Source organism: Buttiauxella sp. AC038, from assembly GCF_979253565.1.
Map to the genome: position 1 here is coordinate 4,380,584 of NZ_CEEDCQ010000001.1, position 56,929 is coordinate 4,437,512.

Consider the following 56,929-nt stretch of genomic DNA (forward strand, 5'->3'; position numbering starts at 1 on the left):
GGTGGTGGGAAAACGCGCCAATATGATTGCGCTTAATTCCCAGTTAGGTCTTCAAAATATCTGGATTAATGGCCAAGTTCTCCCCCTGTAGTACTTTCGTTGCTTCTCACTTTTGTCTGTCGCCTGCCCCGCGACAGACCTTTCTTTTCCTTTCGTTTAAAATCATCCCAACTATCCATTATTTAAAAATAATCATTTAAATCAATAAAATAACCAAAATGGATCGTTTTCCGGATCACATTTTTCGTTTTATTGTTTTTCTTACATTGACCTTTCGTTTTCTTTTCTATAGATTTTATTTAAGCATGAAGTTGAGTAAATGAAACAAAACGAAAGATTGTCCTGTACTGCTTTGTGCTACTTCCGATGATCTTGCACTGCTAAGGACTGAGTAATGAGCGAAACCCAATCAGCCTGTCTTTCCGGCACATTAACCTGGACTGAAAAAGAGATCCGCCAACAGCCGGAAAGCTGGATCCGATCGTTAAAAAATATCGGTAATCAACGTAGCAGCATCAACGCATTCCTTGATCCTTTGCTGCAAAACACCTCGCTAAAAATTATCCTGACGGGTGCAGGAACCTCCGCATTTATTGGCGATATTATTACGCCGTGGCTATCGCGCCACACCGGGAAAAACTTTGTTGCAGTACCGACCACCGACCTTGTCACCAACCCGCTTGATTACTTATCCGAGCAGGAACCGACGCTACTGGTTTCTTTTGCCCGCTCCGGCAACAGCCCGGAAAGTGTGGCGGCGGTCGATTTAGTCAACCAGGTGGTGAAGGATTGCTATCACCTGATCATTACCTGCAATGAAGCCGGCAGCCTGTACCAGAACGCCGCGACCAGCGGTAACTCACATGCGCTGCTGATGCCACCGGAAACGCACGATCGTGGCTTCGCCATGACCAGCAGTATCACCACCATGATGGCAAGCTGCCTAGCCGTGTTTGCACCGGATGTTATCAACAGCAGCACTTTCCAGGATGTGGCTAAGCGCTGCGAAGAAATCATTGCTTCACAAGGTGACTTAAGCGAAAGCGTGTTCGGTGATTTGCCTTTCAAACGTGTCGTCTACCTCGGCAGCGGCGGCTTGCAAGGTGTTGCGCGTGAATCTGCACTGAAAGTTCTGGAACTCACTGCAGGGAAATTGGCGGCATTTTATGACTCCCCAACCGGGTTCCGTCACGGCCCTAAATCACTGGTTAACAACGAAACGTTAGTTGTGGTCATGATTTCAAGCCACCCGTATACCCGCCAGTACGACCTTGATTTACTGGCTGAGTTGCGCCGCGACCAACAGGCCCTGCGCGTCGTTGCTATCTGCTCGTCACCTTGCCCGGAAGTCGAGTCGGGGCCACATATCTGGCTGCCACCTTCCCGCGATTTCATCGACGTTGAACAGGCTTTCTGTTTCCTGATGTATGCGCAGATTTTCGCGCTGACAGAATCCGTCAAAGCGGGCATTACCCCTGATACCCCTTCCGCAAGCGGCACGGTAAACCGTGTTGTGAAAGGTGTCGTTATTCATCCGTGGAAAGGCTGAGAGGATTACAACATGAGCATTATCTCCACCAAATATCTTCTGCAAGATGCGCAAGCCCGTTGCTACGCCGTCCCTGCGTTTAATATTCACAACGCAGAAACTATCCAGGCGATTCTGGAAGTCTGCAAAGAGATGCAGTCGCCAGTGATTCTTGCGGGCACTCCGGGCACTTTTAAACACATTGCTTTTGAAGAGATCTTCGCATTGTGTGAAGCCTATTCAGAAAGCTATGACATGCCGCTGGCACTGCATCTTGACCACCATGAATCACTGGCAGATATCAGCCGTAAAGTGAACGCCGGGGTGCGTAGCGCCATGATAGATGGCAGCCACTTCCCGCTTGCCGAGAATGTGCGTCTGGTGAAATCAGTAGTCGATTTTTGCCACCGCCATGATTGCAGCGTGGAGGCAGAATTAGGCCGCCTCGGCGGTGTGGAAGACGATATGGATGTCGACGAAGAAAGCGCCTTCCTGACCGACCCACAAGAAGCACGCCGTTTCGTCGAACTCACCGGTATCGATAGCCTCGCGGTTGCCATCGGCACGGCACACGGGCTTTATACCAAACGCCCAAAAATTGATTTCCAGCGCCTGGCTGAAATTCGTGAAGTCGTGGATATTCCGCTGGTTCTGCATGGCGCAAGCGATGTGCCGGATGAATACGTCAGACGCGCCATCGAACTGGGCGTGTGCAAAGTGAATGTCGCGACCGAATTAAAAATCGCCTTTGCCGACGCCGTGAAAAAATGGTTTGCCGAGAATCCGGAAGGCAACGACCCGCGTTACTACATGCGCGTCGGAATGGACGCGATGAAAGAAGTGGTGCGCAGTAAAGTCACCGTTTGCGGCTCTGCAAATAAATTAATTCCTGAAACTGAAACAACGCTTTAAATCCTTTCCCTTCAGGGCATTGCCTGCAAATGCGGGTAATACCCTACGTTTGAAAACACCCTGACAGGAAACTCAGATGAATAGAATGATTAAAAGCTCGTTATTACTTTTACTGGTCAGCAATGGCGCATTTGCTTCCGAATATCTGCTCAATAACAACAATATCTCCATCTCATTTGACGACACCAATTCTGCGGTTTTAATTAAAGACAAACTTTCCCAGAGTAAACTCGCCCCCAAAGAGTTGTTCTTTCTAACACTACCGAATGAAGATGTTATTCACGCGGCGGATTTTAAAATTAAAAGCGTCAGCCAGAAAGATGACTCTATTCATATCGAATATGACCATAAAGATTTCGCCGTCAGCGTGGCGTTGAATGTCCTTAAAGGAAAATACGCCAGTATCGACTACACGATCAAAGCGAAAGGCAAAGCGCAAGATGTCACGAAAATAACCTTCTTCCCGACAAAAGGGCAATCACAAGCACCTTATGTTGATGGCGCGATTAATAGCTCACCGATTATTGCTGACAGCTTCTTTATACTGCCGGAAAAACCTATCGTTAATACCTACGCGTATGAAACGACAACCAACCTGAATGTCGGCCTGAAAACGCCGATTAAAACCGATGCCCCCGTTACCTTTACTACCTATTTCGGAACCTTTGAGGCGACAAACCAACTACGTCGAAGCTTCAATGAATTTATCAATGCCATGCGCCCGCGCCCCTATAAGCCCTATCTGCATTACAACAGCTGGATGGATATTGGTTTCTTCACCACCTATACCGAAAAAGATGTGCTTAACAGGATGGATGCCTACGCTGACGAGTTGATTAAAAAGCGTGGCGTAAAACTCGATGGCTTCCTGCTGGATGACGGCTGGGACGATCGTACCGGCAAATGGCTATTTGGCCCGGCGTTCAGCAATGGTTTTGGTGTCGTAAAAGATAAGGCCGATAGCCTGCATACTTCCGTAGGTCTTTGGTTATCACCGTGGGGTGGCTATAACAAACCGCGCGACATTCGCGTTTCTCACGCCAAAGAAAATGGCTTTGAAACCGTCGACGGGAAATTTGCGCTCTCTGGACCGAATTATTTCCGTAACTTTAACGAGCAGATTATTAAGTTAATCAAAAATGAACATATTACCTCGTTCAAACTTGATGGCATGGGCAACGCCAATAACTGGATTAAAGGCAGCCAGTTTGCCTCTGATTTTGATGCGTCGATTGAACTCATCAAAAATATGCGAGCGGCGAATAAAGACCTGTTTATTAACCTGACCACCGGCACCGATGCCAGCCCATCCTGGCTGTTCTACGCCGATTCAATCTGGCGCCAGGGCGATGATATTAACCTGTACGGCAAAGGCTCACCGGTTCAACAATGGATGACCTACCGCGATGCTGAAACCTACCGTTCCATTGTGCGTAAAGGTCCATTATTCCCGATAAACTCACTGATGTATCACGGGATTGTCAGCGCGGAGAATGCCTATTTCGGCCTGGAAAAAGTGCAAACCGACAGTGATTTCGCCGATCAGGTCTGGAGTTACTTTGCTACCGGAACCCAGTTACAAGAGCTGTATATAACGCCATCAATGTTGAACAGCGCCAAATGGGACACGCTCGCTAATGCGGCTAAATGGTCGCGGGAAAATAGCGCAGTACTGGTCGATACCCACTGGATTGGTGGCGACCCAACGGCACTTGAAACTTATGGTTGGGCATCGTGGAGCAAAGAGAAAGCTATCCTCGGCTTACGCAACCCGTCAGACAAAGAGCAAAGCTATTATCTGGATTTGACGAAGAGCTTTGAAATCCCGGATGGCGAAGCGACAAGTTTCACGCTCAAACCGGTCTATGGTGCGAATGCCACACTTCCAAGTGATTACACCAAGCCTGTTATTGTGACGCTGAAACCGCTGGAAACACTGGTCATTGAAGCCACACCGGTTGCCGCGAAGTAGGGTTTGTTATTGTGCATAAAACAAAAAACCCGCGAAAGCGGGTTTATTAATTTGAGAATGTTAGGGTCTCGATTTTGCGCTTATCTTCAGCAATCAGCACGATACCAAAATGCTCAACATCTGGATGAACACTCCAGATTTTTTCTTCAGGGATGCTGATCCCATCATAAATAGCTTTCGTCCCGTCATAAGGGAAAAAGAGGCCTGCATCGGAGTCGAGAATGAATACGAACAGAGCATTCGAACTTTTCGCAATCTTCTGCCACAAAGCTTTCCCGCCTTCATACTGTGTATTATCACTCATTAAAATGACACCGCATTTGAGAACCAAAGCTTCATATAATTGCGTAGCGAAGCCAAGTTCCTGATAGCGCCGATCAACACAAACGCCTTCCACTTGAAGTACGCTTGAATCTTCCCAAAAGCGCTCTACTGAAATGACATTATCACCAATAGCTTTTTGGTTGTTCAATTCCAACATAGCAACGGCAACATGCCGGGGCTCGCCACTCACATCTTCTAATTCAGCTTTCACAATAGAAGCGCGAGGTGTTTTTTTATCGAAGATAATAAGGTAACGCTTTTCAGCGATGGTTATTTCTTCAATCACTTCAAACGAACGCGCAATCGCTGAGGCACTATAAGAAAGAGGCATCACTATCATGTTTGAATCCCCACGAATCAACACCGGCATAATTTGCTCATCCTGAACAGACTAAAGTATGAGCAAACTACCATCGCTTATTTAAACCACACTAACAATACTGATACCTGTAATGAAAGAGTTCGAGCATGCTCGGGAAACGCTATTTCTCGCTGTTTTCTAAAGCATATTTATACAGTGCATTTTTCTTCACACCGTGAATTTCAGCCGCCAGTGCTGCAGCCTTTTTCAGAGGCAGTTCGGTTTGCAGCAGAGCCAGAGTGCGCAGCGCATCGGCTGGCAGTGCGTCATCGACAGGGGCTTTGAAGCCTTCGACAATCAACACCATCTCACCTTTGCGGCGGTTTTCATCTTCTTTAACCCAGGCAGCCAGCTCACCAATCGGTGCGCCGTGAATCGATTCCCAGGTTTTCGTCAGCTCGCGCGCCAGCACCACATAGCGTGATTCACCGAGCACAGCGCATATATCGTCTAAACTATCGAGCAGGCGATGCGTAGACTCATAGAAGATGAGCGTACGTGGTTCTTGCTCAATGGCTTTGAGTGCATCGCGACGGCCTTTGGATTTTGCAGGAAGAAAACCTTCGTAGCAGAAGCGGTCAGAAGGCAAACCAGCTGCACTTAATGCAGCAATCGCGGCACATGGCCCTGGCAGCGGCACCACGCGAATACCAGCTTCGCGACACGCACGCACCAGATGGTAACCAGGATCGTTAATTAATGGCGTTCCTGCATCAGATACGAGCGCGATGCTTTGCCCTTCTTGCAGCTTTGCCAGCAGGGTTTCTGCTTTTTGTTGCTCGTTATGATCGTGCAATGCGAACATCCGCGCATTAATCGCAAAATGTTGCAGCAGCAAACCGGTATGGCGAGTATCTTCGGCGGCAATCAGGTCAACGCTTTGCAACACGGCTAATGCCCGCTGTGTGATATCGCCGAGGTTACCGATGGGTGTCGGAACGATGTAGAGCGTGCTGGCAGAAATAGCCGCCGTTTCGAGTTGTTTCATTGTTTCATCCGTATTGCCGATTTAATATTGAACACTGAGATAAAAATTACACTGGATACAGAATGGTACCGTCTAAATTTATTCGTTCTAAAGCCGGGCGTTGTCTGCCTGTTATGTTGGCCGCGCTCATATTCGCCGGCTGTACAACTAAAGCACCAGACCAGTCTGCTGCCCATGTTCAGGGCGAGGCGACTGCTGATTCAGCGTATTACCTGCAACAAATGCAGCAAAGTAGCGATGATAGCAAGACCACCTGGCAATTACTCGCCATTCATGCGCTGTTAAAAGAAGGCAAAACTCAGCAAGCCGTTGATCTCTACAATCAACTGCCAAAAGAGATGAATGAAGAACAGGTGCGTGAGCAGAAGTTACTGGCAGTCGAGGTGAAAGTTGCCCAGAAGGATTTTGCTGACGCCAACGCGCGCCTGAGCAAAATCGAGCTTTCTACACTCAATAAAAACCAGCAGACTCGCTACTACCAGGCGGTTATCGACGCAAGCCAGAACCGCCCGTCGCTTGACCTGCTGCGCGCGTATATTGCACAAGAGCCAATGCTGACTGGCCCTGCGCATCAGAAGAATATCGACGGTACATGGCAGGCACTGTCTCAGATGACCCCGGAGCAGATGAATTCGCTGGTCATTAATGCCGACGAAAACACGCTGCAAGGCTGGCTGGATCTGCAACGCGTCTGGAACGACAACCGTAACGATCCCGAAATGCTGAAAGCCGGTATTAAAGACTGGCAAACGCGTTACCCGCAAAACCCAGGTGCGAAAACGCTGCCAGCTCAGCTCAGTAATATGCAGAATTACAAACCTGCCTCTACTGAGAAAATCGCCCTGTTGCTGCCATTAAGTGGCCAGGCCGCTGTATTTGGTCGCACTATCCAGCAAGGTTTTGAAGCGGCGAAAAATATGGGCTCCGCACCAGTCGCACAGACTACGGCTCCGGCGCAGGTTGCTGATACCAACGGGCAACCGGTTGACACCACTCAGGCCGCATTGCCGAAACCTGCGGATCCAAATATGGTTGCAAGCCCTGCTGCGGCATCGGTTGATGATTTAACTCAACAGCCTGACGCAACGCCAGCAGCTCCGGCCCCGCAAGCTGCTCCACAAACACAGCCAGCTGCAGCTGCCGCGGCTCCAGCCAATCCGGCTGCGGAAGTTAAAGTCTACGACACCACCACACAACCGCTGGCTCAGATACTCGCTCAGGCCCAGCAAGATGGTGCAACGATTGTTGTCGGCCCATTGCTTAAAAACAACGTCGATCAGTTAGCAACAACAACTTCCCCGTTGAATATCCTGGCGCTTAACCAACCAGAAAACGTGCAGAACCGTGCAAATATCTGCTATTTCGCCCTGTCGCCAGAAGACGAAGCGCGTGATGCAGCCGACCATATCTGGCAGCAAGGCCACCGTGCTCCGCTATTGTTGGTTCCGCGTAGCGCCCTTGGCGATCGCGTCACTAAAGCTTTTGCCGATGAATGGCTGAAACTCGGTGGTGGCACGGTACTACAGCAGAAGTTCGGTTCAACGGCTGAGCTAAAACAAGGGATTAACAGCGGTTCAGGTATCGCGCTGAGCGGAACTCCGGTTAATGCCGCAGCCGCTCAACCCGAAGCAGTGACCATTGGTGGGCTGACAATTCCTGCTCCACCAACAGATGCACAAATTACGGGTGGTACTTCCGGTGGCGTAGATGCAGCCTACATCGTTGCAACGTCTGATGAAGTCGCATTGATCAAACCAATGATCGCCATGCGTACCGGCAGCCGCAGCCCAGCGCAACTGTATGCCAGCTCGCGCAGCTCTCAGGGTGTAAGTGGCCCGGATTTCCGTCTGGAAATGGAAGACTTGCAGTTCAGTGAAATCCCGATGCTTGCCGGCAACAACCCATCGCTGATGCAGCAAGCGCTGGGTAGCGTAAATAACGATTACTCACTGGCACGTCTTTACGCCATGGGCGTGGACGCGTGGTCACTGGCAAATCACTTCTCTCAAATCCGCCAGGTCCCTGGCTATCAGGTGAATGGCAATACCGGCACGCTTTCTGCAACCCAGGATTGTGTCATTAACAGGAAGTTAAATTGGCTGCAATTCAGTCAAGGTCAAATCGTTCCGGCATCCTGACCCGTCAACAAGCTGGCGCGCGCTACGAATTAGAAGCGCGCCGCTTTCTTGAACGCAATGGACTGCGTTTCATCGCCGCAAACGTCCATTCTCGCGGCGGCGAAATCGACCTCATCATGAAACACGGCAGCGTTATCGTCTTCGTAGAAGTGCGATACCGCCGCTCAAACCACTTCGGTGATGCAGCCGCAAGCATCACTCGCCGTAAGCAACAAAAATTATTACACACTGCTTCGTATTGGTTAGCCCGCACATCAGGAAGTTTTGATACTGTGGATTGCCGTTTCGATGTGTTAGCCTTCACCGGCAATGAAATAGAGTGGTTAACCAACGCGTTCACCGCAGATGTTTAAAGTAACCAGGTAAACTAACGTGCTCGAAAGAATCAAAGTCTGCTTCACGGAAAGTATTCAAACCCAGATTGCCGCAGCGGAAGCTCTGCCAGATGCTATCTCCCGTGCAGCAATGACACTGGTTCAGTCTCTGCTTAACGGCAATAAAATCCTTTGCTGTGGCAACGGCACGTCTGCGGCCAACGCCCAACATTTTGCCGCCAGTATGATCAACCGCTTTGAAACTGAGCGACCGAGTTTACCTGCTATTGCACTTAATGCTGATAATGTGGTCTTAACCGCGATCGCAAATGATCGTTTACACGAAGAAGTGTATGCAAAACAAGTACGTGCCCTCGGTCAAACCGGTGATGTTTTACTCGCCATTTCGACCCGCGGAAACAGTCGTGATATCGTCAAAGCGGTAGAAGCCGCTGTAACGCGCGATATGACTATTGTTGCACTAACTGGTTACGATGGCGGGGAATTGGCCGGGCTATTAGGGCCACAGGATGTGGAAATTCGCATCCCTTCTCACCGCAGCGCGCGCATTCAGGAAATGCATATGCTGACGGTAAACTGCTTATGCGATCTGATTGATAATACGTTATTCCCTCACCAGGACGATTAAGGAGTACAGATGAAGGCATATAAGCCACTTGCAGTCCTTATTACCGCACTACTTCTACAAGGTTGTGTTGCTGCCGCAGTCGTGGGTACCGCAGCAGTCGCCACTAAAACGGCGACAGATCCGCGCACAGTCGGTACTCAGGTTGATGATGGTACGCTGGAATTGCGCGTAAATAGCGCGCTCGGCAAAGACGAGCAAATCAAGAAAGAAACGCGAATCAACGTAAGTGCGTATCAGGGCAAAGTGCTGTTGGTTGGGCAGTCGCCTAACTCCGAACTCTCATCGCGTGCCAAACAGATTGCGTTAGGCGTTGATGGCACCACAGAGGTGTATAACGAAATCCGTAACATGGCGCCAATTGGCCTGGGAACGGCGTCTAACGATACCTGGATAACGACCAAAGTGCGCTCGCAACTGCTGGCAAGCGACCAGGTAAAATCGACGAATGTGAAAGTCACTACCGAGAACAGCGAAGTGTTCCTGTTAGGTTTAGTCACTGACAGAGAAGCCAAAGCTGCGGCAGATATTGCCAGCCGCGTCAGCGGTGTGAAGCATGTGACGACTGCGTTTACGATGCTGAAGTAATCCTCCACGGAAGCTGTCTCTTGGTCATATCTGTGTGAGTCGCGAGACAGTTCCGTTCACCCGATATTCCGTGTTTCATATAGCCACTGTACCGGTGAACGTCTTAGGGTGGCCGCCGTCGCCACCCTAAGAACCCGGACTCCCGGCAAATCAATCGCCGCAAGCGGTAAACCTCCATTTTGCCTCCGTGTCAGGGTCGGTTGCGATTCGTTCCCGACGATCGCGCCCTCCAGCCGTTCCCGACGGCTGGACCCTGCCACCTGGAGTCAAAATGGAGGCGATTGAAGCCGGAACCAAAGGTCAACGTCAAAGGCTAAAAACCACACCGAGCCGGTTTTGACCTTGTTCCCGGTATAAATTGCCCCAGTGTTCTCCATAAGTCAGGGTGGCGCCGTCGGGAACGGCGCCAGTGAGCGATCGTCGGGAACGTGTCGCGAACGGCCCTGATGTTGGGGATAAGCTGGGGTTTACCGCGCAGCGGCAATTTAATCACCGGGCGACGGGGTCGCCAGGGGGATGTCGTTATCCCACTGGCACGTTCACCGTTTGCAGGAATGAAAGAGATAACTGAACGCACAGGTGAACGGAAAATCAACGAGCTCAAAGATCTCACCCTAACAAAATGCCCGGGTGAGTTGTGACCAAGAGACCACTCCCATACGGGAGAGGCTACTCCCCTTAAAACCGACTCAAACAATCCATTGCCACCGCTTTAAACTCCTCAAAACTCTGACTATCCCGCAAACGCGGCATCGCCCTTTCGCGCAAGAAAGTGACAAACAGATCGTAAATCGCCATCGCCTCTTCGTACTCGCTTTTGCTGATTGCCAGTAAGAAAATGACATGTGCTGTTTCATCACCCCAACGAATACCTTGTGGTGCAAGCACAGTGTAAACCACGGTTTTGTTCGCCATCAGCCCCAATGAGTGAGGCAGTGCAATCCCCTCGCCCAATACGGTGCTGACGATAGCTTCACGCTCAACCACTGAAGGGTAAAAATCGGCCGCTACATAGCCTTCTCGTTCAAGCTGCTGGCATAGCGTGCTGAACAACTCCTGCTGAGTCATCGGCTCATCAACCACCCGGAAATGGCTGGCATCAAAGAATTTTTCCAGCATGTATGGGCGCGTGCGGTCCACCAGCACCAGTTTGCCCAACTGCTCAAGTTGGTACTCGGTCGGGAATGGCGCCACCACCACAGTGGGCTTTTGTTTATCGATAATGCGCGCCGTGGAAATAACAAAATCCTCTTCCACGCCGTCGAGTTGTTCATAATCTCGCAGGGAAATGATCCGCGTGACCTCAATTTGGGGATATTTACGCAGCAGCATCGCCTGAATCATGCGTACCGTTGAGTTCCCGGTATCACAAACCAACAGCACGCGTGGATGGCGCTGATAACCAATGTTGTAGTGCCGCTCAAGCCCCACACCAATATGCAGCACCAGGAAACCAATTTCGTTTTCGCTGATGACATAAGGCGTGTATTTCCCCCAGCTCGACACCGCCGCAAGCGTCATGTCATAAGCCATCGGGTAGTGTTGCTTAATATTGCCTAGCAGGGGATTAGGAATATTTATCTGATAGCGCACACGGGTAATCATAGTTTTGATATGCGTGAGCAAATCAGCATGTAGCTGCTTATCAGTCAGTAGGTTGTAGTTATAATTGTTGTTGATAAAGCTCAGAATATAATTCACCAGCGCTTCATCGTCGTCAGCACTGATAGCGCTCGCCGCCACCGCTTGCACCTGGCGCGAGGCAATATGAACTTGCAGCCATTGCTCTTCCGCCTCGGAAAGCGCTTTACCTGCAAGCTCCTGTAACAGTACGGTGATTTGTTTTGCGGCTTCACGCACCGCTTCGTCTACATTGTCGGCGCTAAATTCCGGCAGCGGGTAACCTTCACTGATACGGCGAACCGCAACGGCGCAATATAAACGGATAAACTGTTCACCCTCGTCAGTCAGGCGGATACGGCAGCGCGTAAAACAATTGTGCAGTTCTGCCGCCAGTTGTTCTGGCACGCCTGCATTGAGCACTTCTTCAGTCAGCAGTGGATTTTCGCAATCTTCCTGCGTGAGTTTCCAAAGCAGATCGGTCAGACAAGCACGCACCGACATTTCACTGCCAAACAGCTTCATTCCGTGGCGCGGGCGGGTTTCAATCGTCAGGTTGTAGCGCGCCAGCCAATCACGAACCTCAGCCATATCGCTTTGCAATGTCGCACGGCTAACAAACCACTCCTCGGCCAGATCCTCGAGTTTTAATGAGAAGGCAGACGTCAGAAAACGCACCACTAAATAGTGCACACGCTCCGGTGAGTTGCGCGGAATACGCAGCTGGCGTGAAGGCTGCTGCTGGAGTTCTTCATACAGCGCCGGGTCTGCAATATTGAGCTGATAACCGGCTCCGCGATTGAGGACAAACTGCGCGCCATGCCCGACCATCAGCGCATTTAAAGCGGTGATATCCGCGCGCACGGTGCGGGTAGAAACCGATAATCGCCGCGCCAGTTCATCCTGGAGCAGCGTCTCGTTTTGCAGCATTTCAAACAGCTGGGCCAGACGTTGGTTTGGGAATCTCACTGCCGTTTCCTTTCGTTAATCGGGCGCAGCACCTGTCAAAACCATCTGTGACGGGCTGCCCACCGCAATGTAATCCTCAACAAAATTCAGTTTTCCAGTCGGCTGCGCCACGCTAAAACGCGCGATGTTATCGCTGCGCTGATTCATCACGTACAGATACTTTTCATTATGGCCGAGCGTTAGCGTGCGCGGGTAATCACCCCGCGTCCAGACGTGCTCCACAAGCTCCAGCCTGCCATTCGCGGCAACGCTGAAATGGCCGATGCTGTTGTGCAAACGGTTCGCCACATATAGCTGTTTCCCGTCTTTACTTAGCACCAGACCCGCAGCAAAGTTGGTTCCTTTGAACCCCTTAGGTAGTGAGGAAATGCTCTCGCCCTCGGTTAGGGTTCCTTTGGCTACATCAAGTTGGTAGTGGGTAAGCGTAGAAGATTCTTCATTGATCAACCATAAGCCATCACCCTTTGGCGTGAATACAAAATGGCGTGGCCCTGCACCTTTCGATGAGGCGTCAATATAGGGAGGATCGTTTGGCGTGAGTTTGCCGTGAGTTTCATCGAAACGATATTGATAGATCCGATCGAGTCCAAGATCGGTAGTAAAGACGAATTTACCACTGGGATCGGTGGCGATCATATGTGCATGCGGGCCACTGTGTCCGCTGGCCGCAAAACTGCCTTCCACGGCGGCTTCTGGTTTTTTGGCGCCAGTAGGCCCCGCATCCTGTTGAATATCCGTGGCCTGGCCCAAATTGCCATCGCCCATCACTGGCAATACGGCAACGGAACCGCTGCCGTAATTCGCCACAAGCAAATGCCGCTCGTTCGGCGTGAGCGTGACATAGACCGCCCCCGCGCCGCCCGATGAAACCTGATTAAGTTCAGTAAGGTTGCCATCATCCCCAACACGCAATGCTGCAATCACACCGTTTTCAGTTTCGCATGCCACATACAGCGTTTTACCCTCTTTCGAAGCGGTGAGCTGCGCGGCATTCGGCAGTTCACTGACCAGCGTTTTGCGGGTCAGTGCACCGGTTTCGGCATCGACATGAAAACGGTAAATCCCTTCACCATTTGGGTTGTAGGTACCTACCCAGGCGAATTGCGTTTGTGTTGCGGGCATTGATGATCCTCATTGTTATCAGGTTTTAGCCAACTAACTTCTTCGTCATATCCAGCAAAGTGCGCACATCTTCCGGACGCGTATTACCGCTCGCTTTATCAATAATTGAGCTGTAAATATGCGGAATGATCTTACTCACTCCCGCATCCAGCGCGATCTTCAGGATTTCTTCGTAGTTCTCAAGATCGATCCCACCAGTCGGCTCCAGCCAGAAATCGTGTTTTGCACAAGCCAGCGCTACCGCGCGGAACTCATCACGGTATTTCAGGCCATCCATCGGGAAATATTTGATTGAGCTGCCGCCCATATCTTTAAGCAACGCGATAGCGGTATCTACCGGCACAATCCCGTCAGAGGAGACTGAGCTTAGCGGACCGGTGGATATTTTCACCATCCCTACCATTCCCGTTGGAGAAACCAGGCCATTGACCACGCTTTCATTTTGCCCAAGCAACGCGCGGCTTGCACCCACCCCGGTAAACACCTGGTTTACATGCTGCGGCTGCACATGGCGGGAGATTTCACTCACCATTGCAGACTGGTTTGGGTCACCCGCGCCGAGGCCAACGGACAACGCATTGTCGATAAGCGCCGCATACTCGCGCATTTCCGCCACGGCAGTTGCCACATCCGGGTAATTTTTAGAAAGCACGCCGACCAACACATGGCCTTCTGCGGCGTCATAAATCTCTTTCGCGTTCTCTTTCGAGCCCGCCAGCACGTTCAGGCATACACGGTCGCGGTAAAAATTCGGGGTCAGTTTCATACCTGCTTCTCCTTGCTTACCAGTGCGTTAATGCAGTGATAAATGATCTCTAACTGCTGCGGGCTGACGCTACGCACATCGGCTTCGATAATCCCTTCGTTGGCTTTGTAGCCACGGAAGAAAATCGCGTACTCGCCCTGTTTCAATGCGCTCACCAGCTCGCTGGTGCTGATGCCGATAACTGCTTCATCGAACTTAATCTCGGTACGCGCAATATCTCGCCCTGCAGCATCCCACACTACACGTGCACTCACGCCATCAAGGGTGTTGAGGCTCTCGATAAACGGCGTCATTTTTTCGACCATCTGTGCGCCGCTTTCTTTGGCTGCCGTTAAATAGTGTTCGATGGCGCAGGTCAGGCCAAGAATACCTTCTTTGCCCACTTTCATGGCGCGCCCAATGCCGCCTGTTTGCAGCTTCACCCACTCAACGTACTGCGCTTTACCAATCACCAGGCCGCTGGTTGGCCCTTCAATCGCTTTCGCGCCGCTGTAAATCACCAGATCCGCACCCGCACGGTAGTAGCACTGCAAATCTTCTTCTGCGGCAGCATCAACAATCAGCGGCAGGTTATGTTTGCGAGCCACGACTACGGCCTGCTCAACGCTAAGCATGCTTTTCTGCACCGAGTGGTGCGATTTGATATACAAAATGGCGGCGGTGCGCGGGGAAATCGCCGCTGCCAGTTGGTCGGCTGAACATTCGTTGGCGTAACCCGCTTCAACCACTTTGCCGCCACCGAGATTCACCATGGTGCCAACCGGTGCGCCGAAGTTCACGTTGTGGCCTTTCGGCAGCACGATCTCGTTGTTTTCAAGGGGTGCAGCGTGCAGGTTTTCAATCAGCCAGGCGTTGTCTTTTACCAGTACAGCCGCCACGGATTGCGCGATCCCCGCTGATGCACAAGAGACAACTGTCGCGCCTTCTACATCGAGCAATTTAGCAATGTATTCCCCGGTTTTGTTCACCAGGTCTTTCATTTCAAAGTAATGATTCATGCCAGTGGTCACAGCTTCGACCACTTCCGGGCGCGGGGTAGAAACACCGAGCGCCGTCATGCGGCCGGAGGCATTAATGACTTGTTTTAAATTGTATTTCTCATAAATCGAAGACATGTTCTTCCTTCCCTTGTTCGGTAACAAACCACTTCCCGGCGCGAACGGCGGCAAGTGCCACCAGCAGTTGTTCACCCTGGAGAGTCTGGCTTTCTGAGTCGGTAAAGACCGTCGGCTGGCGGCGTTGAGTAAAAATGGTCAGGTCGCCATCAAGGCCAACGGACAAGCGCCCTTTACTGGCCAGGCGTAAACCATCGGCGGCATGAGCGGTAACACAATCAATTACTTGTGGAAGTGACATACCAATGGAGAGGAATTTAGACATCACCACGCCAAGGCTATGCACCGGGCCGTTAATGCGGTTGCGGCAGTAAATATCGGAGCTAATGGTGTGTGGCAGAATCCCTTTGCTGATGGCGATTTTCGCTACTTCAAAGCTGAAACTGGCGGAGCCGTGTCCCACATCGAGACGTACGCCACGTTGTATAGCGTTGGAAATGGACGCTCGCAATTCACCGGCAGACGTCAGAATGCGGTTCGGTTTGCCGTTGTAGCAGTGGGTAATGATGTCGCCAGTTGTCAGCAAATCGGCAATTTCGTCGAGGTCTGGCGGGTTATTACCAATGTGTACCATCAGCGGAAAATCACCGTTTTCGCGCTGGATTTCTTTCGCTCGCTCCAGTGGTTTAATGCCGTTGGCACCGACGACGCTGCTGCTCATGCGCGCTTTGATGCCGACGATAAAACCAGGGTGGCGCTTTACCGCGTCACGCACGGCGACTTTGTCGATATTCGCCATATCCGACAGTTCGTTCTGCGCAATCAGCCCAACGCGGGAAATGTTCAGTAACGCGTAAACATCCGTCGCCGCTTTGCGAGTCAGCTCGTAAAACTCATCAATATCATCAGCACCCGTGCTCCCGGCATCAACAACCGTAGTGACGCCAGTATTTATACCGATGCTGTCAGGGTCGTCGTGATAAATCGGGGATTTTTGGTAGCAGTGGACGTGGGAATCAATCCAGCCTGCACTGACATAATATTCGCCATTGAGCTGGCGCACTTCTTGCGCCTCACCCATGATTTCGCCAAGTGCGGCAATTTTTCCGTCCTTGAGCGCGATGTCGATAACGGTGTCATCCACCAGACACGCGTTGCGCAGGATTAAGTCGAACATGGTTTTCTCCTTCAGAAAGATCCCGTAGCCGATTATTAGGGGAAGTTCAGGGAATTGGTTCCCGGAGGGATGCCAAGCCCTGAAATCGCCCCGGGTATCTCCAGCCCCCGCTTCGGCCTACAAAGCAATCGGGAAGAATGCCCCAAACAGCATTGCGCCAAGAATCGCACCGCCGGTAATCGGCTTGTTCCACAGATAAAACAGCAGAGAACCAATCAAGGATCCGATACCAATCGGAATAGAAGCGGTCATTGCGCTGAGGATAATCAACGGGCCAAGGAAGCGGCCGGATGCGTTACCCGCGCCCATCATGACGTCTGCCCCGTAGGTTGAGTTGCTCTGGTTGACGGTGAATTTACGCGCCAGAATAATCACATAACCAATCGCCAGGCCAATCACCAGCCCCGTCACCAGCGATGCCGCAAAGTTCGCAACCGGGAAGATAATGCCCGCGCCGAGTAACAACGCTGGAACGCCAAGACCTACGCCGGTTTGAATCGCTCCGCCGATATCCAGAATCCCGACCAGCGAACCTTCAATGATGCGGGCAAACAGGAAGCTGGCACCAAACGCGGCGACTGCGCCATACACACCGGTATCAATCCCGGCACGCAGCATGGAAACAAACGCCACTTCGTTGAATGCGCCAATGCCGTAGAGGTAATACATGTGTGTCCCGGCGAACACGCCGGAAGAAAGCAGGCCAACGAAAATTGGGAATGACCAGTCGGCGTACCAAAAACCTTTATTCGTTTCCATCACAGGCTCCCTTATTTTCCGCTCATCGAGTTATGGATCAGACTGAGCCAGTCCGGCACGGTCAGATGGAAGGATTCGATCATCTTCATATCGAAGCCACGGAAGAAGCCACTCAGCACAAACAGCGCGATAATCGCCACCATCATCACTTTGGTGACGTGGTTCCAGCCGCTCTCTTCCACGCCTTTACCAATCAGGATGCCCAGCACCAAGCCTGGTACGGCGTTGCCCATAATCAGTTGCGCACAGCCACCGAAAATAGTCGCCCAGAAGCCTGATTTTTTACCGGCATCAATCGCTGCCAGCCAGAAAATCACTGGCATGATGATGGTCACCAGCAAGTTCGCCGCAGGGACCAGCACTTTGACTGCGGTGACCTGTAATGCTGCGGGAACGGCAGACGCGGTAGTGTTAAGGAAGGCCACCACAATCATGCCGATGATGCCGCACGCGACAGCCATCTTGCGCGGATCGTGCAGGGTCTCAGCCACGTTGCGATTTTTCATCATCAGCGCAGCCGCACCCCAGTGTGGGATAATGCGGTGGTCAACGTCCTGAGTGAAAGCACCCGCCGCAACGGACGATGCCCAGGCGTTGAAGAAGAAGCCTAAACCAAATGAGAAGTGTGAAGCCGGGTCGCCTTCGCAGGAGTTCAGCTCGCCGAGGGTACGAAAAGCGCCCATACCTTGCGTGGTCGGCGCATGAAACATACGTGCAGCCCCGGCGCCCACTCCAACGCCAACCAGACCGCCGATGATTAGCGATTTTATTAATATAATTAAGAACATCTGTCTGTCCTTTCTGTGTGATTTTATTGGGGGATGAAGTCTACTTTGTCCATATTGATGGCCGTCACACTGACCGCAACATCCAACTCCACGCTGAACATCTGTTTTTCACGTTTCAGAAAGAAGAACAAAAAGGCCTCTTTCTTGACCTGTACTCGCGCCTGAACAACCTGCACATCCTGTGGCTCAATACGCAGTAAAATGTGGGGAGATGACTTCATAACCGAGCCCTGAACATGATTCAGGGCATCAGCAAAGGCCTTGGCTTTAGTGTCGCCACGACCTTTCACTCTCACCGTTTCGGAGAAGTGTTCTTTCATACTTAGTTACCGTACTTCTTAGCCCAGGCCAGAACTAAGCGCTCGCCCAGCTCTTCTTTATCCATAAAGCCGAAGCCCAGCACGTTGTTGCCTTCGTTGATGGCAGTCACGCCCTCTTCAACTGAACGCATGCCGTATTTGGCTTTGTAACCATGTTTGGTTTGCGCGGTGATGGCACCTGCGCCGCCGCTGCCACAAAAAGAGATGCCGAATGTGGCATTTTCAGCTTTCATCACATCGCCAAGTTTCATATCAGCGGCAACACCAGGAATAACCACGGCACGGCCGCCTGCTTTCTCAATCCCTGCTGCCACTTTCTGGCCTTTACCCAGGCGGTCGCCGATCACTACGGTAATTTGTTCCATTTGAATCTCCTGATTATTCAAAGATTGTCTTTCGCGACTTCGAAATGCACTGACAGCAACCACGCCTCTTCAACCGGCAGATTGCCAAACTGCTCCACGACTGCTTTTGCCATTTCCAGAGAGTCATCAGAAATTTCCTCGAATAGGCTTTCTTCAACTTCTGGCAACGGTTCGCCGGTCAGTGACCGGTGCGCCATGGCGCGAACGTGGGATGTCAGCATCTGTTCCTGAACTGCGTTTGGCGTGATGTTTCGGCCTTCCAGCAGCGTCCTGATAAACGCCAACACTTGCTCCGTAAGTTGTGTGGCGTCGGTACTTCCGGCGTCATTAACCTTTACCGCTCCGTTATTCACACTGCATACCTCGTTTACTGATATGGCTCTAAGGTATCGGCGAGGGTTAGAGGTTTGTAGCGAGTTGTTTTCCACTTTGAAGTGGAAATCCCAGAGGCAAGAGTGATATGCGCCACAAAAAGCGGCCGATTCATGATAATTCGCTGGCTTAATGTGATTACAGTCACGGATTAAAGAGGTCGAATCTATTGGTGACAGTGATAGTTTTTGAGCGAAATTGTGATGTGGGGGTGGTTTATGGGGAAATATTGGAAAGAGTTATGGGTGGGGGATTGGTAGTTGGTTGGGTTGGCTGGGGTTAGATTAAGACTGAGATACCCAGGGCGACCACCAGGTTTGGCGTCCCTCCGGGAACCAAATCCCGGTGTTTCCTCTAATTCATTGGCTTTAGTGAATAGCGTTATCCAGGGAATTGTAGGAGAAGGATTTATAGTTCTTTCGATGGATTTGGTAGTACAGGCATAATCAGGGAGTGACAGTCGCTTAAGTCCTGTGAGTTCAACGGGTCGATGCAACGCTATCCTTAAACAAGGGGGGCGTTGCCATGAAACGCAGAACGCGTATTTACTACACGCTACGTGGCAATGCTAACGTCAAACTGATTCTGCTCTGAGGATTCCGACATGACCACCTTTCATCAACTTACTGCCACCAGTCTGCGTGGCCAGCTCATCTCTATGGCTGACTACGCTGGCAAGCTGGTTCTGGTGGTTAATACCGCCAGCCATTGTGGCTTCACGCCACAATACGCAGGCCTTGAAGCACTCTACAAGAAGTACGCCGCCCAGGGTCTGGTGGTGCTTGGTTTCCCCTGCAACCAGTTCGGTAAGCAGGAACCCGGCGGCGCCGACGAAATCGCGCAGACCTGTCATATCAACTACGGCGTGAGCTTCCCGATGTTCGAGAAAGTGGAGGTCAACGGGGCAGCAACGCACCCGTTGTTTCGTTACCTGAAGAATGAATTACCCGGTGTGCTGGGTGGGCGAATAAAGTGGAACTTCACTAAGTTTCTGATCGGACGCGACGGCAAACCACTCAAGCGTTTTGCTCCTATCTCCACCCCGGAGAAAATGGAAGCCGCAATCCTTGCTGCACTTGAAATCAAAAAGCCCCTGTAATTCAAACTATTCCCTTTTAGATATCTTCCCACTGGCATAAAGCCGAAATTATTGCCTCGCTGCATAAGAAAGGCTTTTCGCTGGATACTCTCTCAAGAAATTGACGAAAATACTGAAAAACGAGGTGTGATATGAGCTTTTTTGACGACCTGAAAGCGTCCCTTGAAGAAGCGGTCGACATTAAAAATGGCGTTCAATCTCCCGCCCGTGTCACCCGTTATGAGATCGCTGATGTTAAGGCAATCAGGGAACAGCTGAATGTATCGCAGAGTGAGATGGCCAAGGCACTTGGTACTAGCGTTGATACAATCAAAAGCTGGGAGTCCGGAAGGCGTAACCCAACCGGGCTTGCTGCAAAAGTGCTGGCAACTATCCAGGCTAACCCTGCATTCTTCCAGGAATTAGCTGCGCATTAGTGATTGGCGGGGAAAATCCCCGCCAACTTTAATCTATTTAACCAGACCCATGCTCTGTGGCAGTGCCATGGTGATAGCCGGTAAATAGGTTACCATCATCAGAACAATCGCAATCACCGCAAAGAATGGCAGCAACGGTTTAATCACGCGCTCAATCTTAATATCCCCCACCTTACAGCCGGTAAATAATATTGGCCCTACCGGCGGCGTAATTGTGCCAAGCGATAAGTTGAACACCATCATGATACCGAAATGTACCGGGTCCATTCCAAACTGCATGCAGATTGGCAGGAAGATTGGGGTGAAGATTAATACCGCAGGTGTTGGGTCCATAAAGGTGCCCACCAGCAGTAATACCAGGTTCATAATCAGCAGAATAACGATGAAGCTATCTGTTGCAGAAAGTAAACCGGAGGCAATCAGCGCAGGGATTTTGGTAAACGCCATGACCCACGACATAATCGACGATGCCGCCAGCATGAAAATAACAATCGCCGTCATTTTCGCGGTCGCGAGGAATATCTTCGGCAAATCATCCATTTTGATATTGCGGTAAATAACGCCGAGCACCAGCGAATAAACCACCGCAATTGCCGAGGCTTCTGTTGCGGTAAACACGCCCCCCAGAATGCCGCCGATAACCACAACAATCATCATCAGGCTTGGAATTGCATCAAACAGAATGCGTAACGTTTTGCCTTTATCCGCAGAACGGTCGGCTACATAACCCCGGCGTTTTGCAATAACCCCGGCGACAATCATCACCCCCAGGCCCCACAGAATGCCAGGCACATAACCCGCCATAAACAGAGCGGAAATAGACACGCTGCCTGCAACCGTTGCATAAACAATCAAAGAGTTACTAGGTGGGATCAGCATACCCGTTGGTGCAGAAGCGATATTCACAGCGGCACTAAACGCCGGGTCATACTGCTCTTTTTTCTGAATTGGCGACATGATGCCACCGACCGCTGCCGCAGATGCCACGCCTGAACCACTGATGGAGCCAAACAGCATGTTGGCGGCGACGTTGGTTTGCGCCAGAGGCCCCGGCAGGAAATTACTGATCAATTTTGCACAGTTAATTAAACGAATGGCTATCCCGCCATTGTTCATTAAATTCCCGGCCAGAATAAAGAAGGGAATGGCTAATAAGGCAAAGGAGTCGAGGCCGACAAAGACGCGCTGGGCAGAGGTTAATATCGCGCCATCGAACGGTAAAATAAGACACATCGCGGCGAAGGATGAGATCCCAATACTAATACTAATTGGCGTTCCCGCTAGCAGCAGAATAAATACGCCGCTAAACATCACCAGAGCAACAATAATTGCAATATCCATATCGACACCCAATCAATCTTGTTTCGAAGAGAACTTTCTGAACAACCCATATTGGTTATACAGACAATAGAACAGCGTCAATGCACCGCTCAGCGGAATCGCAATGTAGATAATGCCGATAGGGATTTGTAATGCGGAGTCGAGCTGCGCCATCTGGCGGCTCATACCGATATAACCACCGATAGTCAGCACCAGTAATGCAAATACTGAAGTGGCTAACTCGCCAACAATTTCCAGAGAAAGGCGCAATTTACGCGGCATTTTATCGCGCATAAACGTAATAGCCATGTGCTCGCGCAGGCCAAAAACATATGCCCCGCCAATCAGCACCAGCCAGATAAACAAATAACGCGCCAGCACTTCACTGACCGCACTCGGGCTATTAAACAAATAGCGCGACGCAACCTGCCAGGTCACCAACAAAGTCATTAAACCAACAATCAGAATACACAGATAAGACGCAGCTTTATCCACGGCCTGTTTTACTCGTGTGACAAGCGAATAAAAATCAGATTTGGATACAGCGGTAGAGGGGGCGGATTGAGCAACTTTCATTTTTATCTCCACGGGGGACCCGAAGATCCCCCAAACTTCAAACCTTATTACTCGGCCATCTCACGAATTTTTTCGTACAGCGCTTTTTGTTCCGGGGTGGTCAACATGGCTGATTGCAGCGGTTTGCAACGATCCTGGAATGGTTTGATGTCCACTTCGGTAAAGACTGCGCCGTTGTCTTTCGCGGTTTGGCGTGCGCCATCAAGGGCTTTGTCCCACAGCTCAAACTGAGTCTGGGTACTCTCTTTAGCCAGTTTGCGGAACAGCTCGCGGTCGCTTTCATCCATCTTGGCGATGAAGTTTTCATTAGCGACTAGCAAATCAGCCACCATGACATGACGCGTTGCTGAGAAATACGGAGCAACTTCGTACTGCTTCAGGTCGGCATAAGTGATCTCGTTGTTTTCAGCACCATCCAGCACGCCTTGCTGAATCGCTGAATAGACTTCACCTTGCCCCATCGGCACACCGGTTCCGCCCATGCAAGACAACATTTTGATCATGGTGTCAGACTGCATTACACGGATCTTTTTACCCTGCATATCGGCCGGGCTGGTGACTGCGGCGCCTTTGGTGTAAATACTTCGCGCGCCTGCTGTGTACGCGGTAATAACTTCAAAACCGGTGCCTTTGGTGGAAGCAAACAGGTTATCGAGCACGCCAGAGGTAAACACTTTGCGCTGATGTTCCGGGTTGTCGTAAACGTACGGCATCGCCAGAACAGAGAAGTTTTTATTGAAGTTTTCGACCAGTGGGTTGGCGACGACCGCCATCTGAATCGCGCCAGACTGAACTAGTTCCAGCGAAGCACGCTGGTCACCTAACAGTTCGTTAGGGTGAATTTCAAGTTTGTAGCGGCCATTAGTCGCCGCTTCCAGTTTATCGCTGAAAGAGACTAATGCTTTGTATTGTGGGTTGTTTTCAGACTGGTTAAACGCTGTTTTCAGGACTACAGGGCCTGTTGGCGCTGCGTCATCTCCACATCCGCTCAGTAAAATTGTCGCCGCAACGGCGGTAGCAACCAGCGAAATTTTTGGCAAAACATGTTTGAAATGCTGCATCCTTCAGACTCCCTTATCCATGATTTCGGTTCGGTATTATTCCGTTTGGAAATCATTTACACACCAAACCCACGCAGAATGAAACGTTATTTTATTTAAAAAGAACTTTTGATTCATTTTGCTGATGAGATCTCAAAATTGCAGAATTTTACGCTCAAAAATCGTACGATTAATGAACTATTTTCGGAAGGATAAATGGCGGCTGCCAGAAACAAGGCGAGCACAGACAAGATCTGAGTCAGTGAAGCAGCAACGGTTTTAGGGTACTTTATGGCAATCTCGCTGGGTGAAACATTCGGAAACTTAATGAAAATAGATGCAGAAATCACCTTCCGTAAACTCGAGATTTTTATGGCGTTTATGGAAAAGGGGAATATCGCCCGTACCGCTGAAACACTCGGTATTAGTGGTGTAAGCGTCCATCGCGCGTTGCATACGCTTGAAGAAGGCGTGCGCTGCCCGCTGTTTATCCATAAAGGCCGCAACCTTGTGCCACTGCCGTCGGCTTACACTCTGCTAGAACACAGCCAGGAAGCGGTGGCATTGATGGCACGGGGTATTGCAGAAACGCGCCAGGCAGCGGGGGTTGGGCAAGGACGATTGCGCATCGGTACGCTCTATTCGTTGACGCTCGAAACCGTTCCGCGCCTGATTATGGGGATGAAACTGCGTCGCCCTGAGCTGGAGATGGACCTGACCATGGGCTCCAACCAATTGCTACTCAACATGCTCGAAGACGGCGTACTCGACGCAATTCTGATTTCTATTTCGGAAAGCGAAATAGACCGTAACCGCCTTGAAGTACTCCCACTTTTTCATGACGATATTTTCCTCGCGGCGACCTCTTCTTTCCCGCTCGATACCAGCAAGCTGGCAGATTTACGTGATTATCGTGATGAGAAGTTTGTTTCGCTCGCAGAAGGTTTTGCCACCTACAACGGTTTCCAGGAAGCGTTTCACATTGCCGGTTTTGAGCCAGAAATTGTTACGCGAGTGAACGATATTTTCTCGATGATAAGCCTGGTGCAGGCGGGTGTGGGGCTGGCGTTAATGCCGGGACGTATGAAGAAAGTGTATGAAAATTCGGTGCAGTTGCTCAAACTTGCCGAGCCGTATCAAATGCAGCAGTCCATCGCGATTGTCTTTGCCCGAAACCGCGAACTCGATCCAAACTTGCTGGCGCTCGCCGCCGAAGGGCGCATGTACGCCCGTTCGTTTATAGATACGCCTAACGCGCCGCTTTAACGCGCTCGGCAAGACGTTGAATCAAGGCTACATTGCTTTGCTCACGGCACAACATATCCCCTTCGCGGAATGCCTGGCGGGTCAAACCTGTCAGCACACTTCCCGGCGGCATTTCGATTGCCAGACGAACATCGCGTTCGTTAGCGGCGATCATCGCATCCCGCCAGCGCACGGTGCGCGACATATTTAGCGCCAGATCATCTGCGATCTGTTCCGGTTGCCATAGCACGCGCGCGGTGCTGCCGCTAAGATAAGTACAACGCGGGCGAGTCAGTGTTACATCAGCAAAAGCCTGCTGTAGTTTGAGTGCCGGTTCATGCAGCAATTCGCAGTGCGACGGCACGCTAACTGCCAACTGTTTGGCTTTTTGCGCACCCGATGCCAGCGCTTTGTGCGCCACGGCAGCCATTTCGTCATCGCGCCCGGCAATCACGATTTGCTGCTCGGCGTTAATATTAGCGATAAACGTTCCGCTACCTTCCACCAGCCGCTCGACCTGGCTCAATTGCAGGCCGGTGATTGCAGTCAGGCCATAACCTTGCGGGTACGCCTGCTCCATTAAATCACCACGCAATGCCACTAAACGCAGCGCATCTTCAAAACCTAACGCCCCTGCGACAACCGCCGCCGGAAAAGCACCAATGGATAGCCCGCAGACCATATCTGGCGGCACGCCGTTATTCTCAAGTTCTTGTGCCCACGCAACGCCTGCAATCAGCAAGCAGAGTTGGACTGCACGGGTATGCTTCAGGGATTCAGGGGTATCAAGCCAGTCGGTTTCATCGCCTAAAACTGTACGAACTCGCGCTAAAATGTCGCCATCTTGCGGTAATGCCTGCAACATGCCAGCACGTTGTGTTCCCTGCCCGGGAAAGGTGAAGAGAATTTTCATGCTTATCCCTTTTGCATCCATGGGTCACTAACTAACTGCGGCCCGCTGCTTGCTTTCAACAACACACGTCCGTCACGCAGCCATTCTGCCAGCGCAAACGCACCCTGCGGCGTTTCGATTTGCGTATCGGCGCGGCACAATAATTGGCCGATAACCTGCTGCCATTCGAGCAGCAATTTGTGCTCGACAGGCTCAGGGCAACGAATGATTAAATCGAGATCGCTATCCGCATGCAGCACCGGAACTTCCGTTGCCAGCGCATAACCAACACTGCCGGTAATGCCCCAAACCCAAGGCCACTCTCGCAGTGCCAATTGAATAGCCCCCTGAACAGGCGGCATTGAAACAAACGGGGATTTGACTAAGAGTTCGCGTGCAGCCAGTGATTCTGGGGAAACGACGCGTTTAATCTTTGCGGCATTCACCCAACCGGCTGCACGCTGGTCGCGGCGCATTCCACGAACACCTACCGGAATGCGCCCTTCATGATTCACATCACGCCGCACCACCACTGGCAGAGCTGGCCGCCACTGGCTTGCAACCCACTCTTCACTCACGCCTTCAAGCGCGTTGCTTTCGCTAAGCCAGAGTAAGTCGTGTGGGCGTGGTGTGTTCATGTTTTACATTCCTGAAGTCAGAGAGATAAACAGCGGTAAAGACAGGATAGAGAGCACGGAGCTAAGCAGCAATACTGCCTCTGCATCCGGGGACTGCACACCGAAACGGTTGCCGAACACCACGCCGAAGAAACCCGCAGACAGTGCAATCATCAGGATCGCGGTGATAGCAATCGGGCCGCTCAGACCCAACGCCATCACGATACCCCAGGCGATGAATGGCTGAATCAGCAGTTTGGTGATAGTCGCGGTGCAAACCACGGTGTTGATTTTCAGCTTACGGGCAGAAAGGATCACACCGGTCAGGAACAGTGCCGCAGCCGTTGCTGACATGCCTAATGGTTTGATAGACGACAGCAGCAAGTCAGGCATACGAATGCCGATTGCTGACAGAATCACACCCAGCAGCGGGCCCCAGACGATAGGTTTTTTCAGTGAACGCCACATAAGAACAGGCAGCATCGCCAGTGTTGAACCAGCAGCTTCGCCAGCAGCACGCGCTTTTTCACGCTCCAGAATCATCAGGCAGAACGGTGTCATCAGTACGGAACCGCAGGCGATAGAAACCGCAACAGACAGCGACGTTGATGGGCCTTCACCCAGCACGCTACCCAGAATTGGCAGGCCAAGTGCAGCATAGTTTGGCAGTGCTACGGTCAGCGTCAGTACCGCCGCATCTTGTGGCGATTTTTTGAATACTTTGGTCGCCATGAAATAGATGGCAGCGTAGGTGATCCACATCGCCAGAACCAGCACCACACTCATTGGTGACTGTTTAACGATACCTTCCCAAGGGGTCTGAACCGTTGCGCTAAACAGCGCAGCAGGCAGGGCGAAATCCATGACAAAGATATTGAGCAGGGAAACATTTTTGTTATCGACCATCTTTGCTTTGCCGGCGAAAAAGCCGAGCAGCATGATGACAAAAATAGGAGCAAGAGCATGAACGATCACGTAAGTCATAACTTCACCTGTAGTTAAAAAAGAATTCAAGCACGTTCGCGATAGTTATTATTTTTCAGACGGTTATTTTATATTTGGCACATAAATATGCTTTTTGTTTACTCTAAATAATTCACGGTGCAGGAAGGCGGCAACGCAGCGAATCCCCCGGAGCTTACTGGAGTAAGTGACGGGGGTGAGCGAGGCAGCCAACGCATCTGCAACGTGAATTATGACGAGTAAAACCGTCTGGCAGGTCTGTCTGTAATACGTTGGTGATTTACCAGGCCGCGCGCATACGCTCACGAACCAGTGCCGAACTGTGGCGATTTTTCGCATTCAGTCGGTTTTTCAGCGTGTTATCCGTGCGAGCTTCGCGGACTGCGGTAGCCAGCGCTTCATTCACTTTGCCCATATCGCCTGCTTCTGGCGCTTCAGGGTTCGCGATATCAAGTAACGCGGATAACAACCCGAGGGTTTCGTAGTTACTGATGTCGTACGCCATCGGAGGGATGGTCGCCGCCAGTTTTTCCAGCGCCTCAACGGTACGCAAGGTGATGCGTGCCGCAGACTCTTTGCCCATTGCGTGGATCATCACGCCGGAATCGTTGAACGCAATCAGGCGGTTAGCCTGGTAGCCGTGTGCCAGGAATGCACCGGACATCGCTTTGCCAACAATCAGGCCAACAACCGGGTGACCTGCCAGACGTGCATTGGCGTAGGCCGCTGCGGCCCCCGCTAATGCCTGGTGGATACCAAACGCTTCTTCGCGACGGCCATAAGCCTGGCTCGGTACGTCGATAACCGCCACAATGGCGCGTTTCTCTGACTTTTCAGCATCTTCGGCGATGGTTTCGCTTACGACTTTCGCCAGCGTCCAGCCTTCAAGCAGACCGACTTCACCGCCTTTCGCGCGCGGGTAGTGGTTGCTTTCATCTGGCACGACTGCGATAAAACGTGCAGCCTGGCCATCAACAGCGCCATCAGCCACTTGCACAGACGGGCAAAGGCCAGCCATACGCGGTGCGTTTGAAGTCAATTTGTCCAACCAAATGGCGGCGCGATTCAGTTTCTGGCTCATGCGCGTTTCTCCCCAAAAAGCTGCTTAATCTGTTCGGAATCAGCCTGTTTAGTGGTGTCGAAATTGTTCAGGCGATCGAGATACCAGTCATAGTTATCGGTACGATGCTTAGCCGGAACACCTTTGGCGAGAGCTTCGTTCACCGCTTGTTTAACCGCGTTAACGCCATCACCTACCAGCGCTTCCACCAGACCGCTCTCAAAGCGAACTTCACCACCGGTCATGCTCCAGATAAACGGACGGTTACGTGAATCGTATTCGTCGATACCCGCTTCTTGTTCGATAACCTGTGGGCCGTTCAGGCCAAGGCGCGCTTCACGCGTCACAATCAGGTAGCTGCAAAGTGCGGCAGCGATAGACATCCCGCCGAAGCAACCTACGGTTCCTGCCACCACGCCGATAACTGGCGTATAACGGCGCAGGTCTACAATGGCTGCGTGAATATCGGCAATCGCTGCGAGGCCAAGGTTTGCTTCCTGTAAGCGCACGCCACCCGTTTCGAGGCACAAAACGGCCTGAGTCGGAATGCCGTTACGGTTATCTTCCGCTGCCAGTTCAAGGGCCGCGGCCATTTTCGCACCGGACACTTCGCCCATGCTGCCGCCCTGGAAAGCGCCTTCGATAGCAATCACTACCGCCGGGCCGCCATTAATGGTGCCTTTGGCAACAACCATGCCGTCGTCTGACTGCACAACGATGCCCTGAGCTTCTAACCATGGGGACACAATGCCTTCGAACGGATCGAGCAATTCGCGGAAACTGCCGTCATCAAGCAACAGGCGAGCACGTTCACGCGCTTTGAGTTCGATAAAGCTGCTGTCGTTACGCATGAGTCACCTCTTCAAAAACTTGTTCGATGCGGATACGAGCCACACCTGGCGTCGCGCCAAAGTCGTGGATCTGCATCTGACCGGCAGGCAGGCTGGACAATGCGCCAAGGCGTTCGAACAGCGCCTGCCAGCGTTGCTCGCTGTTATCAATAGACGTGGTGATGTCGATAGTCAGCGTCTCGCTTTGAGCCGCAGTAAACAGGACTTCCATATCACCGGAGCCAACTACACCCGCCAGCGCTTTGCCGCTAACGGTACGAGTTGCCGGAAATGACAATGTAATGTGTTCCATAACACCCTCTTAAAAGTGTGAATGTTGCGGTAATGGGGTAAGCGTCGCGTCGTCGCAGGCGATACGGTCAATCAGCAGCGTGGCGGCCAGCAAATCTGCGGCTCCACCTGGTGAGGCATTGAGTGCCAGCATCTGCTCATCAAGCCAGGCAAGTGCTGCACGGCCTTCAACCTGAGCTGTGCCACCTGCTACCAGCACGCTACGCGCCCCGCTTTGCATGGTTTCCAGCCCTTCAAGCCCGGCACGTGAAAGCACGCAGGTATCGCTAAGAGTCGTCATGATGGCCATCAGCGCATCAAGGCGAGCCTGCTGTTCCGTGGCACCCTGCAAACGGCTGCGGCGCAGTTGCGGCAACGCCAGTTGCATGATGTGTGGGAAGCCAAGTTGCGCTTCTTCGCGAGCACCGGGAACGCTATAACGCCGTGTCGCGAGCAACCCCTTACTGAAAACTTTTGGTGCTGAACTGTCTGGCAGACTGGCGAGTTTTGCGGCAGTTGCCGCAATCTCTTCACTGCGGCCTTCAAGACCGTGCATCGCAGCAGCGCTGACCAACAAACCGAGTGCCCAGATGGCGCCCCGGTGAGTATTCACTCCGCCTGTAGCTGCCATCATCTGCGCCTCACCTTCACGACCTAAACGGCCGACGAGTTGGCGCAGAGCGATGTCTGCCGGGCGCTGCCAGCTTTGCAATGCCAGCGCATGAAACGTCGGGGAAAGGCTGTGCGCAGAGCGCTCCATCAATTCCAGCGTCAGGTCGTGATGTGCACCACTTCCCCGACTGTCCACAAGACCAGGTTTCGGGCTTAAGCGTGCTTCTGTGATCAAGCTTTGGGTGGCAACCCTTGCAAGCCATGCAGCGCTGCCTTCACTCCCAATCTGTGGCTGTAGTTTCATTACCAGCTCCGGAATTTCGCAGGTGGGTTATACAGACCGTCAGACCATTCCACTAAGTCCGCCACGCTGCCGGCAGCCAACAGAGAACGGGTTGCGTCGGTGCGACGAATGCCCATGTCTTCCGGGAAGACCACTTTGCCGCTTTGGCGCAATGCAGCAACGCGTTTAGCATCCACGCCCAGACCGATATCAGTGATACCTGCAACGGATGCCACCATAGCGCGGCGCTCTTCCATGCTTTCAGCACGATACAGATACGCGATGCCTTCTTCGGTCAGCACGTGAGTCACGTCGTCGCCGTAAATCATCACCGGAGCCAGCGGCATACCGGAGGATTTAGCCACTTCAACCGCGTCGAGTTTTTCCACGAACGTTGGTTTAACACCAGCCTGGAAGGTTTCGACCATCTGAACAACGAGCTTACGGCCGCGCTGCATCAGATCTGGTTGAGCCTGCATTGCAAGCCAGGCAGCCGTTGCATGGCGACGACCATGTGGGTCATGGCCCATGTTTGGCGCACCGCCGAAACCGGAAAGACGACCGCGCGTCACGGTTGAGGAGTTGGCATAGCCATCAACCTGCAATGTGGAGCCGATGAACATGTCCACTGCGTATTGGCCTGCTAACTGGCAGAATGCACGGTTGGAGCGCATCGAGCCATCAGCACCGGTAAAGAACACATCCGGGCGAGCGCGCACGTACTCTTCCATACCCAGCTCGCCACCGAAGCAGTGCACGGTTTCAACCCAGCCACTTTCGATAGCAGGGATAAGCGTTGGGTGCGGGTTCAGCGTCCAGTGTTTACAGATTTTGCCTTTCAGACCGAGCTGTTCGCCGTAGGTTGGCAGCAGCAGTTCGATGGCGGCGGTGTTAAAGCCGATACCGTGGTTGAGCGATTGCACCTGGTGTTCAGCGTAGATGCCTTTAATCGCCATCATCGCCATCAGGATGTGTTCTTGCTTGATAAGACGCGGGTCGCGGGTAAACAGCGGTTCGATAAAGAACGGCTTGTCAGCCACCACCACGTAATCAATCCACGAGCCTGGAATATCGACACGCGGTAAATCACATTCGTCATCAACCAGTTCGTTAACCTGAGCGATAACAATACCGTCGTGGAATGCCGCCGCTTCAACCAGTGCTGGCGTGTCTTCGGTGCTGGCGCCGGTATACAAGTTACCTTTGCGGTCAGCTTTAAAACCGGCAATCAGTGCCACGTTTGGCGCGAGATCCACATACAAACGGGAATAGAGTTCGATGTAGGTATGAATGGCACCAATCTCTAACTGACCGTCTTCGAGCAGTTGCGAAATACGCAGGCTCTGGGTGCCAGAGAAGGAGAAATCGAGCTTGCGGGCGATACCTTTTTCAAAAATATCAAGGTGTTCGCTACGCCCGACGCTCGGCATAATCATATGCAGGTCGTGAACTTTGGATGGGCTAACTTCAGCCAACATGCGGGAAAGGAAATCCGCCTGTTTTTGGTTATTGCCTTCAAGCACCACGCGATCGCCGGGAGCGATCAGTTTTTCCAGCATATCGACAAGATCTTCGGTTGGAAGCACCTTGCCCTGCACGTTGGTGGAAGCCATACGACGCAGTTTCTCAGTGCGGCGTGTGTTCCACTGGCGTGCTGGCTTTTGGAAAGCCGTCATTTTAACCTCCTGATTCAGCCAATCATTCTGATTTGCTTTAGCTTGGTTAAATTGTGCGCCTCACTGGTTAGACCATCAATTAAGCTCGGGGAACAATCATTAGCCTTAGAGTAATAATGAACTTTTGGTTTTGTGATCGGGGTGGAAGGCGAGACCAGGAATTCTGCACTACTGCCAATATAAAAACTTTTCCTGCGAGAAGTGCCGCATGCTGGTGATCAGGCGGTTGGTGGCAAGCTGGGAATTTATAGAATATGACTGCCTGCTTGAATTAGCAGCCAGAGATACCTGTTTTGTGGCAATTGAATATATTCATTTTGTATCTACAATGAAACCACAAAGCAAAGGAGGAAATAATGGATTCTGTAATTCGCACTCGCATTGATAGCCAGACCAAACAAAAGGCCACAGAAATTCTTGAAAACTGTGGGCTAACAATGAGCACAGCCTTGCGCCTCTTCGTTGAACAAGTGGTAATAAACGAAGGCTTACCATTTGATATTAATCGCAATCCCAGCCCTCGCTTGCTTCAGGCCATGCGTGAAACGCAAGAAATTCTTCATAACGGCAAAAACGGATTTTCAGATGTAAATGAGCAGATGGATGCACTCAATGATGGTCAACAACAAACGAGCGAAGCAGCCGTATCAGACAAAACACACAAAATCCTTTAGCAAGGCATGGGAACGTTACAACAAATCTGGTCGCTATGACATGAACGCTGTTTCTGCAGCTATGTGGCTAGTTGCCTCCCGTAATCCTTTGCCAGCTTATTACCTCGACCACAGTCTGAGTGGTGAATATGACAAGTATCGGGAACTTCATATCGGTGGCGATTATTTGCTGGTGTATTACGTTGACGAAGCCAGCCGGACCATTGTCTTTTCAGATTTAGGTACACATGCCGAGCTGTTTGAATGAACGGTTATTTGGCAGTATTGAATCCCTCTCCCCACAAACGGAAAGAGGGTTTATGCATCAGCTATTATGATTTAACCGGGTGGGCAGTGATTTTGATTGAGTCGGTGTAAGTCACACGCACGCTTTGGTTCACTTTCAAGTCTTTCAATTTCGCCTGAACTTTAGGGTCTTCAACGGTTACCGTTTTTTCCTGACCTTTTGGCCCTACGAAGGTGATTTCATTCTTTTTCAGATCGATGTGTTTAATTTTGAGCTGAACGTTGACCTGGCGGAAGGCTTCGTGCTCAGGTGAACCACTGGTCGCTTTTTCCATCCCTTTGGTGGTTGAAGCCGTAGGTGCGGCTTTATCAACGTTGGTATCAAAAGCAATGGCTACGGAACGCGTAACGGTAGTATCAACGGTATCGCCCGCTTTGATATTCGCCAGCGTACCGGCTTCTTCTGGAACGTTGAGAGAGACTTTATTTCCTGCTTCCCCTTCCAGCACCACAACATGATTTTTTTGATCAACTGAAACCACTTTCGCGGAAAAATGATCGGCCTGGAAATCACCTGCTACAGGCAGGACGGTGGCATTGGCGGACATAATGCTGAATGCCAGTAGGGAAACAGTAGCAGCACCTTTGATGAAGGTTTGAATCGGTTTCATAAATCAGATGTCCTTATAAGATAAACAGATATGTTCCGGCCCCTTAGGGGTTAGGGGCCAGTATGAGCTTAGCGGTATTTTTTATGGTAGGCATTGCGAGTGGTTTTAAATTCTTCTGCTGCTGCCTGCGCTTCTTTCACTTTGCCTTCGTTGGCAAGCTTCAGCGCACCGTCAATCTGTCCAACCAGTAAATCCAAACCGTGGCGATAATCTTTCATCTCGGCACTATCTGCCGCTTTGTTCTCGAGCTTTGGTGGTGTGCCCTTTTGCGCATCCAGCGCTGCGGTACGCATATTATTGAGCGAGGTTTTTAACTCTGCCGCGTTATCGGTCTTCAACACGGTTTTGTAATTTTCAGCGATGGTATCCATATCATCGCCAACATCTTTCGCCATTACAGCGCCAGTAAATAACACGGACGATACTGCCAACATTGCAATCAGTTGCTTACGCATTAACTCACCTTTTTTATTAGAAAGGCGCGGCAGGACGCGCCTGTTACGGTTAACTACTGCCCAGCAATTTTCATTTCTGGGAGTAACACTGAACCACATTGAATATTACTGCGCTTCTCAATATCACTACCAATTGTGACCATTTCACGCCACATATCTTTCAAGTTTCCAGCGATAGTGATTTCGCTCACCGGATATTGAATTTCGCCGTTCTCAACCCAGAAACCGGACGCGCCGCGAGAGTAATCGCCAGTGATGCCGCTTACGCCCTGACCCATCAACTCGGTCACCACCAGGCCGGTGCCCATCTCTTTAAGCATACCCGCGAAATCCAGGCCTCGCCCTTCGATACGCCAGTTGTGGATACCACCCGCATGGCCGGTGCTTTTCAGGCCCAGTTTGCGCGCGGAATAGTTGGTCAACAGCCACTGCTGCAGGACACCGTCTTTGATAATGTCGCGGCGTTCTGTACGTACACCTTCGCTATCGAACGGCGTTGAAGCCAGGCCTTTGAGCAGATGCGGGTGCTCTTCAATGGTCAGCCATTCCGGCAGAATTTGTTTGCCAAGAGAATCGAGCAGGAACGTGGATTTACGGTAAACCGAACCACCCGCAATCGCGCCAACCAGGTGACCGAACAGACCGGTCGCCGCTTCAGCGGCAAAAATAACCGGCGCTTTCATGGTAGACAGTTTGCGTGGCGACAGGCGCGCAAGCGTGCGGCGAGCACATTCGATACCCACGGATTCAGGGCTGTCGAGATCTTCCATCGCGCGGCCAATGGTATAGGCGTAATCACGCTCCATTTCACTGTTAACTTCGGCGATAACGCAGCTGGAAAGTGAATGGCGCGTTGAACAGTAGCTTTGCAGCATACCGTTGCTGTTACCGAAAACTTTAATGCCGTAGTGGCTGTTAAAACTGCCGCCTTCGGTATTGTTGATGCGCTTATCGACGTTCAATGATGCATTTTCAGCGCGTGCTGCCAGTTCAATCGCGCGGTCAGCGTCCATTTCCGTTGGGTGGAAAAGGTCCAGGTCCGGCGCGTCATAAGCCAGTAATTCTTTATCTGCCACACCCGCAAACGGGTCTGGTGAGGTGTAACGGGCGATATCCAGCGCCGCCTGCACGGTACGCGCTACGGCATCCGGGCTAAGGTCTGTTGTGGATGCACTGCCTTTACGGTTTTGATGATAAACGGTGATGCCTAACGCACCATCGCTGTTAAATTCGACGTTTTCCACCTCACCGTATCGGGTACTTACGCTGATACCAGTGGTTTTACTGACGGCAACTTCTGCGCCATCGGACTGAGCGGAAGCCAGTTCCAGCGCCTGAGATACCGCTTGTTCCAGAACCTGACGTTGTTGTGCTACTTGCGTGTTTACTTTCATCGCTACTGCCATAATGTAAGGTGAGTGAATTAAGTCTAACCCAGAACAGAACAATTTCGCAGTGAACAGGCTTTACTGGTAGAATTAGCCACTTTTTTTAAGGAGCCTAATATGACTAAGCAGCCCGATGACTGGCTCGACGACGTACCAGATAACGAAAATGAAGACGAAGATGATGAGATTATCTGGGTCAGTAAAAGCGAAATTAAGCGTGATGCCGAGGAGTTAAAACGCCTGGGTATGGAACTGATGGAGTTGGGCAAAAATGCGCTCGACAAAATCCCTCTTGATGAAGATTTGCGTGCCGCTATTGATTTGGCTCAGAAAATCAAAAAAGAAGGCCGTCGCCGTCAGGTTCAGTTAATTGGCAAAATGATGCGTTCGCGCGACATGGATCCTATCCGCGTAGCGCTCGATAAACTGAAAAACCGTCACAACCAACAAGTCGCACTGTTCCATAAACTGGAAGCACTGCGCGATCGTTTGGTTGAGGAAGGCGATGATGCAATGAGTGAAGTGTTAAGACTTTACCCAGAAGCTGACCGCCAGCAATTACGTGTACTGATTCGTAACGCACAAAAAGAAAAGGCAGCAAATAAGCCGCCAAAATCTTATCGCCAGATTTTCTCATATCTGCGCGAACTGGCTGAAACCCAGGCCTAAAACGAAAGTGGCTTAATGAAATTAGCCACCCATAAAAAAACCCGCATTTGCGGGTTTTTTTATGTCTGTACGATTACTGGTTTTCTGATTTTTTAGCCAGCGCATCCAGCAGCTTCTGGTGAATACCACCGAAACCACCGTTGCTCATCACCAGAATATGGTCGCCAGGTTGAGCCGTTTTCACCACCATATCCGCCAAAGTGTCGACATCTGCACTCCAGTAAGCAGGCTGAATACAGGCTTCAGCCACTTCAACCACTTGCCATGGAATATGCGGAGGCTGGAGCAAGAAGACTTCGTCTGCACGACCTAAAGAAGGTGCCAGATCATCTTTGCTCAGGCCCATTTTCATGGTGTTAGAGCGTGGCTCAAGCACTGCGAGAATACGTGCGGTGCCGCCAACTTTGCTACGCAATGCCGAAAGCGTTGCCAGAATCGCCGTTGGATGGTGAGCAAAATCGTCATATACCGTCACGCCGTGCGCTTCGCCACGTAATTCAAGGCGACGACGTGCATTGATGAAGCTATCCAGGGCTTTCGCGGCATCTGCTGGTGTAACACCCACATGGCGTGCTGCGGCAATCGCCATCAGCCCGTTATGCATGTTGTGTTCGCCAACTAGCTGCCAGTGGACTTCACCGACACGCTCGCCATCCAGGTAAACTTCCCAATTAGATGCATCAGGATTAAGCTTCTTCGCCTGCCAGTGGCCTTGCTCGCCCACCAGCTCTTGCTCGCTCCAGCAGCCCATTGCCAGCGTCTGCTTAATGTTGGTGTCGTTCTCAGGCCAGATGATTTTCCCCTGCCCCGGAACAATACGCACCAGATGGTGGAACTGTTTCTGAATCGCTTTCAGATCGTCAAAGATGTCCGCGTGATCAAACTCAAGGTTATTGAGGATCAATGTACGCGGGCAGTAATGCACGAATTTGGAACGCTTATCGAAGAACGCGCAGTCGTATTCGTCAGCTTCAATCACGAAGAATGGGCTGTCGCCCAGGCGTGCAGAAACATCGAAATTACCCGGTACGCCACCGATCACAAAGCCAGGCTTGTAGCCACAGGCTTCCAGAATCCACGTTGCCATACCTGCAGTGGTGGTTTTACCGTGTGTACCCGCCACAGCCAGCACCCAACGGTCGCGCAGCACAAAATCGTGCAGCCACTGTGGGCCAGACATGTAAGGAATACTTTTCTCAAGCACCGCTTCAACGCACGGGTTTCCACGCGTCATTGCGTTGCCGATGATCACCAAATCCGGCTGTGGATCGAGTTGGCTTGGGTCGTAACCTTGAATTAATTCAATACCCTGCTCTTCAAGCAGAGTGCTCATTGGAGGGTACACATTGGCATCCGAGCCCGTAACCTGATGGCCGAGTGAACGAGCCAGCATAGCAAGGCCGCCCATGAACGTGCCGCAAATACCCAAAATATGAATACGCATAAAACTATCCTTTTATTATTTGGCGCACATTCTAACCGTATGTTGGATGCTGGCAAATCGCATTTAAGTTAATTCCGCATTTTGCTGGCGCGATTCACCTGTACGCTACTATTTGAAAGTTTGTTAGGATTGTTGCAGTCGTTTCATTTAATTAACAGAAGCAGGGAAAGTGTTATGAAAACGTTAGGTGAATTTATTGTCGAAAAGCAGCATGAGTTCTCGCACGCAACCGGTGAACTGACTGCCTTATTGTCGGCAATAAAGCTCGGCGCAAAAATCATCCACCGTGATATCAACAAAGCAGGTCTGGTTGATATTTTGGGTGCCAGCGGAGCTGAAAACATTCAGGGCGAAGTGCAGCAAAAACTTGACCTGTTCGCAAACGAAAAACTGAAAGCAGCACTGAAAGCCCGAGGGATTGTGGCCGGTGTTGCTTCCGAAGAAGAAGATGACATCGTTGTTTTCGAAGGCGCGGAACATGCCAAATATGTGGTGCTGATGGACCCGCTTGATGGTTCATCAAACATCGACGTGAACGTATCAGTTGGTACCATTTTCTCTATCTATCGCCGTATCACGCCGGTAGGCACTCCTGTCACCGAAGCCGATTTCCTTCAGCCAGGCAACCGTCAGGTCGCGGCAGGTTATGTGGTTTATGGCTCTTCAACCATGCTGGTTTATACCACCGGCTGTGGCGTTCATGCCTTCACCTACGATCCTTCTCTTGGCGTGTTCTGCCTGTGCCAGGAGCGTATGCGCTTCCCGGAAATTGGCAGCACCTATTCTATCAACGAAGGGAACTACATCCGTTTCCCGCAGGGTGTGAAAAAGTACATTAAGTTCTGCCAGGAAGAAGATTCAAACACCCAGCGCCCGTATACCTCGCGTTATATCGGTTCTCTGGTTGCCGACTTCCACCGCAACCTGCTGAAAGGTGGGATTTATCTTTACCCAAGCACCGCAAGCCACCCGCAAGGGAAGCTGCGTTTGCTGTATGAAGGCAACCCGATGGCATTCCTTGCGGAACAAGCTGGCGGTAAAGCGAGTGATGGCAAAGAGCGTATTCTGGATATCATCCCGGAAACCCTGCACCAGCGACGTCCGTTCTTCGTAGGTAACGAACATATGGTCGATGATGTAGAACGCTTTATCCGTGAGTACCCGGACGCATAAGTTCTTGCCCTCCCTCGATCCTCTCCCACGGGAGAGGATAAATAGCGCTCCATACCCTAAATAATTGAAACTGCATCAAGGCGGCAAGTGAGCAAATCCCGATGAGCTTACTAGAGTAAGTGATTATTAGGCCCATTCATGGGCCTACCCCTTCGGGCCGCTGCTAGCAGCGTTCAAATCTGCTTTCAGCAGATTTGTCGGGTGCGTGAACGCAGCCAACGCGGATGCGGCTTCAAGTATGACGGGTACACCTGAACGTTGCCATCGCAGCCACCAAGTGCTGCGATTGCTCCTCAAGCGAACGCGTAGCCGCTGTTGATTCCTGAACCAATGCAGCATTCTGCTGCGCTGCCTCATCCATCTGGCTCACCGCGATATTCACCTGCTCGATACCATAGCTTTGCTCGTTTGATGCATTAGCGATTTCACTCACCAGACGGGTCATGCGCATCACTTCTTCGGCGATTTCATCCATCGTTTCCCCGGCTTGCTGCGCCAGTTCACGACCTTCGCCAACATGATTTTGCGAGTCCGAAATCAGCGTACGGATCTCTTTTGCGGCGTCAGCGCTGCGGCTTGCCAGGATACGAACTTCGCCCGCTACCACCGCAAACCCGCGCCCTTGTTCACCTGCACGAGCTGCTTCTACCGAGGCGTTCAGCGCCAGAATATTGGTCTGGAAGGCGATGCCGTCGATAACACTGAGGATGTCGGCAATACGGTCGGAACTACTGGAGATATCACGCATTTTTTCAATCACATAGCACACCATTTCGCTGCCACGATCGGCGGTATCAGAAACGTCTTTTGCTAATTTATGTGCTTGCTCGGCGTTGTCGGCGTTCTGTTTCACGGTCGCGGTGATCTGCTCCATGCTGGCAGCCGTTTGCTCAAGAGAAGTGGCGGTTGATTCAGTGCGTTGGGCAAGGTTCTGGTTGCCTGCGGCCAGTTCGCGGCTGCCAGTATCAATTTGCGAGCTGGCATCGCGCACGCGGCTTACCGATTCCATCAAGGAATCTCGCATGATGGTAATTGCCGTCGCCAGGCGGCCAAATTCGTTGTTACCAGCAGGTGGCAACGTCTGAGTTAAATCGCCCCTGGCGACAAACTCCAGCTGCTCAATCGACTGATTCAACGGCTTGAGCAGTAAATGGCGGAGTGCCAGCCACACCAGCACGATAATTCCGGCGGTGAGCAATGCGGCGATAATAATTAGCGTAAGGACGATTTTCTTATGCAATTGCACCGCTTCAACTTCGCTGTTGCCGCGCGCCTCGCCCCACTGCTTGAAAATCTCCACATCGGTATCAAACTTTTGCGACAGCGGAATCAGCGTCTTTTCCAGCAGATCGTAGTAATCATCGGGGCTTTGTTTGGTGAGCGCTGCGAGCATCGGATTGATGCCTTTTGCGAGGTATTCCGCATAGCTTTGCGCTAAGTTTTGAATCAGTCGATTGCCTTCTTCATCGCTCACGCCGCTGTCGATAAACTCTTTTAGCTGCTGTTGAGCCGCCGCCACATCACTGGCAGCGTAATCGGTAGATTTGGTGGCATCTTCCAGCAGGCCAATTTCCATCTGGCGAACCGCCTGCCCTGCACCGTTACGCGCGCGTAGCAGCGAAACATAGCCATCAGACAAGCGCACCATCTGCTCGCCCTGTAGGCGATTAATATTCTGGAGTGAGGTTGAGCTTTGTTGCAGAGCAAAAATGCCCATGCCGCTGACAAATAACAACAGGAAGGTCATGACTGCCAGCAATGTCAGCAGCCCCGTGCGAATAGACAAATTTCTCAACATGCTCTTTTCCCGGTGACAGAACGATAGAAACGATTGAAGTGTTATCGACCATCACCGAAGAAAGTTTAGACAAAGCGATTCAGCTTTGACCAGGACGCACGTTAATCCGCTTCACTGGCGAGCTTTGACGGTTTTCCCACAACACCGTCAAACCGCGCTGTAGGGCGATGAAAATAAACAGCAAAATGCCGATGGCGATTTTCGTCCACCACGAACTGAGCGTACCATCGAAGTTGATATAGGTCTGAATCAGCCCCTGAATCGCCACGCCAAACAGCGTGCCCAGCACCGTCCCAACGCCACCACTTAACAGCGTGCCGCCGATAACCACTGAGGCAATCGCATCCAGCTCAACACCCATTCCTGCCAGCGCGTAACCTGCTGAGGTATAGAGCGAAAAGACAATACCGGCGAGTGTGGCAAGCCCGGTTGAAAGCATATAAATGCGCACTGTAGTGCTGCGGGTGGAAATCCCCATCAGGTTTGCCGACGTTGCGTTGCCGCCAATCGCATAAACCTGGTTACCAAAACGGGTGCGGTGCGCAAGGAAAATACCAATCACTACCACGGCCAGCATCAGCAAGCCCATGGCACTCAAACGCCCACCGCCGGGAATGCGCCAGGCAAGGTTTGAAAGCGTGTCGTAAATCGGGTGGTTAATGGGAATGGACTCTTCCGAAACCAGGTAGCTGACCCCACGCAGGAAGAACATCCCAGCAAGGGTGATAATAAAGGCTGGGATTTTTAGCGCGTCGATAAGCAAGCCCATAAACGCGCCAAACGCGCAGCCCATCAGCAGCACCAGCGGGAAGGCCACCAGCGGCGACAAGCCCCAGAAGCCAATCGCTTTAGCGAGGAACACCCCGGTAAAGGCGATCACTGAACCGACAGAAAGATCGATGCCGCCGGAGAGGATCACAAAGGTCATGCCAACGGCAATAATCCCCAGGAACGCGTTATCAGTCAGGATGTTGCAAATTACCCGCGTTGAGGCAAAACCGGGGAATTGCGTCAGACAGTACAGATACCCCAGCACAAACACCGCCAGGGTAATCATCAACGGCAAGTTACGTTTGATCATGGCGACGTAGTCCTTTGAGCAAAGCAATAAAACGTGGCGACTGAACAATCAGCACGCACATCACCACCACCGCTTTCACCACCTGGTTAAGCTCAGGCGGAAAACCGGAAAGCAGGATGCCGGTGTTCATCCCCTGAATAATCAGCGCACCAATTACCGAAAGCGCGATGTTAAAGCGCCCGCCCATCAACGAACCGCCACCGATTACTACCGCCAGAATGGCGTCCAGTTCCAGCCACAATCCGGCGTTGTTGGCATCAGCACCACGAATATCGGCGGTAACGATAATCCCGGCGATGGCCGCGCACAGGCCGCTCAAAACGTAAGTCAGCATCACCACAATGCGCGTATTGACCCCGGCGTTTTTCGCCGCGCGAATGTTAATCCCAACCGATTCGATAAACAGGCCCAACGCCGTTTTGCGGGTAAACAGCCAGAAGACCAGCAGCGTTGCCAGCACAATAATCACGGGCGTCGGGAAGAAGAACAGCGAACCGCTGCCCAGATACGAGAGGTTTGGTGAATCAAAAGTAACGATTTGCCCGGCGGTGATAAGTTGCGCCACACCACGCCCGGCTACCATCAGGATTAGCGTGGCAACAAATGGCTGAATCTTCAGGATGGCCACCAGAATGCCGTTCCACAGCCCCGCCAGAACCCCCACGCCGAGTGACGCCAGAATAACTACCGTCAGACTGTGCCCGTCGACAGTTAACGTCGCCGCCGTAGCGCCAGCAATCGCCATCACCGCGCCAACGGAAAGGTCAATGCCACCAGTGGCGATCACCAGTGTCATGCCGATTGCCAGTAATGCGACCGGTGCCGCACGGTTGAGAATATCTATCGGGCTGCCGAACAGCCGCCCGTTTTGCACCACAATATCAAAGAAGTGATTGGCGACCAGGCTATCGACTAACAGCACCAGCACCAACGCGACCAACTGCGGAATACCCGGCGGCCAGCGGAAATTTCGCTTTGGCTTTTCGGCATCCGTTTGCGGCAATGAACGAGGCATCACGTGTTACTCCTTATGCCGCAATGGCATTCATAATTGCCGACACGGAAAGCTCCGCGAGCGGGATCTCAGCCACTTGCTGCCTGTCACGCATGATGATCACACGATCCGCATAGCCCACCAGTTCCTCCAGTTCAGAGGAGATAACTAACAGCGCCAGGCCATCGGCACACAGCGTTTCGATCAAACGGATAATTTCGGCGTGTGCGCCAACGTCGATCCCGCGCGTCGGTTCGTCGAGGATCAGAAACTGCGGTTTGGTCAACAGCCAGCGCGAGAGCAGAACTTTTTGCTGATTACCGCCGGAGAGAAACTCGATCGGTTGATCGGGGCCAGGCGTACGGATCCCCAACTGGCGAATAAACCGTTCGGCTATCTGATACTGCTCACGCTTAGGGATGGGGCGCAGCCAGCCGCGTTGGGCCTGTAACGCCAGAATGATATTTTCACGTACTGAAGCGGCGGAAATAATGCCGTCAGTTTTGCGATCTTCCGGGCAAAAACCAATACCCAGCGACGAAGCTTTATGCGGCGATCGAAGTGATTGCGGCTTGCCTTTGATCCACGCATTGCCCTGGTCCGCGGGCTTGATCCCAAATATCACTTCGGCGGTTTCGGTGCGCCCGGATCCTAATAAACCCGCCAGACCAACGATCTCACCCGGACGGACTTCAAGATTGAACGGGTTGATCACCCCTTTCTTACCAAAATCTTTAAACGCAGCGACCGGTTTATCGCTCAGTAAAGTGCGGCCCGCACGGTTAAGTGCATTAGTGTCCAGCTCGCGCCCCAGCATCATTTTCACCAGATCTATCTGCGGCAGATCTTTTGTATTTCTCGTGCCAACAAACGATCCGTTGCGCAGAACGGTGATCCTGTCGGTGACTTCATAAACTTGATCGAGGAAGTGGGTAACGAAGATCAGGCTTACGCCCTGATCGCGCAACTGGCGCATCAGGGTGAACAGCATTTCAACTTCTTTGGTGTCGAGGCTGGCGGTAGGTTCATCGAGAATCAGCACTTTGGCCGAAAGATCGATGGCCCGGCAAATCGCAACGATTTGCTGCATCGCGACGGAATAACGGTTGAGCGGTTCGGCGACATCCAGCGAGAACCCGTAGGATTCCATCAGGAGGGCGGCGCGTTTTTCCATCTCTTTGCGTTGTATAAACCCAAAGCGACGCGGCTCGCGGCCGATAAACAAGTTATCCGCCACCGACATATTGGGCAGTAGATTGACTTCCTGATACACCGTACCGATGCCGAGTTGTTGGGCATGGGCGGTATTCTTCGGGGAAATCTGTTCCCCTTCGAGATAAATATTGCCGCTATCGCGCTGATAAACACCGGTTAAGGCTTTGATAAGCGTTGATTTCCCTGCTCCATTTTCACCCAGTAATGCCATGATTTCACCCCGATTGAGGCTGAAATCCACTTTGTCGAGCGCCTTAACCCCTGGGAAATGTTTCGATAAGCCTTCCGTGCGCAGAATTTCCTGATTGTTATTTGTGTTCATGAACGCACTCCTGCCAACGCACAACTGTAGGGTGAGATAAGCGCAGCGCCCTCGATCTGGCCCGTGCCTTAATGGCGGATGACGCTACGCTTATCCGCCCTACATAAAACAGCCCCTCCGTTTCGGGAGGGGCATAACTCATCAGTAACCCATCGATTTCTTCTTCTCGAGCTCTTCTTTCGCGGTATCCGGGAGGTACAGCGTTGATTTGGTGATGGTCACTTTTTCAGGCATGGTGCCATCTTTCTTGAACTTCTCGAGTGCATCGAACGCAGGTCCTGCCATGTTTGGTGTCAGCTCAACACTTGCGTTGGCTTCGCCATCGATCATCGCTTTGTAGATATCCGGCACGCCATCAATTGAACCGGTCAGAATGTCTTTGCCCGGTTTCAGACCCGCTTCTTTGATTGCCTGAATCGCACCGATCACCATGTCATCGTTGTGCGCGTAAACCATGCAGATGTTTTTGCCGTTGTTCTCAGCTTTGATGAAGCTCTCCATCACTTCTTTACCTTTACTGCGGGTAAAGTCGCCAGACTGAGAACGAATGATTTTCACGTTGGATGCTTTAGAAATGGCGTCCGCAAAACCTTTCTTACGGTCAATTGCCACGCTCGCGCCCACGGTGCCTTGCAGTTCAACCACGTTACATTGCTTACCATTCAACTCTTTAAGCAACCATTCACCAATCAACTGGCCTTCCAGCACGTTGTTAGCGGTGACGACGGTCATGTACAGCGATTTATCTTTCACATCGATATTACGGTCGAGCAGGAATACTGGGATTTTGGCCTCTTTTGCTTCTTGTAATACTGGCTCCCAACCCGTGGCGACGATTGGCGCAATGAAGATTGCGTCTACGCCCTGGGCGATAAATGAACGTACGGCTTTAATCTGGTTTTCTTGTTTTTGTTGGCCGTCTGCGATTTTCAGCGTGATGCCGCGTTTCTCGGCTTCACTCTTCGCAACCGATGTTTCAGCTGCTCGCCAGCCGGATTCAGAACCTACCTGCGAAAATCCGACCGTTAACGGAGCAGCTATTGCCATAGACGACATGGCTGCGGAGACTGCAGAGACCAAAAGTAAGCGCTTCCACATAGGGACATCCTCGTAGGGTTATTGTTGGTTAAAATCTGGGCGTCGAAAAAACTATAGGCGACGTGTGGTGTAACAGAATGAGTTACATCACAATTCCAACAAGTCGCGCATAACCTTGTAACCGCTTACATAAGTTTATAAAGAATACGGCTATGTTTATGGATTTTCCCGTTGTCGGAAGGTTCTGGAAACGGCAGCAGGTGAGAAATGAAGGCAAAAAGAGGCGAAGACATTTAAATCGAGTTAGCTATAATACGCGGCACTTGAATGACACCAGTTTAAAGGAAAAAGACATGAGCTTACTCAACGTCCCTGCGGGTATTGATCTGCCAGAAGACATCTACGTTGTTATCGAAATCCCAGCAAACGCTGATCCTATCAAATATGAAGTTGATAAAGACACCGGCGCTCTGTTCGTTGACCGTTTCATGTCTACCGCAATGTTCTATCCGTGCAACTACGGTTACATCAACCACACCCTGTCTTTAGACGGTGACCCGGTTGACGTTCTGGTCCCAACTCCATACCCACTGCAACCAGGTTCTGTTATTCGTTGCCGTCCAGTTGGCGTGTTGAAAATGACTGACGAAGCTGGCGAAGATGCCAAGCTGGTTGCGGTTCCGCACACCAAACTGAGCAAAGAATACGATCACATTAAAGATGTGAACGACCTGCCAGAACTGCTGAAAGCGCAGATCTCCCACTTCTTCGAGCAGTACAAAGCTCTCGAGAAAGGCAAATGGGTTAAAGTTGAAGGCTGGGACAATGCAGCAGCAGCTAAAGCTGAAATCGTTGCTTCCTTCGAGCGCGCTAAGAAGTAATTCTCAGCCTCGCTGAATGCTTGTGAAAACACCGCCATCTGGCGGTGTTTTTTTATGTCGAAAGTATATATACCCAAAATAATTCGAGTTGCATCGCGGCGGTAAGAGAACAAGTCCCGATGAGCTTACATAAGTAAGTGATTCGGGCGAGTGAACGCAGCCAACAAAGATGCAGCTTGAAGTATGACGGGTATAACTAGAACTGATCTTTATCCAACCAGTCTCCGCTTTCTATGCGGGTTAATCCATCCACCGATCGTTGGTACACGTACATCCATGCACTGCCGTAAGGTGTCTGAATTAGCTGACGTTTATACTCGCCACCTTTAGTGCGCAAAGCGTCAAGCTCAGAGAGTGTAGAAGCATCAATACGATACACTTCACCCACCACAGAACCTTCACCCGGCACTACCCCCGGATAATGGCCAAGGCTGTATAAAGCGTAATTTTCAACATGATGATCCCCAAGCCACTGGGCGTTGGTCATCCAGTGACTGTTACCTTGCTTGCGTCGTAAACTGCCGTAAACAAAAATTCGCATAGCTAAAACTCAAACTGATAAAGCAGATCAAGTGCCTGATCGATACCAGACACCGCTTCCAGATACAGCTTAGGCATCAGGCGATAACGCAGTGTTAGTGTCGCCAATGAGTCAAAAATACCCACTCCATATTTAACCTGGAGACCTGGCAGTACATAGCCACTGACCACCACTTGTGAGGAATCCCCCACCCCTGCGGTATCAAGCGCCAGATTGCTTACGCCAAACGTCTCGCCGATTTTACCCACAACCTGACCACTTTGTGCAACCCCCAAGCCAACAAGCATTGATGTCATGGCGTTACCATCGTCGCCAGAATTGTCTAAACCCTGCCCGCGAAGCAGGTAGGACAAGGCTTCTTGCTGTGACATGGCCGGATCAGAAAATATCTCAGCTTTCGGCTCATCTGCTGTTCCCGTGACACGAACACCAGCTATTACGTCGTTTTCTGTCGCTTCTGGGTTACGAATCGCTTCGATATTTAATAATGGCTGGTCTGGTGGACCTGAGAATAACAGCTCGCCTTTACGCACGATCAGATCCTGTCCGTACGCATGGAAACGCCCTTCAGGAATATTGATCTGCCCGTTCAGGCCGAGACCCTGACGGTCCTGCACCATTTTTAAATCACCATTCAGACGCGCTTTCAAACCAAACGCATCCAGGCGCACGTTGTTACCAACGTGAATAACCAAGTTACTGTTGATAGGAATGCTTGCCGTTTGCGGTTTAATCGGCTTCAGATTTTTATCCAGCATCACTTCATCACTGGACACGCCCACTGAGCTTTCCGGGACTTCGTGCACCACGATACGTGCCCACGGGATGTCTACACTACCATCAAGCGTGAACAAGCTCGGAGTCGCAACAAACTCAACGTCAGGCGAAACATCAAGGCGCACCATCGGCGGCACAGTAATGCGTACCTTATTGCCTTTCGCCGCCACGCGCGCACGCCAGTTGTCGATTTGCGTCCAGTCAGCATCGCCACTCAGAGCAATATCACCCTGCTTCGTACGCACTGTTCCGGCAAGCGTCGAGTTCATACCGTTAAAGTTCATTGCCAACTGACTTGGCTGCATATCAAACGGCATAAAGTTGCCGTCGATATCCACGCCGTTAACTTGCAACTGGCCGAAGACTTGCGGGCGCTCCAAATTCCCCGCCAGACGTAAGTTAGCGTTAATCTTGCCAGCGGCTTTTTCTCCGCGTGAGAACACCGAATTGGCGATAGCCAAATCAAAGTTGCGCATATTCACATTCCCCGCCAGGTTGCGGCGGTTTTGTGGATCGCTAATTTGAACCTGACCATCGAACTGGCCATTTTGAGCAATGCGAATCAACCAGCCTAGTTTGGCCTGGTTGTTTTTAAGCTCGGCATTGAGATTAAGCGTGTCGAACGCCACCAGCAGCGGGCTGTCGTTCACCATTTGCGTGACTTTCACGCCGTTGCCCGTGAGCGTAACTGAACCTTGTGGCAAGCCTTCAGATTCCGCATCCCAGCTCACATCCGCACGGCCACTAAATGTTCCCACCGCTTGTGTATCAGCTGGCATAAACGGTTTTAGCATCGCCAGATCAAAGCGGTTCAGATTGACCAGCGCACGGCCTTTCACACCTGCATCAATCGGCTGCGGTACACAAAGTTCGGCATTCGGGTTAGTCCAGCAATGCACACCGATATTGATTTTCTGCTCTTTATTGCGGTAATCGAGCGCCAATGAACGGTTAAGTGACCATGGGCCAACTGGCGTTTCAAATCGCGTATTGCTAAGACTGCCACGCCAGCGCTCCTCCGCACGGTCGAAGCTGCCGCTCAAATCAAGCTGCCCGGACACGGGTTCGCCCTGAATGCGCAGTTTTAGCTGGTGCTGTTTTTCGGAGCCTTTTGCGTCAAGCGTTACCAGGCTGAGATCGACACCTGGCTGGGAAATACGCTCAACGCGCAGATCCAGATTCCCGGCAATTTGATCGGTGGATTTCACATCCCCTTTCAGCAAGACTCGCGCAATCGACAGCTCCTGCCAGCGGAGGTTATTCGCGGTAAGGTCTGCCAGCAGCTGCGGCGCTTTCACATCGCCACGCACTTTAATCGTGCCTTTCGCTGTGCCGCCAAGTCCCGGTAAAGCATTGTCGAGATTTGGTGCATCGATGGTGGCATCAAGCTCCAGATCTTTCGGCCCTAACTCCCCTTTAACATCAGCACTGTTGCGCCCCAGTTCTATATGCAGCCCAGGAGTTTTCCACTGCATGTAACTGTTGCCGTTGAGCTTGCCGGTTACGTTTAGTTTGTTATTTTTGACATTCCCAGCAAGTTTCAGCTCGGAGACATCCACCTGCCAGCTGCCGCCATACAAACTGCCGCTGGTTTTCACCAGACCGTTGAGTTTCGCAGGCCAGTCCGGGAATTGCTTCGCCGTATTGATATCGTCGAGTTTCAGCTCGCCACGCCAGCTAATGGCTTTGCTCCAGTCGAGCACCGCTTTCAAGTCAGTGTTGCCCTGCAACGCAGCGACACGCAGCTTGTCGAGATTAAGCTGTTGCTCGTTGCCTGCCGCATCCAGAGTGATGGTGGCTGGCGGAATTTGCTCGCCTTTCACATCGCTACGGAACGACAATTTATAGTCGGTCATTTTGCCGCTGAATTTCAGTTTCAGGTTGTTGGCCTGGTACTCTTTCTTCCCGGTAAATGGCCAGTAAAGTTGCTTACTGACCACTTCAAGATTGAGCGGCAAGCCTGCTTCAGCAAGCTGAGTTTGCGCAGTGAGTTCAAGATCAACCGGGCCTGAGAGATTCATGCCCACTTTCAGCACATCCCGCAGCTCCCCACCAATCTTCATCTTCACCTTTTCACCTTTGATTGGGTCGATATTCAGCGTGGTGTTTAAGGTTAAGTCGACCGGCCATTTATCGCGTAATTCCGCGCTACCAGTAGCGTTGACCAGCCCTTGCGAGGAATCCACATCCAGTGCATCAAGCTTAAGAGAGCCATCAATACTGCTGACTTTTAGCAACAGGCTGCTGACCAGTAAATCGGTGTCGCCAGTCAGGCGTAAGTTCGCCCCACGGAATTCCTGAATATTCAGGTTCAGCGGCAAATGCACATCGGTCATTTCAGGCAAAACTGGCTTTTCAAACAATTGTTTGAGCGTTTCGCCCAGCGGCAACTCTTCTGGCTGCGGGTTCTGGATCTTCGGCTCAACCACCTGTTCCTGAGCAACTTTGGCCACTTTCGGCAATGCAATCAGCAAACCTTCGAGATTGGTTGGCGTAACGGTCACGTTGCGTTCTTGCCAGTTCAGGCCGGAAGTAAACTCCATCACCGAAACAGTGGTGTTATCAATCTTGATATTGACGTTATTAAGCGCCACGCGACTTAGGGTAATCGGATACGGCGTGGTGAGATTGAGCGGGCCGGTGTCTTCTTCCTGAACCGGTGCTGCCGGAGGCATTTTTTTGCTGTCGATAACGACATCAATGTCTTTAAGCGAGAGATTATTCACGCACAGGCTGCTATCACGCAGGCAGCCTAGTTTCACAGCCAGATTAATTTCGCCGGCATTCACATCAACGCCAGGTTGTTGGTAGCGCAAACCTTTGATGGTCAAATTGCGCCAGCCGCCCGTGACGCTTGCGATATCCAGCCCCGGCACCCAACGGTTTGCGGCGTTAAATAAGACGTGCAGCCCGGTGGTAGTCCCCACCAGGAAACCCACAGCACCAATCAACAGCACCACAAAAACCAACACCGCGAGGCTTATTTTCTTCCAACGACTCATAGTTCAGGCCCCAAACCGATGTAAAACTGTAAACCATGCTCATCTTTATCAGCCACCGGGACCGCTAAATCGAGTTTGATGGGCCCAACCGGCGACTGCCAGCGTACGCCAAAGCCTGCACCCGTTTTATAGTTACTCTGTTTGATATCGTTGACTGCTTCGCCAGAATCGACGAACACCGCCCCCCACCATTTCCCGGTAACGTTGTATTGATACTCCAGCGATCCGGTAATCATTTTTGACGCACCGGTCAGTTCGCCTTTGTCGTTTTCAGGGGAGATGGATTTGTAGGAATAGCCGCGAATACTGCGGTCACCACCGGCAAAGAAGCGTAAGTCTGGCGGCACTTTGTCGAAGTTATTGGTTTCAATCCAACCCACATTGCCACGCACCACAAAACGGTGTTTTTCCTGCAACGTTCGAATCCAGACTTGCTGCGCCTGGAATACCCCGAAATCGACGTCCGAGCCCCATGAGGTGTCGGAAATATCAATCGAATAGCGTTGGGAATCGCCCCAGGTTGGCATCAAACCACCACGCGAACGGGTACGGTTAAGGCTCAAACCCGGATAAAGCAGCATCGTGGTGTTGGTTACGTCTGCCTGGGTAAAGTGATCGAGACTCCAGCGCAGGTTAATGGCGTGCTGCCAACCGCTGGATAAATCCCAGTATCGTGAGACCGCAAGGGTGCTGGAGTCGGACTTAGTATCGTTCAGATCGGTCGCTTTAAAGCCGCCCTGCACCAGATAATATTGTTCCAGCGGGTTTTTAAGCAGCGGCATTTTGTAGCTGAAATCAACGATCTGTTCTGGTGCGGAAAGGCTGATGCTGCTGGTCAGGCTGTGGCCGTAAGAGTTCATCCACGGTTTTTTCCACGTCGCTTTTACGCGCGGCCCAACATCGGTGGAATAACCCACACCGGTTTCGATGGTGTTCTCAGTACGTGGTGAAACAACACCATGCAACGGTAATACTTTGGTTTCGCGAGACTTGTCGAATTCCGGCGCAACCACCACCGAATTAAACCAACCTGTCGCTGATAAACGGCGGTTTAACTCCGCCAAATCTTTCGACTGGTAGTAATCACCCTGTTTAAAAGGCACAAGATTTTGCAGGTACTCTTCGCGAATTTGTGAGCCTTCAAAAGTCACGGCACCAAAACGATAACGCTCGCCGCTGTTGTAATCGATGTCCCAGAACGCCTGGCGGCGCTCAAGCGAAACACCTAGCTGGCTTTTAAGGAATTCACTGTCGAAATAGCCCTTTCGCACCGCAATGTTGGAAAGGTCTTTTTTGAAGCTGTCGTAATCGTGATGATTGAGGATAGTGCCAATCTTCGGGCGCTCACCAAGCAGCGCGATGTAGTCTTTATCGTCACGTGCTCCGCCGCGCAGAATCACATCGGTGCCGCCAATCAGCACTGGCGGGCCGGGATCGACTTTGGCAATCAAAACCTGGCGTCCTTTGGCTGGTGGTGGCCGCAGGTCGAAATCAATGGTTGGCTCATAATAGCCGAGCGCTTTCAATCCATTACGGATAGCGTCATCCACACGCGCACGGAAACGCCTGTCTGGCGTAACTTCATCACTCTGGATAGTTGAAAGCTGAGCGCGAACGTTTTTTTGCAGTTCACCGCTTAGCCCTTCCACCTGTAAACGCACGTTGGCAGCGCTGGCCCACGTGCTTACCAGGCATAGGCAAGCTGAGCAAATAGTACGGAATCGTGGCACGTTTTCTCCTGAATATCCTTGTTCCCACCCCTGGAAGGAAACGTCTTTGTTACAAAACCCCAACAATTGGGGTTGAAAACTGCACAATAACCCAAATAATTCTTATATGTACTGTAGTCTCATACAGAGGAGTTATTGTCTGCAATAACACGCCTCGTTACAACCGCATGGCGGTTGTTGTTAAATTTAGCCAACATCGGGAGAGCATGACTGATGAAATTATTTGAGAAAACCCATCCCGTAACGCAGTCAGAAGCGTTGCCTGGTCGCAATACCCCGATGCCAATCGCCTCTTTACATGCGGTAAACGAGCATTCCATGACAAATGTACCAGATGGGATGGAGATCGCTTATTTCGCAATGGGGTGTTTCTGGGGTGTCGAGAGAATGTTCTGGAGAATTCCAGGGGTTTACAGCACCGCCGCAGGTTATGCCGGGGGCTTTACGCCTAACCCAACCTATCGCGAAGTGTGTAGCGGAATGACCGGACACACAGAAGCGGTGCGCGTGGTTTACGACCCGCAAGAGGTAAGTTACGAACAGTTATTGCAAGTGTTCTGGGAAAACCACGATCCAGCACAGGGAATGCGCCAGGGTGGTGACGTTGGTACACAATATCGCTCCGCAATTTACCCATTAACGCCAGAACAGGATGCCGCTGCCCGCGCAAGCTTCGCACGCTTCCAGGAGGCGATGACTCTCTCCGGAGACGAGCGCCACATTACGACTGAAATTGCCAACGCCGGTCCGTTCTATTATGCCGAGGACGACCACCAGCAGTATCTGCACAAAAATCCATACGGCTACTGCGGCATTGGTGGAATTGGTGTGTGTTTGCCGCCACAGAGTTAAAGCATTTGTACAATCGGTTACCCTCGTTTCGTTTACGGGTAAATGAGGGCTGTGATATGTTATATGGTAACATTTAAACTCCAATAATGACTCCATGCAGCCCTCCCAATTTTCTGAACCAACGGACTCTTCACCGTTAACTTCTCAGGCTCGTTACTCTTTAGCGTCATCGCAGGCGAAGCTGACTGCTAGATTAGTCTTCGGATTAAGCGCGCTAATTTTTTTGATGATTGTGGTGGCGCTGATTGTCAGCATTATCGAGTCATCTTCACGCTGGACGGCTTTATTAAGCAGCCAGGCCGCCGTGCTCACCTTGCTAGCTACCGCTATCTACAATGCACAGCGAATTTGCCAGTGGCGGGCAGAAAAGTTCTCACCAGCGCTTCAATCCGAAACGGCTCCTACTGAAACAGAACCTCCCCCGACAATTTATCAACGGCTTGGCGCACTCATTCCCATCAACTTTGAACGCATCAATGCGTTACTTAAGAGTGATGGTGTCTGGCTGGCCTCGATGGCGGCATTCGTGTTATTCGTCACACAGGCAGGCTGGGGAACCAATTATGTCTCGCTGGATGAGGGCAACCTGCGCTGGGTGGCGGTCGGCATTATTGCATTGGCGATGTTTGTCACACTGGTTGCGGAGCGCCATCTGGCAGCTACATCAAACGAAGCCTGGCCGGAAGCTAAATTCATTGCGCCGATATTACGCCTGACTCTCGCGGTGCAATTGCTCTCTTTGCCCGCACTGATATTCCCAACAACAAATCTCTCATTGTTGGTCAATCTGCCTGCGATCCTTGTGGTGTTGGTAGCGATTGAGTTTCTGCTGCGCGGCCTGTTCTCACTATTCACACCACCAGGTGAAGAAGGCTGCGAACCCAAGTTCCTTGCTCAAAGCCAATTGGCAGCACAACTCGTCTGGCCGCCACGCACGCTACTTTTTTTACAACGCGAGTTGCACCACCACTTTGGAATTGATTTACGCCAGCTTTGGGCATTCACGGTATTGCGGCGGGCATTTTTACCGGTGCTGGCAGTCATGCTGTTTTGCGGCTGGCTGTTGACCGGGATGCAGCAAGTTTCCCCAACCCAACGCGGTATTTATGAACGCTTTGGCAAACCGGTTGCCGTGCTGCCATCGGGCCTGCATTACGGGCTGCCCTGGCCTTTTGGCCAGGTGATACTGGCGGAAAATGGCCAGGTCCATGAGTTAGCTGCTGGAGAAGAAGCCGATACGCCTGCGGAGCCGCTGGCGAATGCCGAAGGGAATGCTCCGCAAAGCGCCGATCGCCTGTGGGATGCGATTCATAGCTTTGATAAAGCGCAGATTATTGCCAGCCAGAGCGGTAACCAGCAGGGTCTGCAAATCATTAATAGCGATGTCCGTTTTATGTGGCGCGTTGGCTTAACCGATAACGCAGCACTGGCGGCAACCTATAACAGCGTGAATTTGCCAGAGTTGATTCGTAGCACTGCAAACCAGGTAATGGTGCATCAGTTTTCCTCGCTGACTCTTGAGCAAGTTTTAGGGGAACAGCGCATCGAGTTAGCAAGCCAGATTAAGCAGGCAGTGCAGCAAAAACTCGATGGCCTGGATAGTGGTGTAGAACTGCTCTCAACCGTCGCCGAAGCTATCCACCCTCCAGCAGGGGCTGCTGATGCTTTCCACGGCGTACAAGCCGCGCAAATTTCAGCTCAAGCGCTGGTTTCACGCGAACGTGGGCATGCGGCAGAGCTGGCCGCCAGCGCACAAACTACGGCTACCGCGCGCCAGAACCAGGCACAGATGAACGCTACCGATGTGACCAGTAAAGCGCAGTCAACGGCTGTGCGTTTTGCCGCACAGAAACAAGCAGTGGCGAAATCCGGCCAGGTGTTTGTCGATGAATTATGGTTTAGCCAGTTGCACCAGACTTTAGGCAAAAGCCCGTTGTTAATTATCGACCACCGTATTGGCGCAACCTCGCAGCCCACTATCGACCTGCGCGAGTTTCCCTCGTTAAGCCAGGCAGCACGCAACGATGCACCTTCCAAACCGACACAGGAGTCTTCCCGTTGAGCCATTCACATCATCATGGTTGCAGTAGCGGTTGCCACCACAGCCACCATTCTGACGCTCCTGTAACTAAAGCCTGGAAGCGCATTGCTGGCGCAAGTGCGCTGGTACTCATTCTTGCCGCCGCCGCAAGCCTTGTGCAGGTTCGCTCTGGCGAATCGCTGATTATTACTCGGTTCGGTAATCCGGTACGCGTACTGCTCAATCCAGGTCTTGCGTGGCGCCTGCCCGCACCTTTTGAAATGTCGACCGCCGTAGATCTACGCCTGCGAACGACTTCGAGCGGATTGCAGGATGTGGGTACGCGGGACGGGTTGCGCATCATTGTGCAGTCATATGCGGTCTGGCAGGTTGATAATACCCCTGAGCATGTGCAGCGCTTTATGCGCGCGGTACAAAACCAACCCGATGAAGCGGCACGGCAAATTCGTGCTTATCTCGGCTCGGCACTCGAAACTACCGCAAGTGGCTTTACGCTCTCTCAATTGGTTAATACCGACAGCAAACAAGTGCAGTTAGACCAGTTTGAATCGCATCTGCAGGCGCAAATCAGCCAGCCATTATTGGAAAGCTACGGTATCCGGTTGGTGCAGGTTGGAACCGAACGCCTGACCCTGCCCGCGGTAACGCTTAACGCCACAGTCGATCGAATGCGTGCCGAGCGCGAAACCATTGCGACTGAACGCACCGCTGAAGGCAAACGCGCCGCGGCTGAAATTCGCTCGGCGGCAGAGCGTGATGCCCGCATTGTGGAGGCGACAGCCCAGGTTCAGGCTGCCGATATCGAAGCGCAATCTCAGGCGCAAGCCGCCGAAATTTATGGCAAGGCGTACGCCAGTTCACCTCAGCTATACAGCCTGTTACGCCAGCTTGATGCGCTCAGCGGCGTAGTTAATTCCAGCACCCGTCTGGTGTTACGCACTGATGCCGCACCGTTCCGCCTGCTGGTAGAAGGGCCAAAGCTGGATACAACTCATGAGTGAGCATCAAAAAAATAAACCTGCGGGCCCGTGGACACAGTCGATACGCCTCGCATTTTACGCACTGTATGCCCTGACACTGCTGGCAGCAGCGTCGTGGTTGTTTTCAAATATTCGCCAGATACCCGCAGACAGCCGTGCCGTGGTGCTTCACTTCGGCGCGCAGCAGCGAATTGCCGAACCGGGTTTATTGCTCACCTGGCCGCAGCCGATTAACGATGTGGTGATGGTTCCGGCACCTGACCGCGTGATTGAACACCACGTTACGGCGCTACTACGCTCGAATGATGCGCTGCATGCCGATGCTCGTGGCGATAACAGCAGCGATGCACTGGCGGGTTCCGGGTATCTGCTTACTGGTGACTCAGGCGTGGTGCAGCTGAATATCAGCGTGTTTTACCGTGTCGTCACGCCAATGGCGTATGTATTGCAGGGCGAACATGTGATTCCGGCTCTCGACCGGCTGGTTGAGCGTGCTGCCGTGGCGGTATGCGCCGCGCGCGATCTGGATACTATTCTTGTCGCCCGCCCGGAAATGGTCAGCGGCGATTTAAATGTCGCCCAGCAACGCGAACGCCTGCGTGCTGATGTTCAGCGCAACGTCGAGCAAAATTTGCAGCGCCTGGCACAATCAGGCAGTGACCTGGGGATTACGCTTGAGCGGGTTACTGTGCAATCCACCTTGCCGGAAACCACAGTCACCGCATTCAATGCGGTATTAACTGCCAGCCAGCAAGCGTCGCAGGCAATAGCCACCGCCAATACCGACGCCTCTTTAATTCGCCAGAAATCCACCCAGCTTGCCGACCAGACGCGCCAGACCGCTCAGGCACAGGCCCGGGAACGAGTGGCGAAAGCTCAGTCCGACACGGCAATGGTGAATCGCCTGGCCAACAGCCCGCACGACCCTGATTTGTTAGCGCGAGTTTACCGCGAACGCATTGCGGCAATTCTGG

General features: G+C 51.8%; 57 protein-coding genes (2 of these 57 cut by a window edge). 22 read left to right on the top strand and 35 right to left on the bottom strand.

Annotated elements, in window-relative coordinates; translation table 11 throughout:
• The 4 genes from nagA to AC0IXI_RS20815 form a co-directional block, all read left to right on the top strand.
• A protein-coding gene (nagA, locus tag AC0IXI_RS20800) for an N-acetylglucosamine-6-phosphate deacetylase (RefSeq protein WP_471683041.1) crosses the window boundary here: on the top strand, positions 1-91 show its final stretch. Its footprint begins 1,043 nt before the window's first position; the window shows 91 of its 1,134 coding nt (coding positions 1,044-1,134); its start codon lies off the left edge, out of view; its stop codon occupies positions 89-91.
• 303 nt (positions 92-394) lie between these two features.
• Positions 395-1,549: an SIS domain-containing protein gene (locus AC0IXI_RS20805; protein WP_134186330.1), complete on the top strand. Its 1,155-nt coding sequence runs from the start codon at positions 395-397 to the stop codon at positions 1,547-1,549.
• A gap of 12 nt (positions 1,550-1,561) precedes the next feature.
• Positions 1,562-2,440, top strand: a complete 879-nt coding sequence (gene kbaY / locus AC0IXI_RS20810) for a tagatose-bisphosphate aldolase subunit KbaY (protein ID WP_064515885.1) — start codon at positions 1,562-1,564, stop codon at positions 2,438-2,440.
• A gap of 76 nt (positions 2,441-2,516) precedes the next feature.
• The gene (locus AC0IXI_RS20815) at positions 2,517-4,412 is read left to right on the top strand and encodes an enterotoxin (RefSeq protein WP_471683042.1); all 1,896 of its coding nucleotides are present in this window, start codon (positions 2,517-2,519) and stop codon (positions 4,410-4,412) included.
• Between the two features lie 46 nt (positions 4,413-4,458).
• Here AC0IXI_RS20815 and AC0IXI_RS20820 read toward each other — a convergent pair whose 3' ends face one another.
• Together AC0IXI_RS20820 and rsmI are read right to left on the bottom strand one after the other, a co-directional pair.
• Entirely contained in the window at positions 4,459-5,106 is a 648-nt protein-coding gene (locus AC0IXI_RS20820) for a hypothetical protein (RefSeq protein ID WP_471683043.1), read from the bottom strand.
• A 112-nt stretch (positions 5,107-5,218) separates the two neighbouring features.
• Entirely contained in the window at positions 5,219-6,085 is an 867-nt protein-coding gene (gene rsmI, locus AC0IXI_RS20825; protein ID WP_064515879.1) for a 16S rRNA (cytidine(1402)-2'-O)-methyltransferase, read from the bottom strand.
• A gap of 62 nt (positions 6,086-6,147) precedes the next feature.
• On the opposite strand from rsmI, the gene AC0IXI_RS20830 reads away from it, so the two are divergent.
• From AC0IXI_RS20830 to AC0IXI_RS20850, 5 genes are all read left to right on the top strand, one after another.
• Complete coding sequence (locus AC0IXI_RS20830; RefSeq protein ID WP_471683044.1) at positions 6,148-8,223, top strand: penicillin-binding protein activator; 2,076 nt, start codon at positions 6,148-6,150, stop codon at positions 8,221-8,223.
• Positions 8,181-8,576: a YraN family protein gene (locus AC0IXI_RS20835; protein WP_064515874.1), complete on the top strand. Its 396-nt coding sequence runs from the start codon at positions 8,181-8,183 to the stop codon at positions 8,574-8,576. The genes AC0IXI_RS20830 and AC0IXI_RS20835 overlap by 43 nt, the downstream gene beginning before the upstream one ends.
• A 19-nt stretch (positions 8,577-8,595) precedes the next feature.
• Positions 8,596-9,186, top strand: a complete 591-nt coding sequence (gene diaA / locus AC0IXI_RS20840) for a DnaA initiator-associating protein DiaA (protein ID WP_034461282.1) — start codon at positions 8,596-8,598, stop codon at positions 9,184-9,186.
• A gap of 9 nt (positions 9,187-9,195) precedes the next feature.
• Entirely contained in the window at positions 9,196-9,771 is a 576-nt protein-coding gene (gene dolP, locus AC0IXI_RS20845) for a division/outer membrane stress-associated lipid-binding lipoprotein (protein WP_064515872.1), read from the top strand.
• 428 nt (positions 9,772-10,199) lie between these two features.
• Entirely contained in the window at positions 10,200-10,412 is a 213-nt protein-coding gene (locus tag AC0IXI_RS20850; RefSeq protein WP_471683045.1) for a hypothetical protein, read from the top strand.
• A 37-nt stretch (positions 10,413-10,449) separates the two neighbouring features.
• On the opposite strand, the gene AC0IXI_RS20855 is transcribed toward AC0IXI_RS20850, so the two are convergent.
• The 10 genes from AC0IXI_RS20855 to AC0IXI_RS20900 form a co-directional block, all read right to left on the bottom strand.
• Entirely contained in the window at positions 10,450-12,360 is a 1,911-nt protein-coding gene (locus AC0IXI_RS20855; protein ID WP_471683046.1) for a BglG family transcription antiterminator, read from the bottom strand.
• A gap of 15 nt (positions 12,361-12,375) precedes the next feature.
• Complete coding sequence (locus AC0IXI_RS20860) at positions 12,376-13,482, bottom strand: lactonase family protein (RefSeq protein WP_471683047.1); 1,107 nt, start codon at positions 13,480-13,482, stop codon at positions 12,376-12,378.
• 25 nt (positions 13,483-13,507) lie between these two features.
• Entirely contained in the window at positions 13,508-14,248 is a 741-nt protein-coding gene (dagF, locus tag AC0IXI_RS20865) for a 2-dehydro-3-deoxy-phosphogluconate aldolase (protein WP_471683048.1), read from the bottom strand.
• Complete coding sequence (locus tag AC0IXI_RS20870; protein ID WP_471683049.1) at positions 14,245-15,363, bottom strand: DgaE family pyridoxal phosphate-dependent ammonia lyase; 1,119 nt, start codon at positions 15,361-15,363, stop codon at positions 14,245-14,247. The genes dagF and AC0IXI_RS20870 overlap by 4 nt, the downstream gene beginning before the upstream one ends.
• Positions 15,347-16,480, bottom strand: coding sequence for an amidohydrolase/deacetylase family metallohydrolase (locus AC0IXI_RS20875; RefSeq protein ID WP_471683050.1), 1,134 nt, complete (start codon positions 16,478-16,480; stop codon positions 15,347-15,349). Before AC0IXI_RS20875 ends, AC0IXI_RS20870 begins: the two co-directional genes overlap by 17 nt.
• A 117-nt stretch (positions 16,481-16,597) precedes the next feature.
• A complete protein-coding gene (locus tag AC0IXI_RS20880; protein WP_064515863.1) occupies positions 16,598-17,239 on the bottom strand; it encodes a DUF4310 family protein in 642 nt (213 codons plus the stop codon).
• An 11-nt stretch (positions 17,240-17,250) separates the two neighbouring features.
• On the bottom strand, positions 17,251-18,027 hold the full coding sequence (locus AC0IXI_RS20885) for a DUF4311 domain-containing protein (RefSeq protein WP_064515860.1): 777 nt from the start codon (positions 18,025-18,027) through the stop codon (positions 17,251-17,253).
• 23 nt (positions 18,028-18,050) lie between these two features.
• Positions 18,051-18,347, bottom strand: coding sequence for a DUF4312 family protein (locus tag AC0IXI_RS20890; protein ID WP_134186314.1), 297 nt, complete (start codon positions 18,345-18,347; stop codon positions 18,051-18,053).
• Between the two features lie 2 nt (positions 18,348-18,349).
• Positions 18,350-18,712, bottom strand: a complete 363-nt coding sequence (locus AC0IXI_RS20895; protein ID WP_064515856.1) for an SFCGS family glycine-rich protein — start codon at positions 18,710-18,712, stop codon at positions 18,350-18,352.
• 17 nt (positions 18,713-18,729) lie between these two features.
• On the bottom strand, positions 18,730-19,065 hold the full coding sequence (locus tag AC0IXI_RS20900; protein ID WP_064515854.1) for a glycine dehydrogenase: 336 nt from the start codon (positions 19,063-19,065) through the stop codon (positions 18,730-18,732).
• Between the two features lie 623 nt (positions 19,066-19,688).
• Here AC0IXI_RS20900 and AC0IXI_RS20905 point away from each other — a divergent pair.
• The 3 genes from AC0IXI_RS20905 to nadS are packed head-to-tail and all read left to right on the top strand — an operon-like array spanning position 19,689 to position 20,599.
• Complete coding sequence (locus AC0IXI_RS20905; protein ID WP_134186310.1) at positions 19,689-20,183, top strand: glutathione peroxidase; 495 nt, start codon at positions 19,689-19,691, stop codon at positions 20,181-20,183.
• A gap of 20 nt (positions 20,184-20,203) precedes the next feature.
• Positions 20,204-20,287: a helix-turn-helix domain-containing protein gene (locus AC0IXI_RS20910; RefSeq protein ID WP_134186436.1), complete on the top strand. Its 84-nt coding sequence runs from the start codon at positions 20,204-20,206 to the stop codon at positions 20,285-20,287.
• A 27-nt stretch (positions 20,288-20,314) separates the two neighbouring features.
• The gene (nadS, locus tag AC0IXI_RS20915; RefSeq protein WP_134186308.1) at positions 20,315-20,599 is read left to right on the top strand and encodes a NadS family protein; all 285 of its coding nucleotides are present in this window, start codon (positions 20,315-20,317) and stop codon (positions 20,597-20,599) included.
• Between the two features lie 33 nt (positions 20,600-20,632).
• Here nadS and AC0IXI_RS20920 read toward each other — a convergent pair whose 3' ends face one another.
• Genes AC0IXI_RS20920 through AC0IXI_RS20930 form a run of 3 tightly spaced genes read right to left on the bottom strand, consistent with a single transcriptional unit; the run spans position 20,633 to position 23,556 of the window.
• Positions 20,633-21,940, bottom strand: coding sequence for a TRAP transporter large permease (locus tag AC0IXI_RS20920; protein ID WP_471683051.1), 1,308 nt, complete (start codon positions 21,938-21,940; stop codon positions 20,633-20,635).
• 12 nt (positions 21,941-21,952) lie between these two features.
• The gene (locus AC0IXI_RS20925; RefSeq protein ID WP_064515845.1) at positions 21,953-22,495 is read right to left on the bottom strand and encodes a TRAP transporter small permease; all 543 of its coding nucleotides are present in this window, start codon (positions 22,493-22,495) and stop codon (positions 21,953-21,955) included.
• A 47-nt stretch (positions 22,496-22,542) separates the two neighbouring features.
• Complete coding sequence (locus AC0IXI_RS20930) at positions 22,543-23,556, bottom strand: TRAP transporter substrate-binding protein (protein ID WP_471683052.1); 1,014 nt, start codon at positions 23,554-23,556, stop codon at positions 22,543-22,545.
• Between the two features lie 306 nt (positions 23,557-23,862).
• Between AC0IXI_RS20930 and AC0IXI_RS20935 the strand changes: the two genes are divergently transcribed.
• Positions 23,863-24,801, top strand: coding sequence for a LysR family transcriptional regulator (locus tag AC0IXI_RS20935; RefSeq protein WP_064561978.1), 939 nt, complete (start codon positions 23,863-23,865; stop codon positions 24,799-24,801).
• Here AC0IXI_RS20935 and mdcH read toward each other — a convergent pair.
• The 8 genes from mdcH to mdcA form a co-directional block, all read right to left on the bottom strand.
• Positions 24,785-25,693 carry a malonate decarboxylase subunit epsilon gene (gene mdcH, locus AC0IXI_RS20940; RefSeq protein ID WP_471683053.1) on the bottom strand — a complete coding sequence of 303 codons (909 nt, stop codon included), beginning with the start codon at positions 25,691-25,693 and terminating at the stop codon, positions 24,785-24,787. The genes AC0IXI_RS20935 and mdcH overlap by 17 nt on opposite strands.
• Before the next feature lie 2 nt (positions 25,694-25,695).
• Positions 25,696-26,310, bottom strand: coding sequence for a malonate decarboxylase holo-ACP synthase (locus tag AC0IXI_RS20945; RefSeq protein WP_064515837.1), 615 nt, complete (start codon positions 26,308-26,310; stop codon positions 25,696-25,698).
• A gap of 3 nt (positions 26,311-26,313) precedes the next feature.
• Positions 26,314-27,273 carry an AEC family transporter gene (locus AC0IXI_RS20950; RefSeq protein WP_064515834.1) on the bottom strand — a complete coding sequence of 320 codons (960 nt, stop codon included), beginning with the start codon at positions 27,271-27,273 and terminating at the stop codon, positions 26,314-26,316.
• Between the two features lie 259 nt (positions 27,274-27,532).
• Complete coding sequence (gene mdcE / locus AC0IXI_RS20955) at positions 27,533-28,333, bottom strand: biotin-independent malonate decarboxylase subunit gamma (protein ID WP_134186301.1); 801 nt, start codon at positions 28,331-28,333, stop codon at positions 27,533-27,535.
• Positions 28,330-29,163 (bottom strand): biotin-independent malonate decarboxylase subunit beta, encoded by an 834-nt coding sequence (locus AC0IXI_RS20960; RefSeq protein WP_064515827.1) that lies wholly within the window; start codon positions 29,161-29,163, stop codon positions 28,330-28,332. Before AC0IXI_RS20960 ends, mdcE begins: the two co-directional genes overlap by 4 nt.
• Positions 29,156-29,455, bottom strand: a complete 300-nt coding sequence (gene mdcC, locus AC0IXI_RS20965) for a malonate decarboxylase acyl carrier protein (RefSeq protein WP_064515824.1) — start codon at positions 29,453-29,455, stop codon at positions 29,156-29,158. Before mdcC ends, AC0IXI_RS20960 begins: the two co-directional genes overlap by 8 nt.
• A 9-nt stretch (positions 29,456-29,464) precedes the next feature.
• Positions 29,465-30,349 (bottom strand): triphosphoribosyl-dephospho-CoA synthase, encoded by an 885-nt coding sequence (locus AC0IXI_RS20970; RefSeq protein ID WP_064515821.1) that lies wholly within the window; start codon positions 30,347-30,349, stop codon positions 29,465-29,467.
• The gene (gene mdcA / locus AC0IXI_RS20975) at positions 30,349-32,004 is read right to left on the bottom strand and encodes a malonate decarboxylase subunit alpha (protein ID WP_134186298.1); all 1,656 of its coding nucleotides are present in this window, start codon (positions 32,002-32,004) and stop codon (positions 30,349-30,351) included. The genes AC0IXI_RS20970 and mdcA overlap by 1 nt, the downstream gene beginning before the upstream one ends.
• A gap of 356 nt (positions 32,005-32,360) precedes the next feature.
• Here mdcA and AC0IXI_RS20980 point away from each other — a divergent pair, with 356 nt between their 5' ends.
• Together AC0IXI_RS20980 and AC0IXI_RS20985 are read left to right on the top strand one after the other, a co-directional pair.
• Entirely contained in the window at positions 32,361-32,678 is a 318-nt protein-coding gene (locus tag AC0IXI_RS20980; protein ID WP_064515814.1) for a type II toxin-antitoxin system RelB/DinJ family antitoxin, read from the top strand.
• Positions 32,620-32,925: a type II toxin-antitoxin system RelE/ParE family toxin gene (locus tag AC0IXI_RS20985; RefSeq protein ID WP_064516005.1), complete on the top strand. Its 306-nt coding sequence runs from the start codon at positions 32,620-32,622 to the stop codon at positions 32,923-32,925. The genes AC0IXI_RS20980 and AC0IXI_RS20985 overlap by 59 nt, the downstream gene beginning before the upstream one ends.
• 64 nt (positions 32,926-32,989) lie before the next feature.
• On the opposite strand, the gene AC0IXI_RS20990 is transcribed toward AC0IXI_RS20985, so the two are convergent.
• The 3 genes from AC0IXI_RS20990 to pmbA form a co-directional block, all read right to left on the bottom strand.
• Positions 32,990-33,574 (bottom strand): hypothetical protein, encoded by a 585-nt coding sequence (locus AC0IXI_RS20990; protein ID WP_064515812.1) that lies wholly within the window; start codon positions 33,572-33,574, stop codon positions 32,990-32,992.
• 68 nt (positions 33,575-33,642) lie between these two features.
• A complete protein-coding gene (gene cybC, locus AC0IXI_RS20995) occupies positions 33,643-34,029 on the bottom strand; it encodes a cytochrome b562 (protein ID WP_034461367.1) in 387 nt (128 codons plus the stop codon).
• Positions 34,030-34,082: 53 nt separating this feature from the next.
• Positions 34,083-35,435: a metalloprotease PmbA gene (gene pmbA, locus AC0IXI_RS21000; protein ID WP_471683054.1), complete on the bottom strand. Its 1,353-nt coding sequence runs from the start codon at positions 35,433-35,435 to the stop codon at positions 34,083-34,085.
• 99 nt (positions 35,436-35,534) lie between these two features.
• On the opposite strand from pmbA, the gene yjgA reads away from it, so the two are divergent.
• A complete protein-coding gene (gene yjgA, locus AC0IXI_RS21005) occupies positions 35,535-36,086 on the top strand; it encodes a ribosome biogenesis factor YjgA (RefSeq protein WP_064515802.1) in 552 nt (183 codons plus the stop codon).
• A 73-nt stretch (positions 36,087-36,159) separates the two neighbouring features.
• Here yjgA and mpl read toward each other — a convergent pair whose 3' ends face one another.
• A complete protein-coding gene (gene mpl, locus AC0IXI_RS21010; protein WP_064515800.1) occupies positions 36,160-37,530 on the bottom strand; it encodes a UDP-N-acetylmuramate:L-alanyl-gamma-D-glutamyl-meso-diaminopimelate ligase in 1,371 nt (456 codons plus the stop codon).
• 174 nt (positions 37,531-37,704) lie between these two features.
• On the opposite strand from mpl, the gene fbp reads away from it, so the two are divergent.
• On the top strand, positions 37,705-38,703 hold the full coding sequence (gene fbp / locus AC0IXI_RS21015) for a class 1 fructose-bisphosphatase (protein WP_064515797.1): 999 nt from the start codon (positions 37,705-37,707) through the stop codon (positions 38,701-38,703).
• Positions 38,704-38,935: 232 nt separating this feature from the next.
• Here the strand turns inward: fbp and AC0IXI_RS21020 are convergent, their stop codons facing one another.
• The 5 genes from AC0IXI_RS21020 to ytfQ form a co-directional block, all read right to left on the bottom strand.
• Positions 38,936-40,501 carry a methyl-accepting chemotaxis protein gene (locus AC0IXI_RS21020; protein ID WP_471683055.1) on the bottom strand — a complete coding sequence of 522 codons (1,566 nt, stop codon included), beginning with the start codon at positions 40,499-40,501 and terminating at the stop codon, positions 38,936-38,938.
• Positions 40,502-40,580: 79 nt separating this feature from the next.
• Positions 40,581-41,582: a galactofuranose ABC transporter, permease protein YjfF gene (yjfF, locus tag AC0IXI_RS21025; RefSeq protein WP_422568248.1), complete on the bottom strand. Its 1,002-nt coding sequence runs from the start codon at positions 41,580-41,582 to the stop codon at positions 40,581-40,583.
• Positions 41,569-42,600: a galactofuranose ABC transporter, ATP-binding protein YtfT gene (gene ytfT / locus AC0IXI_RS21030; protein WP_134186290.1), complete on the bottom strand. Its 1,032-nt coding sequence runs from the start codon at positions 42,598-42,600 to the stop codon at positions 41,569-41,571. Before ytfT ends, yjfF begins: the two co-directional genes overlap by 14 nt.
• Positions 42,601-42,610: 10 nt before the next feature.
• Positions 42,611-44,113: a galactofuranose ABC transporter, ATP-binding protein YtfR gene (gene ytfR, locus AC0IXI_RS21035; protein WP_471683056.1), complete on the bottom strand. Its 1,503-nt coding sequence runs from the start codon at positions 44,111-44,113 to the stop codon at positions 42,611-42,613.
• Between the two features lie 141 nt (positions 44,114-44,254).
• Positions 44,255-45,211, bottom strand: a complete 957-nt coding sequence (gene ytfQ / locus AC0IXI_RS21040) for a galactofuranose ABC transporter, galactofuranose-binding protein YtfQ (protein ID WP_064515782.1) — start codon at positions 45,209-45,211, stop codon at positions 44,255-44,257.
• Between the two features lie 293 nt (positions 45,212-45,504).
• Here ytfQ and ppa point away from each other — a divergent pair, with 293 nt between their 5' ends.
• Positions 45,505-46,032, top strand: a complete 528-nt coding sequence (gene ppa, locus AC0IXI_RS21045; protein WP_064515779.1) for an inorganic diphosphatase — start codon at positions 45,505-45,507, stop codon at positions 46,030-46,032.
• Between the two features lie 196 nt (positions 46,033-46,228).
• On the opposite strand, the gene AC0IXI_RS21050 is transcribed toward ppa, so the two are convergent.
• From AC0IXI_RS21050 to tamA, 3 genes are read right to left on the bottom strand one after another with little or no spacing between them, the layout of a single operon-like run.
• Positions 46,229-46,573 carry a gamma-glutamylcyclotransferase family protein gene (locus AC0IXI_RS21050; RefSeq protein ID WP_064515775.1) on the bottom strand — a complete coding sequence of 115 codons (345 nt, stop codon included), beginning with the start codon at positions 46,571-46,573 and terminating at the stop codon, positions 46,229-46,231.
• A 2-nt stretch (positions 46,574-46,575) separates the two neighbouring features.
• Positions 46,576-50,352: an autotransporter assembly complex protein TamB gene (tamB, locus tag AC0IXI_RS21055; RefSeq protein WP_271130163.1), complete on the bottom strand. Its 3,777-nt coding sequence runs from the start codon at positions 50,350-50,352 to the stop codon at positions 46,576-46,578.
• On the bottom strand, positions 50,349-52,082 hold the full coding sequence (gene tamA / locus AC0IXI_RS21060) for an autotransporter assembly complex protein TamA (protein ID WP_064515769.1): 1,734 nt from the start codon (positions 52,080-52,082) through the stop codon (positions 50,349-50,351). The genes tamB and tamA overlap by 4 nt, the downstream gene beginning before the upstream one ends.
• 213 nt (positions 52,083-52,295) lie before the next feature.
• On the opposite strand from tamA, the gene msrA reads away from it, so the two are divergent.
• From msrA to AC0IXI_RS21080, 4 genes are all read left to right on the top strand, one after another.
• On the top strand, positions 52,296-52,934 hold the full coding sequence (gene msrA / locus AC0IXI_RS21065) for a peptide-methionine (S)-S-oxide reductase MsrA (RefSeq protein ID WP_064515767.1): 639 nt from the start codon (positions 52,296-52,298) through the stop codon (positions 52,932-52,934).
• A 94-nt stretch (positions 52,935-53,028) separates the two neighbouring features.
• Positions 53,029-54,996: a protease modulator HflK gene (gene hflK, locus AC0IXI_RS21070; protein ID WP_471683057.1), complete on the top strand. Its 1,968-nt coding sequence runs from the start codon at positions 53,029-53,031 to the stop codon at positions 54,994-54,996.
• Entirely contained in the window at positions 54,993-55,976 is a 984-nt protein-coding gene (hflC, locus tag AC0IXI_RS21075; protein ID WP_422568252.1) for a protease modulator HflC, read from the top strand. Before hflK ends, hflC begins: the two co-directional genes overlap by 4 nt.
• A protein-coding gene (locus AC0IXI_RS21080) for an SPFH domain-containing protein (protein ID WP_471683058.1) crosses the window boundary here: on the top strand, positions 55,969-56,929 show its 5' portion. It continues 92 nt past the right edge of the window; 961 of the gene's 1,053 nt are visible here — the first part of the coding sequence; it begins with the start codon at positions 55,969-55,971; its stop codon lies off the right edge, out of view. Before hflC ends, AC0IXI_RS21080 begins: the two co-directional genes overlap by 8 nt.

Excerpts from the sequence above, each read along its gene's own strand:
- AC0IXI_RS20805 (WP_134186330.1), top strand. The coding sequence starts at position 395 with ATGAGCGAAACCCAATCAGCCTGTCTTTCCGGCACATTAACCTGGACT.
- kbaY (WP_064515885.1), top strand. The coding sequence starts at position 1,562 with ATGAGCATTATCTCCACCAAATATCTTCTGCAAGATGCGCAAGCCCGT.
- AC0IXI_RS20815 (WP_471683042.1), top strand. The coding sequence starts at position 2,517 with ATGAATAGAATGATTAAAAGCTCGTTATTACTTTTACTGGTCAGCAAT.
- AC0IXI_RS20820 (WP_471683043.1), bottom strand. The coding sequence starts at position 5,106 with ATGCCGGTGTTGATTCGTGGGGATTCAAACATGATAGTGATGCCTCTT.
- rsmI (WP_064515879.1), bottom strand. The coding sequence starts at position 6,085 with ATGAAACAACTCGAAACGGCGGCTATTTCTGCCAGCACGCTCTACATC.
- AC0IXI_RS20830 (WP_471683044.1), top strand. The coding sequence starts at position 6,148 with ATGGTACCGTCTAAATTTATTCGTTCTAAAGCCGGGCGTTGTCTGCCT.
- dolP (WP_064515872.1), top strand. The coding sequence starts at position 9,196 with ATGAAGGCATATAAGCCACTTGCAGTCCTTATTACCGCACTACTTCTA.
- AC0IXI_RS20860 (WP_471683047.1), bottom strand. The coding sequence starts at position 13,482 with ATGCCCGCAACACAAACGCAATTCGCCTGGGTAGGTACCTACAACCCA.
- dagF (WP_471683048.1), bottom strand. The coding sequence starts at position 14,248 with ATGAAACTGACCCCGAATTTTTACCGCGACCGTGTATGCCTGAACGTG.
- AC0IXI_RS20870 (WP_471683049.1), bottom strand. The coding sequence starts at position 15,363 with ATGTCTTCGATTTATGAGAAATACAATTTAAAACAAGTCATTAATGCC.
- AC0IXI_RS20875 (WP_471683050.1), bottom strand. The coding sequence starts at position 16,480 with ATGTTCGACTTAATCCTGCGCAACGCGTGTCTGGTGGATGACACCGTT.
- AC0IXI_RS20880 (WP_064515863.1), bottom strand. The coding sequence starts at position 17,239 with ATGGAAACGAATAAAGGTTTTTGGTACGCCGACTGGTCATTCCCAATT.
- AC0IXI_RS20885 (WP_064515860.1), bottom strand. The coding sequence starts at position 18,027 with ATGTTCTTAATTATATTAATAAAATCGCTAATCATCGGCGGTCTGGTT.
- AC0IXI_RS20890 (WP_134186314.1), bottom strand. The coding sequence starts at position 18,347 with ATGAAAGAACACTTCTCCGAAACGGTGAGAGTGAAAGGTCGTGGCGAC.
- AC0IXI_RS20895 (WP_064515856.1), bottom strand. The coding sequence starts at position 18,712 with ATGGAACAAATTACCGTAGTGATCGGCGACCGCCTGGGTAAAGGCCAG.
- AC0IXI_RS20905 (WP_134186310.1), top strand. The coding sequence starts at position 19,689 with ATGACCACCTTTCATCAACTTACTGCCACCAGTCTGCGTGGCCAGCTC.
- nadS (WP_134186308.1), top strand. The coding sequence starts at position 20,315 with ATGAGCTTTTTTGACGACCTGAAAGCGTCCCTTGAAGAAGCGGTCGAC.
- AC0IXI_RS20920 (WP_471683051.1), bottom strand. The coding sequence starts at position 21,940 with ATGGATATTGCAATTATTGTTGCTCTGGTGATGTTTAGCGGCGTATTT.
- AC0IXI_RS20925 (WP_064515845.1), bottom strand. The coding sequence starts at position 22,495 with ATGAAAGTTGCTCAATCCGCCCCCTCTACCGCTGTATCCAAATCTGAT.
- AC0IXI_RS20930 (WP_471683052.1), bottom strand. The coding sequence starts at position 23,556 with ATGCAGCATTTCAAACATGTTTTGCCAAAAATTTCGCTGGTTGCTACC.
- AC0IXI_RS20935 (WP_064561978.1), top strand. The coding sequence starts at position 23,863 with ATGAAAATAGATGCAGAAATCACCTTCCGTAAACTCGAGATTTTTATG.
- mdcH (WP_471683053.1), bottom strand. The coding sequence starts at position 25,693 with ATGAAAATTCTCTTCACCTTTCCCGGGCAGGGAACACAACGTGCTGGC.
- AC0IXI_RS20945 (WP_064515837.1), bottom strand. The coding sequence starts at position 26,310 with ATGAACACACCACGCCCACACGACTTACTCTGGCTTAGCGAAAGCAAC.
- AC0IXI_RS20950 (WP_064515834.1), bottom strand. The coding sequence starts at position 27,273 with ATGACTTACGTGATCGTTCATGCTCTTGCTCCTATTTTTGTCATCATG.
- mdcE (WP_134186301.1), bottom strand. The coding sequence starts at position 28,333 with ATGAGCCAGAAACTGAATCGCGCCGCCATTTGGTTGGACAAATTGACT.
- AC0IXI_RS20960 (WP_064515827.1), bottom strand. The coding sequence starts at position 29,163 with ATGCGTAACGACAGCAGCTTTATCGAACTCAAAGCGCGTGAACGTGCT.
- mdcC (WP_064515824.1), bottom strand. The coding sequence starts at position 29,455 with ATGGAACACATTACATTGTCATTTCCGGCAACTCGTACCGTTAGCGGC.
- AC0IXI_RS20970 (WP_064515821.1), bottom strand. The coding sequence starts at position 30,349 with ATGAAACTACAGCCACAGATTGGGAGTGAAGGCAGCGCTGCATGGCTT.
- mdcA (WP_134186298.1), bottom strand. The coding sequence starts at position 32,004 with ATGACGGCTTTCCAAAAGCCAGCACGCCAGTGGAACACACGCCGCACT.
- AC0IXI_RS20980 (WP_064515814.1), top strand. The coding sequence starts at position 32,361 with ATGGATTCTGTAATTCGCACTCGCATTGATAGCCAGACCAAACAAAAG.
- AC0IXI_RS20985 (WP_064516005.1), top strand. The coding sequence starts at position 32,620 with ATGGTCAACAACAAACGAGCGAAGCAGCCGTATCAGACAAAACACACA.
- AC0IXI_RS20990 (WP_064515812.1), bottom strand. The coding sequence starts at position 33,574 with ATGAAACCGATTCAAACCTTCATCAAAGGTGCTGCTACTGTTTCCCTA.
- cybC (WP_034461367.1), bottom strand. The coding sequence starts at position 34,029 with ATGCGTAAGCAACTGATTGCAATGTTGGCAGTATCGTCCGTGTTATTT.
- pmbA (WP_471683054.1), bottom strand. The coding sequence starts at position 35,435 with ATGGCAGTAGCGATGAAAGTAAACACGCAAGTAGCACAACAACGTCAG.
- yjgA (WP_064515802.1), top strand. The coding sequence starts at position 35,535 with ATGACTAAGCAGCCCGATGACTGGCTCGACGACGTACCAGATAACGAA.
- mpl (WP_064515800.1), bottom strand. The coding sequence starts at position 37,530 with ATGCGTATTCATATTTTGGGTATTTGCGGCACGTTCATGGGCGGCCTT.
- fbp (WP_064515797.1), top strand. The coding sequence starts at position 37,705 with ATGAAAACGTTAGGTGAATTTATTGTCGAAAAGCAGCATGAGTTCTCG.
- AC0IXI_RS21020 (WP_471683055.1), bottom strand. The coding sequence starts at position 40,501 with ATGTTGAGAAATTTGTCTATTCGCACGGGGCTGCTGACATTGCTGGCA.
- yjfF (WP_422568248.1), bottom strand. The coding sequence starts at position 41,582 with ATGATCAAACGTAACTTGCCGTTGATGATTACCCTGGCGGTGTTTGTG.
- ytfR (WP_471683056.1), bottom strand. The coding sequence starts at position 44,113 with ATGAACACAAATAACAATCAGGAAATTCTGCGCACGGAAGGCTTATCG.
- ytfQ (WP_064515782.1), bottom strand. The coding sequence starts at position 45,211 with ATGTGGAAGCGCTTACTTTTGGTCTCTGCAGTCTCCGCAGCCATGTCG.
- ppa (WP_064515779.1), top strand. The coding sequence starts at position 45,505 with ATGAGCTTACTCAACGTCCCTGCGGGTATTGATCTGCCAGAAGACATC.
- AC0IXI_RS21050 (WP_064515775.1), bottom strand. The coding sequence starts at position 46,573 with ATGCGAATTTTTGTTTACGGCAGTTTACGACGCAAGCAAGGTAACAGT.
- tamB (WP_271130163.1), bottom strand. The coding sequence starts at position 50,352 with ATGAGTCGTTGGAAGAAAATAAGCCTCGCGGTGTTGGTTTTTGTGGTG.
- msrA (WP_064515767.1), top strand. The coding sequence starts at position 52,296 with ATGAAATTATTTGAGAAAACCCATCCCGTAACGCAGTCAGAAGCGTTG.
- hflK (WP_471683057.1), top strand. The coding sequence starts at position 53,029 with ATGCAGCCCTCCCAATTTTCTGAACCAACGGACTCTTCACCGTTAACT.